We start from the raw sequence: 52902 nt of genomic DNA, 5'->3' as shown, positions 1-52902 counted from the left end.
GATACTGTGGTTTTCAAGAAAAATATCTTAGAGGTGCTTCTGCATTCATCATTGTCGATTCCTTCAATATCCCAAATCATCAATTGCACACTACTAGAGTCAAGTTCGACAATTTTCTTATCGATTTTTACACCAATCGAAGTGAGATATTTTTCAGAAAAAATACCTTCTACATATTGCTTTATTAAACTTGTTTTCCCTACACCGGAAGCACCAAGTATACAAATTTTCTTCTGGATCATAAGGCTCTCAAGAACTGCATTGTGTTCTTATTTATAAAAATTGACTTATTGTTGACTTGCATCGAAATATACCACATTAAATAGCACCTTTCGGGCTCCTTCATTGGATGTTTTTAAATCAATTACACCTAAACCTATTGCATTGAGCCTATTATTACTAATGCCTAACTCTTGTAGTTTTAGCTTAACAGTGTCAGCGCGTTTTTGACTGAGTATTTTGTTAAAGCTAGCGGTTCCTGCCGTATCGGTCGTCCCCATAATGATTAAACCGAGAGAAAGGTTTTGTTGTTCTGCCACTTCAATTAAATTACTAAATTGTTCTTTAATCGTTATTAATGAATCTTGAGCATCCAGTGATAAATCAGTTTTACCTTTTTCAAATGACACTGACAGTTTTTCTATTTTAGCTATGTTTAAGTCTAATATTGCTCTTATTATACTTGGGTCGTCAGCTGCGTTTTGATTATTACTATTTATTACAATAGCATTGAGTAAAGAGGGTGTGAAACTTAATCCTTCGATAGACGATAATTGGCCTTGAAGTAACAATTTATCTAATCCGGTTAAAAATCCAGTAAATGTTGGAGATAGTTCGTTCCATTTAACGTTAACTTGAGGATAAGTGTTAATGACAGCTTGTACTTTATTTTTGATTAATTCAGGGTCTAACGAAAGGTAGGCTCTTTCCTTAATGGAAATTTTGTCCTTTGGAAGTTTGTGTACAGATAACCATTCATCGATTGAAATAGCGGATGGGTCTCTAAGAACATTTAGTTTAACTTGGTTTATACCTTCAATATCAAGTTGTGTAATGAGAATGCCTGGCTGGTTATCAATCAAGCTTACTTGTTCTTTAATTTCTAGCGTTTGCCAGCGTAAAACACCTAAAAAGGTAAAAACACAAAGGAGTAAAACGACCAAAATCCAAGCCATCCAAGGCCTTTTCTTAGTGTCTCTTTCGTCTTGTTTTAGCTCTGTAACTAAACAATCTCGTAATTGGTTTTCGCTATTTTCAAAATTAATAGCATCACCATCAAATTGGTCCAATTCTTTATCATAAATTTTATGAATATCTTCTAAAGTTACCTGTAGTTGATTGGCCACATGCTGTGGCATGTTGCCAGTAACCGCAGCTACTAGTGCCGCTTTGGGTCCTTGTTTTATTAGTAAGGTAAAATCATCTGTACGAACTACATCTAACTGTTGTTCACTTGAGTCAGTATTGGGTTTAAATGAATCGGCAACAAAATCGTTAATCGCCGTTAACATAGAAGACACCATGTCAGCGTCTGCGCCGGTACTCATATCCAAAGAGACCGAATTTAATAAAAGGCCAGTTTCCTTATGAATTAAAAATACCTGCTCAACTCTAAAGGAAAACGTTTGGCTCGCGACATATTGTGAAAAACGAACATTTGAACGCCATGCCTCAAAACGCCATTTTAACCCTTTTATAGTTAAACTGTTTTCTATCAATGCGTTGGTTTTTTCGAGTAACTCTGTGATAAATGCCGTGACTGATTTTCGTACTAAGCTACCTACTAACGGATATAAATAACCGACAAATTGTTCACTATGGTTAGCAACGGATTTTTCGACAGATTTTTCTACTAGAGGTAACAAAACTTTGTTTACAGAACCGTCGTTCTTTTCCCTATCGTGCAAAGCTTCAGAGAAAACATCTGCAACGACCTCTCGGGCATTATCTTTTATGGTTTTTTTAATCAGGGAAGCATCTTCACCCAGAACTAGTTGGCGAATTTTTTCCATCTGTTGTGTATCAGATGTTTTAGTTTGACTCTCTTTCGAGTTAGTCATAATACGACGTTTCTAGTCTTCACCCGTTTCTAAATTACTTGCCACCGATGCTAGTAATTTGGCAAGGGTTTTACGATCTGTTTTAGAGGAGTTTAGTTCACTCGATACTTGATTTAATTTCGCTAAGGCTTGTTCAAGCTGTTCAGTAAAATTTGCACTGAGGGTTTTAATTTCTCTATTTAATCGCTCATGGAGTTCGTCATTTTCTTGTTTACTATTGGCTTCTGCCATTTCTAGCGCACTTGAAATACGGTCGGCATAATTATTTAGCTCGGCAGCTTTTTTATCTTGGCCTTGATCAGCCACTGAGAGTTTATCTTCTAAACTATTAAACCCATCTTCCATTTGAGCCTGCATGGTCTTGATGTTTTTTTCTAACAACTGTTCCATTTGGGAAAAACTATTTTGGGTTTGCTTTTCTAAAGCATGTATTTGCTGTTCAATATTTTCTTGTGCGGCACCAAAGACAATATGCCTTAGTGTTTCTAGTTCAGATTGGGTACTTGAGTCAGTTTTGTTGTTTTTATTTGTCGTGCTTTTTTTGTCAGTCATGGTGCCATCCTATGCTACAAAGTTAACGAAAGATATATTTCGTAAGGTCATATAATGCACAGGTTTTGGTGTAAATTAAATAGTTTTCATCAATATGGGTGATAAATCTACCCAAGTAGCAACTTGTTTATTTAAGTAAAAAGTAGTTTGGATACCCAGCTGGAGCTTTTAGACTTATTTTGAATTTCAGTTTCACCTTTGATTTCTATGGCTAATAGGTCAAAATAGCAGAAATCATATGTGAAATTTTATCTTTCCAACCACTAAGAGACATTCATGAAATACCAAAGTAATTCTGCGTTTAATCATCTTCAAGCAGATAAAGTTGGTGTGTTAATCACTAATTTGGGCACACCAGACGCGCCCAAAAAGAAACAGCTTAAAGTTTATTTACGAGAATTTTTATCAGACCCTCGAGTGGTAGAAGTGCCTAGGTTTATTTGGTGGTTAATTTTAAATTTAGTTATTTTAAATATACGTCCTAAAAGGTCTGCAAAGGCATATAGTACAGTTTGGACTGAAAGGGGATCACCCTTAATGTTTCATACTCAAGATCAATGTGCTTCATTGAGGCAGCGGTTACAGAAAGTTTATGGCGAAAATATCGTTGTTGATTTCGCTATGAGATATGGCTCGCCTTCAGTTGACTCTGTGATAAGTGACATGCTTGAAAAAGGAGTACGTAAATTAATCGTATTACCTTTATACCCTCAATATTGTGCCTCCACCACGGCTTCGACTTTTGATGCCGTTGCTGCAAGTTTGAATCGAAAACGTTGGATGCCTGAATTACAGTTTATCAATCACTACCATGACCACCCAGATTATATTCAAGCCGTGTCTGATAAGATTCGTGCTCATTGGGAACAGAATGGAAGAGCAGATAAGCTGATCTTTAGTTATCACGGCATTCCTAAAAGATATCTACTTAATGGAGACCCTTATCACTGTGAATGTCACAAGACTTCACGTCTCGTAGCGGAGAATCTAGGTATAGATAAAGAACAGTTTTTTACTAGTTTTCAATCTCGATTTGGTAGAGAAGAATGGCTGAAACCATATACTGATCATTCACTTAAACAATTTGCAGTGGAAGGGGTAAAGTCTGTCCAAGTGGTTTGTCCTGGATTCTCAGCAGATTGCTTGGAAACGATAGAAGAGATAGGTATTGAAAATCGCGATTATTTTCTAAACGCTGGAGGGGAAAGTTATCAGTATATAGAAGCGTTAAATGCAGATGATAATCACATTGATGCATTAGCTGTAATTTTAAAACCTTATTTACAGGCAGCGCTAAGTTTTACTTCAAATGTTTCGACACGCTCAGAACTAGCCAAAAACCTAGGTGCAGAAAAGTAACAGTCTTTTTGTTAACATCTTATTTCTAAAGATTTAGGTATCTGGTTTTATTAAAGAACAGGTATTTACACCTTGAATAAGGAGTTCTATGTCTGCACCTTCAGTTCCAGCTCAAGATATTGCTGCACAAGTCGTCACTAATACGCCCATTTTTAGTAACGACGCTACAGTGCTTGGTATTATAAGTATATTACTTGGATTAGTGTTTTACACAGCCAATAGCCAACATTCGTTTTGGCGAAAGTTTTATATGTTTGTGCCATCTGTTTTGCTTTGTTATTTCTTGCCTTCTTTATTAAATACATTTGGTTTAATTGATGGAGATAAATCGCAACTTTACTATGTTGCTTCTCGGTATTTATTGCCCGCATGTTTAGTATTGTTAACCTTAAGCGTAGATTTAAAAGCGATTGCTAAGTTAGGCAACAAAGCCGTTATTCTGTTTTTTACTGGCACGCTTGGGATCGTCGTTGGCGGGCCAATAGCTTTGTTAGTAGTGGCTACATTTGTTCCTGAATTGTTAGGTGTTGAAGGTCCAAATGCGGTCTGGAGAGGCATGACAACTGTGGCCGGCAGTTGGATAGGTGGGAGTGCAAATCAAGCTGCAATGAAAGAAATTTATGATGCTGGAGATCAAATGTTTTCAGCAATGGTAACGGTAGACGTGATTGTTGCAAATCTGTGGATGGCCGTATTATTAATAATGTCTGCAAACGCTAAGGCCATTGATACGAAAGCTGGTGCCGATACACGCGCGATAGATGAGCTTAAAGAAAAGGTAAAGACTTTCGAAGATAAACACGCTCGAATTCCAAGTTTGCATGACCTCATGTTAATTTTGGCGGTAGGCATGGGAGTGACTGGGTTCGCTCATTTATTTTCTGACAATATCACGCCATATTTTGTTGAAAACTTTCCTCAACTGGATAAGTTTAGTTTTCACAGTAAGTTCTTCTGGATGATTATATTCGCAAGTACCGTTGGCTTAATCTTATCATTTACTAAGGTGCGTCAGTTAGAAGGTGCCGGTGCATCTAAAGTCGGCGCGGCATTTTTATATGTGTTAATCGCAACGATTGGCATGAAAATGGATGTAACAATGATCGCAGATGCGCCACTTTATTTCGTTATTGGCGCTATTTGGATGGTGATTCATGCCAGTTTAATGTTATTTGTCGCGAAATTAATAAAAGCCCCCCTGTTTTATATGGCTGTCGGTAGTCAAGCTAATGTGGGAGGAGCTGCTTCAGCCCCAATTGTTGCGGCTGCGTTTCATCCGTCTTTAGCTCCTGTTGGGGTAATGTTGGCTGTACTAGGCTATACAGTAGGCACCTATACCGCTTGGTTGTGCGGTCAAATATTACAAACAATTGGATAATGACACTTGAGTAACCCCACTATGAATAACGTTCGTGCGCCTAAAGAGTTATTACAAGCTCAACGCTTGGCTAATCTAACTGATTCTAGAATACGAATTCCGTATTTAGGCATTGAATTAGGATTAGATTTCTTAATTGGGTTAATTCCTGTTGTTGGGGATTTAATTATGGTTTTTGTTGGATTGAGGATTGTTAATTTAGGTAGAAAACTAGGCCTACCTAGTCATTTACGCGCAGTAATGTATCGTCATATTTTAATAGACTTTTTGTTAGGTTTAATTCCTATATTAGGAGATGTGATCGACTTATTTTATAAATCAAATCAAAAAAATGTCAGGATTATTGAGCACTGGTGGGTGACTGAAAATCACCATGACATTCAGAAAAATAGCCAACAATTATTACAGAAATGGGAAAACAGCCTCTAGCAATAACTTACATCATTCCTAGTCATTATGGTTTTGTTGTTGGCAAGGGGGCAAACCATAACCTTGCGTTATTAATTGGTGTTTTTTCTGGTAATAAAGGGTTATGTAAAAAGTACTTAGTTCTTTTTTGTAATTCGATTTTATTAAATGTTTGCTGATGGGAAGGGTACTGGGTAAACAATGCGTGAAAACTGCCATCATCAATTGCCCTTGATAAACCAGACTCAATTCTGTGGGCTAATTCGGCCTGGTGTTTACCTACAAAAAAGTATATTGCAGTCGGGTAAATGAGTAGATGTTTTTGATCGACACTTAGTAAGCTTGTATCGTAATATTCCAGCTCTGCCGATACTTCGATTATTGAACGAGGAAAATAATCGTAAAACCCTTTGCTAAGGCTTTTGAATATTGTGTTATACCATTCACTATCTACCACAGTAAAGTTATTTGCTTTTAATATATCTAGATCAGGCCAGTCAAAGCCTTGAACAGCAGTAAGTTTTTTGATGTCTTCAATATTATTGATATTAGAGAATTGCTCAACCTGATCAGTTCGTATTACAAAAATTCGGTATCCAAGCAAGCCCTTTAGTAAAGGAATTCTGATTGGAATAGCTTGCTCTTCGCGCGCTTTGGAAGTCATAGCCCAAAGTACGTCTAAAGACCCATCATTCACACTTTTAAACTGCCGTTGCTGGCCCATCGGAGTATCTACGGATTGAAGCTGAAAAGGGCCATGCTCTTGTTCAGATTTTTGTAATGCTAAGTGTAATAATTGGATGAAATATGAGGTTTGATTGTCCTTTTTATCACTGGGAATATGTTTGATAAGGTCGATTGCTAAAAGTTTAGAGCTAGTAAAAATACCAATTATTAATACAAGCTTTAAAGTTAGTTTCATTGTTTAATCTCTTCGTAGATAGAATACAATTGGCTAAGTAGGCAACTCTCAGTACTATATACGTAAAATAAACTAAATGTTAGGGAACTCGGTGTCCAAGTTACGATCCTATTTCGAAATTACTAGTTTTGGTATTTATGAAAATTGGGATGAAAAAAGTAAAAAACTGCCTCAAATAAAAACCTTCACCACAAAAGTACCGGCTCAAGTCGATATTGAATTTGGTTTTATATTGCATGCTAAAAAGGCTAAAGGTAAACGCCTTGATTGGACCATGTATCATCCTGATATTCCAGACGATAAAGGTAGGATAATGGAGCCTTTTGAGGGGCAGGTTTACGTCCGAAATAATGACTGGGAGTTTTATTTAGGAGACACGGTTTGGGAACCGGTACATAATAAAGTGGGTGATTGGCGCATGGTCATTGAGTGTGACGGTAAGGTAATTGCAGATAAAACCTTTAGTGTATTGATTGAACATGGTGATGGCGAGATTCAGTTTTGGAAAAAGCGCGGTTATTAATTCGTTAATTCATATATTGAATGGTTTCGTTCTAGTGACTAACTTTTAGGCTTGTTACCAATATTTTTTTTGAGCAATGAAGTAGTCTATAAATGCTCTGACTTTTGCTTGTTCACCTTTTACTTGATGGTAATACACATAGGTAGACACATTTTTATACCAATACTCAGATAAAACCGGTACTAATTTCTCCTCTTGTATTGCCCGTTGAATTTTAACGTCATCGTTTCCAGCATTAATAATGCCCAAACCACTACAGGCCATTTCAACTAAACCAGTGACACTTTTAATTCTATTTTGAATGGTTTTGTGTGCAAGCTCTCCCGTATCTGTTTGAAAAATGACAATGTCAGCTGGTTTATTATGTAAATAACCAATCACGGTATGCATGTCTAAATCGTCTGGTGAATTTAGTATTGGATGTAGGCGTAAATAGTTAGGTGAAGCAAATAAACCATAATCACAAGTCCATAGCGTTCGGCGCTTTAAGTTTGAAAATTGATCACCTAAGTAATCTGATACCCCCCAAAATATATCGTAATCATCAGTATTCAAATCTATCACAGATTCTTTTACATCTAATTCAACATTTAAACCAGGATAGGTGTTTAAGAACTTATCTAGCCAAGGAATAATCGTTTCGTGGATCATTTCTGGTGCTTGGCATAGCACTCGAACCGTGCCGCTTATATGGCCATTTTGTTCGTCAACCCAACTTTCTAAGGTATCTAGTTGAGCAATAACTTGAAGCGCATGTAACTTAAAGTCTTGGCCAAATTGAGTCAAAGTGAAACTACGTCTAGTTCTTGAAAATAAGGGCTGGCCTAGTTGTTTTTCAAGCATAGATATCTTTTTGCTTACAGCCATAACCGATACTTGATAGCTATTGGCTACAGCAGTCATGGTGCCTAATTCAGTAAGGGCAATAAAGATTTTAAGTTGCTCAACTTTTAGCAAAGGCCACTCTTAATGTAAACTTTTAGTTTAGGTAATCTAAATTTGTATACTATATACATAAGTAACACTCAGAGCTAATCTATTCTCCGAATTGAAAAGGAGAAGGTTATGCAATTAACAGAATTATTATTAATCGTGTCTATTTTTTGTATGGTAATGATTAGTGTGCTTGATAAAAGTAAACAAAAAATAGTATCTAATAAAACCAGTCTATCTAGGGTTTACCTTGAAGGTATTGTAATACTTTGGTTGCCGGTGTTTTTTTTAGTGGTACACCTTGTGTTTTCGCCTTTGTCATTAGCGTCTATTGGTATTACTTGGGCTAGTCATTGGCAATCAATTAGCTCTGTTTGTATTTTAATATTAATCATCGTTTATTTTATTTTATCTTCATTTTCTTTAGTGAAAGATGAAAAATCTCAAATATCATTTGCCGAACAAATGTCATCGTTAGCTTGGTTTATGCCTAGAAACAAAAATCAGTTAGTGCTATTTACGCTTGGGTTATCTGTTTCAGCGGGCGTTTGTGAAGAACTTATATTTCGTGGGTATTTACTGCAATTATTAACGGAGTATATCGGCCTGCTCGGAGCTGCATTGTTATCAAGCGTTATTTTTGGTTTATGTCACTTGTATCAAGGCTGGGCGAATGTGTGTAGAACGGGGTTAATCGGACTTGTATTTTGTGGTGTGTATATATTTACTGAAACTTTAATCATTCCTATCATTTTACATATAGCAATGGATGTTTATGGCGGAATTAACAGCTATATAGCAAGGAATAAAGTCACGCCTACTAATTAATTGCCTTTACTCAAATCTTACTATTTAAGTAAAGGGAGATTAAAGAAATAAGATAAACACCTAGTAAAAATTATTTTGTTACATTACTCTTTTAGTACATATTTTAGTCACGTTATTTGAACATTAATGGCAGTTACTCCACCGGTTCCTAATGATAAAGAACGGATTGACTCTAGTTCATCTTTTAGTTTGGGTGTTTTATGGGCTGAATTAAAACGCCGTAAAGTGGTTCGCGTGGCAATCGTTTATTCTATTGTGGCTTGGTTAGTAATACAGGTTGCGGTAGCGACATTTCCTAGTTTATTGATTCCTGATTGGGCGTTACGTTTAGTCATTATGTGTGTGTTGTTGGGTTTTCCAATAGCGTTAATTCTAGCCTGGGCTTTTGAATTAACCCCTGAAGGAATAAAAAAATCGACAAAAATAAGTGTTGAACCTGTGTCAGAGGGACATCAGAAAAAGCGTAATTTTCTGATTATCATCTATGCAGCCATGATCCCCACCATAATTTTTGGTGCACTTTCGGTCTTTTTTTATTTACGAACCGGACCTATTGAGCAACCACTAGTTAATACAAAGCAAGAAACCCCAGTTCAAGAGCTTTCCATAGCTGTATTGCCACTTATTAATATGAGCGCAGACGTAGAAAATGGCTTTTTTGCTGATGGCGTGCATGAAGATATCCTGACTAATTTAACCCGTATAGAAAATTTAAAAGTGACGTCGCGAACTACTATGTTGCGTTATGCTTTGTCTGACGATACTTTGAGTGAGATAGGTAAAGCATTAGGGGTGAATTATGTAGTGGAAGGCTCTGTACGCCGCATCGGTAAACATGTGCGAGTGACCATTCAGTTGATTGATGCATTAAATGACCATCATTTATGGGCAAGTAACTTTGATCGAGAGTTAATCGATGTGTTTGCCACCCAAACCGAATTATCCAAAGAAATAACTAACTCACTGCAAGTAGAAATTTTGCCACAATCAGTTGGTGAGTTAGACAGCGTGATGACCACTAGTGTCAAGGCCTATGACTTGTACATAAAAAGTTTAAGTGTTGAGAAAGAACAAGGCGAAACTGAGGAAAGCTTAGTGCTTCGTCGAGAAATGTTAGAAAAAGCGGTGAAGTTGGATCCTTTCTTTGTAGAAGCGTGGGCGAGATTAAAATTGACATATGCACGAATGGCAGTGCGAGCTAATAATCGCCCGTGGTTTATGGAAACGGGCAAAACAGCATTAGAGATAGAGCAAAACTTTAGACGATTATCAGCTAATGCGTTAAATAAAGTGGTCGCATTTGCACCAGAGCATCCCGATACTTTGTTGGCAAGTATCGTGGACCATATTTGGCCACAACCAGAATCCGTTATGCTCGAGCGAAAACTTATTTTTGACCGTATATTAAAAGAAAATCCTACAAATGCACTCGCTTGGTATAATTTAGGCTGGTGGACATTAAAAAAAGCCAGTTCAAAAGAAGAAGAACTCTTGGCCATGCCTCTTTTTGAGAAAGCCTTAAAGTTAGACCCATTTAATGCCCGTATGGTAACGGCGGTTTTGACCATCTATAACCAGTATTTTCATGATGAAGAAAATATGCAGCGCTTAAGTAATCGTTTACTTCAAATAGTACCCGATAGCCAAGACGCTTTGGTGATGGGGAGAGTCACACCACGGAGTAAAACTCGGTATTTACTCAATGCGTTTATTGATTCTGCGGACGAAAGTCTTTTGCCTATTTTGCGAGAAGCGACCGAAATAAGTAAATGGGAAGATAACCTGCTTAGTATTCGTGATGTGCGCCTAGCAGATTTAGCGACATTTGCTTATGATGCCGAACGTATTCATGCGTTAGCCAAACTTCAGCAGATAGATGAAAATAGTGAAAGTTGGGATGTGGGTATTTATAGGTGGTTAAAGACTGAATCCATGGGGCTACATTTTCATAATGGCAATACTAAAGAGGCAAGTTTAATTGCTGAAAAACTGATTGCTATGGAAGTCCATCCTTGGTTTACCCTTCAAGCATCATGGGATACTTTTATGTTGGCATCTAAAGCTAAAGCTCACTGGGTGCTGGGTAATAAAGGGCAAGCAAGAAAGTTATTAGAGCAACATCTAACCAATGACAATGATGATCACATTAATATGTATTGGGAAGCAATGAGTTGGGTGGATTTGGAATTAGCTGTTTCGAGTTTTGTGAATTTTTATAATAAAAATCCTAAGTCGGTTCAAGTAGATATATTGGCTGCTTATTCATTGTCTATAAACCCGCAATTATTGCTACACCCTAAAGTAAAGGAGCTCTTTAATCGCCATGGAAAGTGGAAAAATTATTTAGCAAAGTTTCACGCTGAATATAGACCCTAAAGTACGTACAAACGCTGCCCAGGGGGCTGCCTAAACACTTTGTAGTATTAGTTGCTGATTTTTGACTTAAGCCATTAGGCCTTGATGTCAGCGCCTCGATTAAAAAACGTTTAGTGCGAACGAAGTTTATACATCAAATATCTACAGCCCCTGGTACGTTATGAATGAACTATTCAATCTCGCCAGCGCTTGGTTAAATCACCATAAGCATCTATTCTTCTGTCTCTAAAATAAGGCCAGATACGTTTTATGTCTTCTGTGCGATTAAGATCAATTTCGGCCACGAGTGTTTGTTCAGTATCACTTGATGCTTGAGCTAATATTTCTCCTTGAGGACCTGCGATAAAACTTTGTCCCCAAAATTGAATACCCGGATCGCCTTGAATTGGCGAAGCTTCAAAACCTGTTCTATTAGCGACTACTACGGGCAGTGAGTTGGCCACTGCATGGCTACGCTGAATGGTCTGCCAGGCATCGTGTTGGCGTGTTTGTTCTGCAGAGGTGTCGTTTTTATCCCAACCTATGGCAGTAGGGTAAAACAGTATTTCAGCTCCTTTCATAGCCATTAATCTAGCCGCTTCTGGGTACCATTGATCCCAACATACCAATACGCCGAGTTTACCGACACTGGTTTGTATGGGTTCAAAGCCTAAATCACCGGGGGTGAAGTAAAATTTTTCGTAAAATCCAGGGTCGTCAGGAATATGCATTTTGCGGTACTTACCTACTAACCCTTGCTGGCGGTCAAACACTACGGCGGTATTGTGGTACAAACCTGGTGCGCGCTTTTCAAATAAAGAGGTTATAAGCACTATGTTTAGTTGCGCTGCAAGTTTGGCAAAGTAGTCGGTTGCTGGACCTGGAATAGGCTCTGCCAAATCGAAAGCGTGAGTGTCTTCCTGTTGGCAAAAATATAAGGTGCTGTGCAATTCTTGGAGTAGAACTAACTCGCAACCTTGTTGGGCTAATTCTTCAACTTGCTCGGCACTGCGTTGCCAATTATCTGTTTTGTTATTGCTCGCTACTGACTGTTGCACTAAGCCAACTTTTAATTTGTTATTGCTCTGCATATTGAGTAATTCCCTTGGCGAATTGGGCTAAGACTGTGGGTTTAAGTGTACCACTTGGCACTTGCATACTGATGCAATGCAGACTGCCAAATTGTTGAATTAGAGGCAAACAGTCAATGGGTACAATTTTATGTTTTGGGAAAGCTTGCTTCATGATATCCATGGCTAACACATCTTCTGGCTGATGATAGATAGGAAACAAAACTTGTTGATTTGAAATGAGAAAGTTTGCGTATGACGCAGGCAACCTATCTTGTTCAATATTTTTTATACAAGGCAGAGGTAACTCAAATATTTTATGGTTTGGAAAAGCTTTTTGACATTCCGATACCAAAGCAGCTAGGCCAGAGTGATGTGTGTCATTTGGTCGATTAAAAGCAGATTGAACAACTAGGCCATTATTTGGGGTGAAACGCACTAGGGTATCTATGTGGCCATCCGTGTCATCACCTTCTAAATGACCATGTTTTAAGAAAATATTTTGTGAGGCGCCTAAGTATTCAGCGAATATTTTGTTGTATTCACTAAGTTGAATTCCGTCATTTCGTTTGGGGTTTAACAAACAAAGCTGAGTTGATAATAAGGTTCCACCTTGGTCTATTTCAATGGCCCCACCTTCTAATACCAAATCAACAGCTTCGATAGCGTTTTTACACAAACTTGCTAATACCGTCTGATTAATATGGTTATCTTTGCTGGCATCGAACTTTTGCCCCCAACCATTAAAGGTAAATTCTACGGGCGACATCACCCCCTGTTTAGAACAGGTTAAGAACCCATAATCCCTCACCCAAGTATCATTGTAATCAGCGATGACAAGTAATACCTCAGCTGATTTAGGCAGTAGCGTTTTACAATATTCAACTTCAGATTGGCGAATTAATAATATCACGCCAGTATGCTTCTCAGTTAAGTGAACGATAATGTCACAATAAACCGTCTGCACAGCAGTTAACCATGGAGCCCAGTCAGTAGTTTTATCGGGCCAGGCAAGTATGATGGCTTCTTGATTTGTCCACTCAGGGAGAAGTTGTTGCTTAGCTGTCATGAAAAATTGAAGTAAGGTGTTTTTTGTAATTGTAATTGTAAGTGAAGTAGCTGTCTTGTGTTAGCTGCATTGTTTTCATCTTTATTTAAAGGTAGCTCAGTTAACTATTCTTGGCATAAAATATGTGCTTCATTATAAATACGCCATTGCATGCTCAGGAAACTGTAATTTTTTTGGCCTGATACTTGTTAACAGCTGTTAACAAGAAGAAAAAATAGCGCTCTTGGTAATTTTTGTATCTTAATCTTTAGACTTTTTTGAAGATGTAATACAAAAAGTCATTCTGAATAGTTATATGAGGTGACTAAAACATCAACAAATTCAATAAGATAATGATTTAATGTTTTTGTAACATATTGATTTACATGATTTTTACTGATATTGATCATTAAGATAACAGAACTTCCATACTACATCTGGCTTAATTTGATTGCGGTCAAAAGCGCACAATTTAAATACTGGAGATAAATTATGAAAAAGTTAATTGCTGTATCTATCGCGCTATTTGCATTAAATGCAAATGCGGCCATGGAATCAAAAAGTAAGATTAAATATAAAGGTGACACTAATTATAAGAATTTTTGCCAAGCTGTTGTTGCAGATGATGTATCTTTGCTTAAAAAAAGTTTACGCAGTCAGGTGGGTGAAGTTTCCGGTTCACAAAAAAGAGTGAATAACATACTTATTACTGAAAAAGGTATTAAGTGTAATGGCCTGGGTTTAACTGAGTTCTCTAAAGAGAGGGCTGCAACTCAAGTCGCTGCTTTTTTAAAGCAAGCTAAGAAGTAAAGTTTAACCTAATTGGGTTAAACCTGATTAACGCTTTAAACATGTTAGACAAACGCGGTGTGAAATATCACTGCGTTTTTAATTTTACTCTTATAATTCTTCCCTATCTTCTCTTACTGTCATTTCTTACAATAGTGGTACCTCTTAATTTGTCTAAGTGATTAGCATGGCGAAATCAGACAAAAGAAAACGGTCTTGGTGGCAAACAGATTGTGCTAAGTGTAAACAAATTCGAGCCATGGTGGTTTGGGCTATTTTAATGTGCATCGTTTATTTATATTTTTGGACTTAATGAATGTCAGACGTAATTCAAATCCGTAGTATTGCTAAAAAGAATGTGCTGGTGAGTGCCTTGGCTGGCAGTGTTGGCTTACTAATTGGTGTCTTATTACTTCTAGTATTGCCCAAACAATATTACCTAGCCGGAATATTTGTGATTACTTTAGCTTGTGTGATGTTGATTATTGCTTGGGTGAAATATCAAGAGCCTACCTATAGTTTTGAGTTAACCAAAAGCAATATTCGTTATCAATCTAGACATGGAAGTTGGTTGCTTGATTGGACTAATATTCAGCGAATTGATATCCCTAAAGTTAATGCTGGTATACAAAACCAAGATCTAGATATGGTGGCCTTTAAGCTCAAAGATTACAGCGTTTTTCTAAATAACATCTCGCCAAGATTAATGACAAATTTGTTGATGGAACAAAGATCACTGTTATTTCACCAATTGAGTACAGGGGGACACAATTCAAATTGTGCTAGTGGGCAATGTTTAGCCGAGGACCTTTTAGAGAATGATTATTATAAGAACGCTTGTGGTAAAGAATATCGAGGTATTCAAGGTATGTTTGCTAATAGAATGGGCAAATTAAGGCAAAACCTAGGTTATGACATATATGTGTCATCTTCAGATTTCGACCGTCCTGAACAAGATTTTTTGGCACTACTGAAGCAGTGCCAAAATAAGGTATTAAGTGAATAAGTGTTGGTTATCTTGTTTGACTGTTTCTAACACTTTTGCTGTTTCATCTATCAACATAGGTAAGTCTTGCTGGGCTTTTACTATTTGTTGTAATTTCAACGAGCTTTCAACTTTGTCACAAATTTGTTGCAGTGCTGGCACACCAGTATAACAACAAACACCATGTAACTTATGTACTGAACTTTGCATTTCTGAATAGTTTTCTTGGCGATTATGAGTTTCAATCTCTGCGGCTAATTCGGGTAGTTGCAGAATAAATTGACGTAACAAGTCTTGTGCTGCGTCTTTATTGTAATTGGCATTTTTTAATGCGAGCTCCCAATCAAAGCTAGGTATAGAGTCATCGGTAGCATCGGTAATCTGGCACCAGCGTTTAATTAAATCGATTAAATCAGATAGGTTAATTGGTTTAGGCAAATAGTCGTCCATTCCGGAGCTTAAAAGACGATCTTGCTCTTCTTTAAATGCATGTGCTGTTACCGCAATGATAGGTGTACCCAAGTTGAGAGGAGTTTGGCGAATTAACCTTGTGGCTTGTAATCCATCCATATGAGGCATTTGAACATCCATTAAAATAAGGTCGAATTCGTGCTCTTGGCAATGCTCGACGGCATCTTTGCCACTTAATGCTAAGGTTAATTGTAATTTTGAGTTTTTTAACCAAGTTGTCAGTAGCCTTAGGTTCATTTCCATATCATCAACGGCTAAAACTCTCGCTTTAGGTAAGGCTTGAAGCCTTTGTTGCAGCACATTCACTGGGCTCTTAGTTGGCACGTTCATCAAACTATTTAACTTGCCAAGGGTAAGCGGTAAACGTAGTTTGTTAGAAAAATACTGTGATAAATCAGACCTTGCAGAAAGTGATTCGACACCCGAGTAAAGCATGATCTTGTTGGTTGCATTAATGTGCCGAGAGGCTTCAAGAATACTGGGTAACATACTGGCTTTGTTGCCCGGAATACAAATAAATAGTGTATCTTGAGGTTGGGTTAACTGGCGTAAAAAAGCTAAAGATTCAACGCCTGTTACTTTGCCTCCCATTGCAGTCAGAATTTTTACTCCACAATATCTAGACATGGGATTGGGATCAAAATAAATGATATTTTTATCTTTCCAATTACCGTCTGGCTTAATTGATAAGGTGGTATTAAGCAGGTTTACTCTAATGTTGACGGTAAATATACTGCCTATGCCTTGAGCACTTTGTAATGTTAAGTCGCCATGCATCATTTTGACTAATTCTTGACAGATAACGAGTCCCAAACCTGTACCTTGATATGAACGACTTAATGCATCATCTACTTGAGAAAATGCTGCAAATAATTTGCGTTGGTCTTCTTTACTAATACCAATACCAGAGTCTTCAATTTTTAACTCCAGTTCGTATATACCGTGTTCTTTTTCTATGCCTTTAACGGACAGATATATTTGCCCTGTATCAGTAAATTTTAAAGCGTTGCCTAACAAATTATTGAGAATTTGTTTTATGCGGTAGCTGTCACCAATTAGTTTTTCAGGCAGTGGACTTAAGTTGTAGATAAACTCTAAGTTTTTTAAATGAGCAGATTTTGCCATTATGCCCACTACATCTTCCAACATTTGATTGGGAGAAAATGGATGATTATTAATTTGTAATTTACCGGCTTCAATTTTTGAAAAATCGAGCACATCGTTGACGATGTTAAGCAAGTTGTCGGCAGCGGCATTGATAATGCTTATTTGTTCTTGCTTCTCTGGAGGAAAATTTCCAGCGCCCAGTTCGGTACTAAAACCGAGTATGGCGTTCAAAGGGGTACGAATTTCATGACTCATGTTAGCTAGAAATTGAGATTTAACATTACTGGCTGCTATTGCGTCTTTTCTGGCTATATCTAATCTGACATTTTGTTCTTCAACCAACTCAATATTATTAGTTAAATCTTGTGTGGCTTGTTCTACTTCAAGTTGCAATTGATGACGGTTTTTCTCAATAAGAGCAACAGAAAATAAACATGCTTGAATAAAGAGTCCAGCTTGGAAGCTGTAAGAAGTAAATAAGTTGTCATGAAATACGCCAGCTAAATGGAGCACAACGGTAAGGCTACTGCATATTAAAATACACCATGAAACGATGAAATATCGCGCAGGATAAAAGCGATTGGTAAAACTTTCAAATCCTGCATATAGATAACAAACCATGGCAACTAAGCTTACGAAATACACTAAGATATTTTGCCATAATTGCGGGAATATTCCGATTACGCAACACACTACCAATACCCCGAAAGTTACTAAGCAAGCTTTAATATAAGGCAAGGTCTTAGGAGCGTTTTCTTTGGCGTTTAGTAAGGTAATGGAAAATAGCCCGGAGCTAAGCCCTATAATGATAAAAACAAGATCGGTGTGTGAGCCCAGCCAACTGACTAAGGACTCTGGAAAGAGCAGTTTAAAATGGCCTCCCCATACGAGTTGCCACAGTAATATTGATATTATGTAACCATTGTAGGTGAGTAAACTTTCATCTTTCAAGCCTATGTATAAGAGTAGATTATAGGCCCCTAGCATTATTAACCCGCCATAAAATAAACCCCACAATAGGTTGTCATAAAAACTTGTTTTTTCATGGTTTGCTTCGGTTTGGATGTCCACAGGTGCTAATAGGCCTGAATGGGTATTTTCAATTCTTATATATAGTTCAAGGGTTTGGGCATAAGGAATATCCAGCCGAAGTGTAGGAAAACGGTATTGATTAGGTTTTCCTTTTACGCCTTGATGAGATTGAGCAATAATTTTATTGTCTAATAAAAGGTAAATATCTACTTTTTCTAATTGGCTATACGCGACATCTAAGACCCAATGTTGCACGTCTGTTACATTACTAATACTGGTGTTTAACCATACCCCTTTGTTTGAAAAACCGTAGTTGGGTTTTCCTGCCGCTTGCCAAGTAAATTCATTTTTCTTACTAATAATCTGAGCTAAAGTGAGGGGTTGATCCGTTTCTTTAAACACTTTTAGTTGTGGTGATAATCGAATTGTATTGTCTGTCGAAATTAACTGTACGTCGCCTTGAGCCAAAGTTAAAACAGGAATCAGAAGCAGTGATAGACATAAAAATTTGAACAAGCTAGCCCACATTAAATTAAAACCAAAGAAAGTTTGTGTGATGTGGTATTAAACCATTCGACTGTTGTTAAAGGCAATCAACTATTTGTTTATCTTTTGGTGATTTAATCCCGCGCATTTATAAGGTAACCTAGGTTATCAGAACATCTCATTTAGCAATCTATAAAGTGGTGTAAATAGTCCAGCATGAGCCAAGAAACCATAATTAATACAGATGGCATCGAACAATTAACGATGCGTCGTTTTACCGAAGAGTCTTATTTAAACTATTCCATGTACGTTATTATGGATAGGGCTTTGCCTCACATCGGTGACGGTCTAAAACCCGTACAAAGGCGTATTGTTTACGCTATGTCGGAATTGGGACTAAATAACGCAGCCAAATACAAAAAGTCGGCGCGTACTGTCGGGGATGTGTTAGGTAAATTTCATCCACATGGTGATTCGGCTTGTTACGAAGCTATGGTGTTAATGGCGCAACCTTTTTCATATCGTTACCCACTTGTGGACGGTCAAGGCAACTGGGGCGCACCAGATGACCCTAAGTCTTTTGCAGCAATGCGTTATACCGAGTCTAGGTTATCTAAATTTAGTGAAGTGTTGTTAACCGAATTAGGCCAAGGAACAGTAGACTGGCAGCCTAATTTTGATGGAACTTTAGATGAGCCGAAAGTATTACCCGCTCGTTTGCCGCATATTTTATTAAATGGTATTACAGGAATTGCGGTAGGTATGGCTACCGATATTCCACCGCACAATGTGCGAGAAGTCGCGAATGCTTGCGCCCATTTATTAGATAACAGTAAAGCTGAGTTGCATGAGTTATTGGAGTTTGTTCAAGGCCCTGACTATCCAACCGATGCTGAAATCATCACGCCAAAAGCAGACTTGAGTAAAATTTACCAAACCGGTCGTGGTTCAGTCAAAATGCGTGCTGTTTATCATGAAGATAATGGTGATGTAATCATTACTGCGTTACCTCATCAAGCTTCTGGCGGCAAAGTGTTAGAGCAAATTGCTAGTCAAATGCAGGCCAAAAAACTGCCAATGGTAAGCGATTTACGTGATGAGTCAGACCATGAAAATCCAACTCGTTTATTAATTACTCCACGCTCTAATCGAGTGGATATAGAACAGTTAATGCAGCATTTGTTTGCGACCACTGACCTGGAAAAAAGTTATCGTGTAAACATTAACATGATTGGCTTGGATGGCCGTCCTCAAGTCAAAGATCTACGTATGATTTTGACCGAATGGTTGACCTTCAGAAAAGATACGGTGGTGCGTAGATTACAATTTAGGCTTGATAAAGTCTTAGCCAGATTACATATTCTTGAAGGTTTAATGATTGCCTTCTTGAACATTGATGAAGTCATCAGAATTATTCGATATGAAGATAAACCAAAACAAGAATTGATGGCTCAATTTTCTTTGTCGGATATTCAAGCTGAAGCGATTTTAGATTTAAAATTACGTCACCTTGCTAAATTAGAAGAAATGAAAATCAAAGGTGAGCAAGATGAATTGGCAAAAGAACGTGATGAGTTACAGCAGTTACTAGGGTCAGATCGACGATTGAAAACCCTGATTAAGAAAGAAATTTTAGCGGCGGCAGAATTGTATGGTGATGACCGTCGTTCTCCTATCGTCTCTCGTGGAGAAGCTAAAGCCTTGTCTGAAAAAGAGTTAATGCCTTCAGAAATGGTCACAGTCGTCTTGTCCGAAAAAGGTTGGGCGCGATGTGCAAAAGGTCATGATGTTGACGTTGAAGGCTTAAGTTATAAAGCAGGCGATAGTTACCAAGCCAGTGCCAAAGGGCGCAGTAACCAACAAGTAATATTTTTAGATTCATCTGGTAGAGCTTTTGCGTGTGATGCTCACGGATTGCCTTCTGCTAGGAGCCAAGGTGAACCTTTAACCGGTCGCTTTAACGTGGTCGGTGGCGAGAATGTCGAACATGTTGTTATGGGACTAGATGAACAACAGTATTTAATGGCCTCTGATGCGGGTTATGGTTTTGTCGGTAAATTTAGTGACATGGTCAGCAAGAATAAAGCAGGTAAAGCGTACTTGTCTTTATCGGCAGCAGCCAAAGTCATTAAGCCGCAAGCTGTGCATGATTTGCAAACGGATTGGTGTTTAGCTATTTCTAATGAAGGCCGAATGTTAATGTTCCCGTTAAAAGATCTACCTTGTTTAGGCAAAGGTAAGGGGAATAAATTAATTAGTATTCCAAGTGCTAAGGCGCAATCTAGAGAAGAATATGTCAAGGTATTAGCCGTAGTGCCACTAGGTGCTAATGTCAAAATACTTGCTGGTAAACGAGGCATGACACTTACGGCAAATGATTTAGAGCACTATCAAGGCGAGCGTGGTCGTAGAGGTAATAAGTTACCTAGAGGTCTACAGCGCGTTGATGGAATTGAAGTTGAAGCTCCAGGTGTATCCGCCGAAGAAAGTATTGGCGCGGATGGTTCTATATCGGGTGATATTACGACTGACTAAATAACCCGAGTTCAGGTTAAATACATCAAAATAGGCACTAGTTATTGGTAAGTGGTAGCTAGTTGTCTATTTCTCACAGTGTTCACTTTCTTGTAGAGCAATATAATGTTGCAGCGATAAGGTATTGGAAGGCTTGAAAATGATTTCCTCTTTTTTCAGTGCGACAATTTTATCTAATCGAAAAACACGATAATCATTTCGCAACAAACACCAAGCTACTAGAGTCCATACTTTTCCCCAGTAAACTAAGCCCAATGGCCATATCTCCCGTTTGGTTTTTTCATCAGCAAGGCTTAAATATTCCATAGAAAGTTGTTGATGTTTTTTGATGGCTGATTTCAAGGATTGACTGATATCCGAATGGTTGGGTGGAGAAAACTTAGGCACTTGAAGCCAATCAGCATGTTTGTTGTGTTGAGTATGTATTTTGTCTGGCAATATGGCTTTGATTTTATCGAAAGCTCTAGTTGCTGCATCCCCAAACTCCTGGTCACTCCAGCCTTGAACCATTTTAACGCCTAACAAAAGTGCTTCTAGTTCATCCTCTTCAAACATTAGCGGGGGTAAATTAAAGCCAGGGCGAATTCTGTATCCCACCCCGGCTTCTGACTCAATAGGTATATTTGATAAAGACAGTGCCTGCATGTCTCGATAGACGGTGCGTGGTGATACACCCAACTGTTCAGCAAGTTCCTGACCTGTTATCACAGTTCGGCGACTTCGTAATATATTTAACAGTTGAAACAAGCGTTCTGCTTTTCTCATGATTTCCCTAAAGTATTATTCTTAATTGGTGCTGCACTTTTCACTGTCTGCCTGCATATGACGCATGACGAGTGTTTTGTCGTCAATCAATTCATTCAAGGTTTGGCAAACTTTACTTTTCATAAAGTTGTCACCAGCCTTTTTAGCACATTCCATATTTTTCCAATACACAATATCAAACCAAGTATTTTCTTGGTCTTGACTGATAGAACGATAAATAAAACCTTCTTGCTCAGAACAAAAAGAGTTTAAGGTGCTGTGGGTATTTTGCAATTGTTCATCTGCAATACCTGGTTTTAATTTATAAGTGACTATCTCAATGGTGCTGTTCATATTTGAAACTCCTGTAATAAGTTGAGTGACTACTCTAACTTCAGCTTGTTGCCATCATTATGTCAGTAGAGATCACTGATTTGTTTTATTGTTGTGTTCATTCTAAAGAGTCGATAGGGTAACTAGTTATTCGTCGTTCTCATCATTGGAAGGTTTGTATGCCGTTGTTTAAAATTTGTGTGATATTAGGCTTGAGTTTTTATTGCGCTATAAGTGAAGCATCAACTAACGCACAAAAGGCTACCCAGCTAAAAGTGAATCAAGGCCTATTGTTAGGTGATTTGGAATTAGCGAGCACAGTAAGGTCGTTTAAAGGTATTCCTTTCGCTGCTCCACCTGTAGCAGAGTTACGTTGGCAGCCTCCTCAAGCACCTAATAGTTGGCAGGGAGTAAGAAATGCTCAATCTTTTGGTGCTAAATGTATGCAAAATCCAATGTTCAGTGACATGCAATTTCGAGATAGTGGAGTCAGTGAAGATTGTTTATTTTTAAACGTGTGGGCGCCTAATACTGATGAAAAGAAGTTACCGGTATTAGTGTATTTTTATGGTGGTGGATTTTCTGCGGGGGATGGCTCAGAAAAACGATACGACGGTGCAAACATGGCGAAAAATGGCATTGTCAGCGTGACCGTGAATTATCGTATGGGGGTGTTTGGGCTATTCGCTCATCCACAGTTGTCGGCCGATTCTGGCTATCAAGGTTCAGGTAATTATACTTTTATGGATCAAGCCGCTGCGCTTAAGTGGGTGAATCAAAACATTGCCTCTTTTGGTGGTGACCCCAAGCGAGTAACTATTGCTGGCGAGTCTGCGGGGTCTTTTTCTGTGAGTGCATTGATGGCCTCACCATTATCACGTGATTATATAAATGGCGCGATTGGAGAAAGCGGTTCATTGCTTTCCAAGCGAGTGAGTAGCTTAAAAGCTGCAGAAGATAGAGGAGTAAAAATTGCCAAAGGCATTTTAAATAAAAACGACTTGTCGAGTAAAGAATCAATAGCAGCCTTAAAAAATCTTTCAGCTAAAGACTTATTAGACGCCGCTACCAAAGCTAATTTTGTTTGGTTTTCTGCCAATGTAGATAATTATGTTTTACCCAAATCGGCTAAAAAAATGTATGCACAAGGGGAATACGCCAAGGTGCCATTAATGGCGGGCAATAACTCACAAGAGGGGAGTTACCAAAGTGTATTGAAAAATCAGTCACCGACTGTCGATAACTATCAGGCTGCAGTGAAATCACGTTATCCATCTAACTATAAAACTATGTTGGAGTTGTATCCTGCAAAAAATGAAAGTCAGGTTAAAGATGCAGCACAAGCTATGGCCAGTGATGCATTTATAAGCCTGTCGACCTGGAATTGGATGAAATCAGTAACTGATACCAATACTAAATCGACTTATTTTTATAATTATGCTCATATTCGACCTCTCATGAAAGACCAATACTGGACTAATAATTGGAAACAATCCCCGGCAAGAGGAGCAACACATTCGGCTGAGATTGAGTATGCTTTGGGTAATTTAGACGTTAATCCTATGTATCATTGGCAACCCCAAGACTATAAAGTCTCAGGCATATTGCAGCAGTATTTTATCAATTTTATAAAAACGGGAAACCCTAATGGCCAAGGGTTAGTGAAGTGGCCTGAGTTTAATCAAGGTAAACAACTCGTGATTAACGCTAAACCTTTTGCGGAAAATGTGGATTATTTACACGTGAGATATTCTGGTTTGAATAAGCTTGTTAGCAAATGAAGTAAGGTTAATCAGAGGTGAAGGCCTTCACCTCTTTTTTTGATAACTTTTTATCTTGAAAAGTTAGGGGGTATAAATGACTGGCTTACCTGAAGCTGGATCAATTCTATCTAATGATGGACCCTTGTAGCTGTCGTTAAGTAGCTCAACGGCAGCATGACCATATTGCTCAAACCAGAAGTCTCCTAATATTTTTAAACGTTTAATATTGGTTTGACTGACATCGTCCATTGCGTCATCAGGGGCCACTGATAAACCTGGTTGTGAGCTCATTTCAGCGTTAACTCGGATATACTTTCCTGGCGGAGTAATTGTAATCGCCTGATAAGCGACAACTTTTTCATCAGAGAGTAAATCGATAAGCTGTCCTTTAGCCATCCACTGTACTGCTCCCCACTTTTGAGAATCGGGGCCATTAATTTTTCTTGAATGTGAGCCTGTGCCTACCGATAAAACTCTTTTTTCAGCTTGGGGCCATAATCGACTTGCCTCTGCAAACACACACATAGTTGGGTTATTGGCAATGACACCCCCATCAATTAGCCAATGTTCGTCTTTGTGCGGTGGTAATTGTAGTTCTTTGGTAGGGAAGTATGTCGGGGCTGCGCTAGAAGAGTCTGCAACCTGATAAGAAAATAAGCTTTTATATTGCGCTTTATTGGATTTGAAAACGTATGGTCTACGTTGTTCAATGCCATAGGTTACGGCGAGTACATGTTTGCCTTCTGGTACATCTTCTAATTTTGCAGTGCCTAATCGGTCCATTAATTCTGAGGTTTTGCCTTGAGCTTGATATTTAGGTGCGTTAATTCCATCCACTTCAAACCAGCCTTTATTTGGAGTGAAAATTCTCTTTGCATTTTCGAAGCTATACAAATCGTTAATATCACTCATAGGCATGTCTGTTGTAGCCAGTGCTAACGCTATGATACTGCCAGTACTTGTACCTGCATAAAAATCCACACAGTCTCGTAAAGATTTTTTATGTTCTTTTTGAAGTTGTTGGTCTACATGAGTTAAGAACTGCGTGGTAGCGGCGCCACGAATACCGCCTCCATCTAAAGATAAGATTAGTTTAGACATTTAATATTCCTTATTATTGCCGTTTATGCGCTTTTCGTTTTAATTAACGAGTGTTTAGCGTTTGTTATAGTTCATCATAGCTAAAATTTTCTCAATTCTGATTAAGAAGCGTCGAAAATAATTATATTTGTTGTAGTCGTTGAGTGATCTCAGGCTCTATAAGTTGGATAACATCTTGGCATAATGATTCGGTTTTTTCTGTATAGCTTAATTGCCCATTTTCATCGGCTTCTATAAGTCGGTTTTCTTTTAAAGCGCTAATAAAACTAGATAATACATTTTTATCGAAAAATTCAGGTGAACTAAGGCCGTGAAGATTAGATAATCTTTGGGCAAATTGACGGCTTTGGGCTTCTAATTCACTGCGACTAATTAAGGCATTTTTGGACAATAATGTTAAAACGACAGCGTATCTGTGCAAGGTTTCTTGGATCCCTTGACTCAATAACCAAGCAGAATAAAACGCATTACTGCTTGGTTCCGGTGGCAGAACTTGTCCTTCTTGTTCATTGAGTAACCCCATTTCCAGCATATTGTCTAATAATGACGCTAAATATGATTCGGCTTGAATTTGATCCATATGAATGAATAACTCACGTTTTAACAAGGGATATAAACTAGCTACCAATTTTAGAACTTGTAATTTAGTTAAACTTTTATGCGAAAAAACCACGGCTACAATCAAACTTGGTAGGGCAAATAGGTGTTGAATATTATTTCGATAATAAGTCAGAGCCACTGCATTTTGGTCTCTTAAAGAAACAATTTCGCCATATCCGTCTTCGCTAATTGTGAGTTTTTTACGCTTAAGAGTGTCGGCCAATAATTCTTTGCCACTAACCTGAGGAATAGTTGTTAAATGACTATATTCACTGTTTTTTAACAGCCCCAGATAATGGTCAATAGCTCTTTCTAACTCAGTTCTAGGAATGGCGTGTTTTTTAGCTGCCAATAAACATGTTGCACAAATAGACATGGCACTGATAGCCGTCGCTTGGTTAATCCTTGTCATGACATCTGTTGCTAAGTCATTAACAACAGGTGTCAGCCATGTAGGCTTTTTGTCTGATTCCTTATCTTTGTGCTCTCGCCAGTTTGGTTCCTTTTGATCAAGATAGTTAGATAAGTTGATGGGTTCACCAAAATTTAAGTAACCAACTCCATAATTTTTAAGCTTTTTGATTGCAGAGAATACTTGGAAAAATGATTCTTTCTTTTTGTCTGTGCCTTTCAGTTCTTTTAAATAACTGGATACTTCCATGACATGGTCATAACCAATATATACAGGGACAATACTCACAGGACGATTAACGCCTTTAATTAACGCTTGTAAAGTCATGGCGAGCATACCTGTTTTGGGGGGCAATAAGCGGCCTGTTCGACTTCTCCCGCCTTCAGGATAATATTTTACTGAATAACCTTTATTGAACAGTAATTCTAAGTATTCACGAAATACTGCGGTATACAATTTGTTGCCTGCAAAACTTCTTCGAAGATAAAACGCCCCAGCTTTCCGTAATAAACCACCCACGGGAGGAAAGTTAAGATTAATGCCAGCTGCAATATGTGGTGTTACTAAACCTTCATGGTAAATAACATAGGTCAGTAACAAATAGTCCATATGGCTTCTGTGGCAAGGCGCATAAATTATTTCATGTCCGCTTTGGGCAAGCTCTCTTACCCTAGATGCATGTTTAACCTGAATGCCGTTATATATTTTATTCCAAACTTTAGTTAATAATTTTTCACCAATACGAACCATTCCTTCACGGTAATCTGCGGCTATTTCGTCAAGGTATTTTTTGGCTTGATTTCTAATCTGTTCTTGACTTTTGTTCTTAGAACTAGCGTCTTGTGCTATCACTTGGGTGACAGATTTTGAGCCTAATACACTGTTATACAGCTGTTGTTTCTCAAGAAGATTTGGACCCGTCATGGTCTGCATTTTGCGGTGAAAGTGAGTGCCGGCAACACGAATAAGTTTATGGGCTATGTCTGAATCACTGCCTTTTAACTTGATCATATTTTTAGAAGATACAGCTTTGCTATAACTAACAAAATTATCTCGACCTAAAAACAACACTATAAAAAATTTACGTAACCAACTTGGTGAGACTTGGTTAGCAATAACGTCTGCCCAACCAGAGGTATTTTTGCCTGGAGCTCGGCCCCATAGAATAGATACGGGGACAATCTGGATATCTAAATCAGGGTTTTGACGATGCAAACTGAATAATTTAGCTGCGTTTTCTTTAATATCAGTATTTTTAATTTTACGATTTAAAACTGAGTTTGGATTAGTTAAAAATAGGCAGGCTGGAAAGTAGATGTCGTCTACTTCAATGTTCACTGTCGGTTTTGGTAGACCTAGTGATAATGCTGAAACCTTTAAAGCAAGCTGGTCGGTAACAGAATGAGTGCGTAATAAATAAACGATTGGTTTTGATTTATCGATCCCAAGTTCATTTTCAATGTCACTGGGAATACTTTTTACTTTTACCAACCATTTGATAGGAGTGGTTACCATTGAAAATAGTAATCTATCCAACCATCGCATATCTCTCACCTTCATTTTCTAAAACAGGAGAAGCATAACATAGGGAACCGGTTTTAATTGCTCTCAGTTTTCTATTATGAATAAGGCCATTACTCGTAACACCTAAAACAAATGTTTGAGATTTATAAAGAACTGTATATACTCACACTAACTGTATAGAAAAACAGGCTGTTTATGCGTCCACTAACTGCGAGACAAGAAGAAGTACTCCAACTGATTAAAAATACAATGTTGGATACTGGTATGCCACCTACTAGAGCTGAAATTGCTCGTGAATTAGGCTTTAAGTCAGCTAATGCTGCTGAAGAACACCTAAAGGCGTTGGCACGTAAAGGAGTAATTGAAATTTTACCTGGCACCTCTAGAGGGATTCGTTTGAATACCCCTCTAGAAGATCAGCTTGAAGACCTAGGACTTCCATTGATAGGTCAAGTTGCAGCAGGTGAGCCTATTTTGGCCCAAGAACATGTTGAAGGCCATTATAAGGTGGATCCTAATTTGTTTAAGCCCAGTGCAGATTTTTTGCTTAGAGTAAATGGCATGAGCATGAAAGATATTGGAATTTTGGATGGTGACTTACTGGCTGTGCATCGCACGACTGATGTACACAATGGGCAAGTAGTGGTTGCCAGAGTGGACGAAGATGTAACAGTAAAACGTTTAGAGAAAAAAGGTAGAGAAGTGTTGTTACATGCTGAAAACGAAGACTTTTCTCCAATCAAAGTCGATTTGGCTTCTCAACCCTTTAATATTGAAGGGATAGCTGTAGGTGTAATTAGAAACGCAGACTGGCTATAAAATAATTTAATTCAAACTTCTTAACTAATAAAACGCAGTTATTTTTATGACTGCGTTTTTGTTTTTATAAACCTCAAAAAAATTCACTTTTTAACTTGCATAAGTGCAATACATGTTAAATATCAAGAAATTTACAAACAAATGTTTAAAAAATAATCGATTGACTGTAAATTAAACAAAAAAACTAGACGTAGCCCCCTTAAATAAGTAATCCTAAGCTTCTTTGTAACAAATTGATAACAATGAGTTTTCCAGTTGTTAACTTTGGTGCTGTTTTACGTAGCGTTTTAAGACCTCGTTATGAGTTTTTTTGACCGAGAAAATAATAACAAGCGATTATCACATAGAGGTGTCGAGTGAAAAAAATATTGTCCAGAGCAGGATCTATACTGGCGGTGTTATTAGCCAATCCAGTATTTGCTGAAAGCAAAAAACATATAGATCAGTACCAACTTAATATGACTGAAGGCGTAACCGACATTAGCGCTAAGGTTTACGACTTGCATATGCTGATGTTTTGGATATGCGTAGTCATTGGAGCAGGCGTTTTCATTGCCATGTTTATCTCTATGTATTTCCATAGAAAATCACGGGGATTTAAACCTTCTACCTTTCATGAAAGCGTAAAAGTTGAAATCGCTTGGACTGTAATCCCGTTTATCATTTTGATCGCCATGGCTGTGCCAGCTGCCAGCTTGTTGTTTGACATGGAAGACGCCAGTGAACCTGATTTAACTGTTTTGGTGACAGGTTCTCAGTGGAAGTGGCACTACAAATACATGGAAAACGATGTTGAGTTTTACTCAAAAATGGCCACGCAAGCTGAACAAATTGAAGGAAAGTTTGCTAAAGGTGATAACTATTTATTAGAAGTAGATCGCGCCTTGGTAATTCCGACTGGTAAGAAAGTGCGTTTCTTAATCACTTCAGATGATGTTATTCATGCTTGGTGGGTGCCAGATTTTGCTGTTAAACAAGATGCTAACCCAGGGTTTATTAATGATGCTTGGGCTAAGGTTGACCAACCTGGAGTATACCGAGGTCAATGTGCAGAATTGTGCGGTAAAGATCATGGGTTTATGCCTGTCGTTGTAGTGGCTAAAGAACCTGCTGAATATGATAAATGGATTGCTGAACAACAAGCTATTCAACAAAAAGCAAAAGAAGAAGAACAACGACTATTGGCTATGAATATGACTATGGAAGAATCCATGGCATTAGGCGAAAAAGTTTACAATGCAAACTGTGCCGCTTGTCATATGCCAAATGGTGAAGGTTTACCAGGTGTTTTCCCTGCTCTTAAAGGAAGTCAAATTGCTTTAGCAGATCAGCCTAAACACATCGATGTATTAGTCAACGGTGTCACTGGGACTGCGATGCAGGCTTACGCAAAACAATTAAGTATGTCTGACTTGGCTGCGGTAGTTACATATGAGCGTAATGCTTGGGGTAACAATACCGGTGATTTGGTGCAAGCCAAGGACATTAACGCAGCGATTAACGGAAAATAGGAGTAGGTGACCATGACAACAATAACTGACGATTCAAATCACGACGATCACCATGATGACCATCATGAACATCATATTCCAACCGGTATTAAGCGCTGGTTATATACGACTAACCATAAAGACATAGGTACTTTATACCTGTGGTTTGCATTCATCATGTTTTTAACTGGTGGTGCTATGGCAATGGTAATACGGGCTGAATTGTTTCAACCCGGTTTACAAATTGTAGATCCCAACTTCTTTAACCAAATGACCACAGTTCACGGATTAGTTATGGTTTTTGGTGCGGTTATGCCCGCTTTCACAGGGTTAGCCAACTGGCTTGTGCCTATGATGATAGGTGCGCCAGATATGGCCTTGCCGCGTATGAATAACTGGAGCTTTTGGATATTACCTTTTGCTTTCCTGATTTTGCTTTCATCACTATTTATGGAAGGTGGCGGCCCAGCTTTTGGTTGGACTTTTTATGCTCCACTTTCAACCACTTATAGTAATGACGGCACGGCGTTATTTGTTTTTGCGGTACACATAATGGGTGCTTCATCTATCATGGGCGCAATCAACGTTATCGTAACCATAGTGAATATGCGTGCCCCAGGCATGACGTATATGAAAATGCCATTGTTTGTTTGGACATGGTTAATTACTGCGTTTTTATTGATTGCAGTTATGCCTGTTTTGGCAGGCGCCGTTACTATGGTATTAACGGATAAGTTTTTTGGGACTAGTTTCTTTGACGCCGCTGGTGGTGGTGACCCTGTAATGTTCCAGCATATATTCTGGTTCTTTGGGCATCCTGAAGTTTATATTATGATCTTGCCGGCCTTCGGTATTATCTCAGCAATTGTACCGACTTTTGCTCGTAAGAGATTATTTGGTTATGCCTCTATGGTATATGCAACAGCGTCTATTGCCTTGTTGTCATTTATAGTTTGGGCGCACCATATGTTTACAACGGGTATGCCAGTTGCTGCAGAGTTGTTCTTTATGTTTGCCACTATGTTAATTTCAGTCCCTACAGGGGTGAAAGTATTTAACTGGGTGGCAACTATGTGGCGAGGTTCTATGACCTTCGAAGTGCCTATGTTATTTGCACTAGCATTTATTGTGTTGTTTACAATTGGTGGGCTGTCTGGACTTATGCTGGCTATTACGCCTGTGGATTTCCAATATCATGATACTTACTTTGTTGTCGCTCACTTCCATTATGTACTCGTGACAGGAGCCATCTTTTCTATTATGGCCGCTGTTTACTATTGGCTGCCCAAATGGACTGGAAAAATGTTCCACATTGGTTTGGCCAAATGGCATTTTTGGTGTTCGCTAGTTTCTGTAAACGTACTGTTTTTCCCAATGCATTTTGTTGGATTAGCCGGAATGCCGAGACGTATCCCTGATTACGCCTTGCAGTTTGCTGATTTCAATAAATGGATCAGTATTGGCGGATTTGCATTCGGTTTGTCTCAATTAATTTTCTTAGCGCTATTAATTAAAGCTTGTAAGAAACAAGGTGAGCCAGTTTCTGACCAAGTTTGGGAAGGTGCTGAAGGTTTAGAGTGGGAAATTCCATCACCTGCTCCTTATCACAGTTTTGAAACACCGCCAGACGTTAAGTAGTAAGTGAGTTAAGTAGATGAACCAACAACAAAATCAAGCAAATAACAAAATAGTTATTAAATTACTGGCCATAGTGGTGGGTATGTTTGGCTTTGGTTTTGCGTTGGTTCCTTTATATGATGTGCTTTGTGAAGCCCTAGGAATTAATGGTAAAACATCAACGATTGCCGCGGTTTACGAATCAGTCGAGATTGATAAGAGTAGATTGGTTACCGTTGACTTTATTACCCGTACTAATTCCGGTATGCCTTGGGAATTTAAAGCTCAAACACGTCAAGTAAAAGTGCATCCTGGTGAAATGAATCAGGTTAACTTTTTCGTAAGAAACCCTGCCAACACAGATATTGTTGGTCAAGCTGTTCCGTCGGTATCACCTGGTCCAGCAGCGATATATATGAATAAAACAGAATGTTTTTGTTTTGAGCAACAGACATTAAAGGCCGGTGAAGAAATCATTATGCCTATGCAGTTTTATGTCGACCCTCAACTACCAAAAGATATTACTTATTTTACCGTGCAATATACCCTCTACAACGTAACAGCTTCGAGTGAAGTTGTGGCAATGAATCGCGGGTAAAGGAGAACACTATGTCAGAAAAATATGAAAAGTATTATGTTCCTGCCGAGAGTCCGTGGCCGTTTGTAGGGGCTGTGGCTTTATTTTTATTAGCCGTAGGAGCTGGAAACTTGGTGATTGAAATCACCAGAGATAAAGATGGTTTTGGTGGGTACTTTTTAACTGCTGGCTTTATCACTTTGTTTATTATGTTATTTGGTTGGTTTAGAAATCAAATTCATGAATCTATGGCCGGAATGTATAGTGCGCAATTAGATCGTTCATACCGACAAGGTATGGCTTGGTTTATATTTTCTGAAGTGATGTTCTTTATGGCGTTCTTCGGAGCATTATTTTATGCCCGTGTGATATCTGTTCCTTGGTTAGGAGGAGCTTCAAATAACTTAGCGACCTATGAAGTGTTATGGCCTACCTTTGAAGCTATATGGCCTTTAGTTGAAACGCCAGATGGAACCAAAACAGAAGCTATGGGCTGGTTTGGTTTACCTTTAATCAACACAGTTATTCTATTAATTTCATCTGTGACGTGTCATATCGCACATGTTGCGTTAGAGAAAAACCAAAGAGCTAAACTTAAGCTTTGGCTGAGTATCACTGTTATTTTAGGCTTTATTTTCTTGGTCCTACAGGTTGAAGAATATATACATGCTTATACCCAAATGGGTCTGACTTTAGATTCAGGCATATACGGTAATACATTCTTTATGTTGACTGGTTTCCATGGATTCCACGTTACATTGGGAACGGTAATATTATTCATTATGTTATTAAGAGTATTTAAAGGACATTTCACTCCTGAAAATCACTTTGCGTTCCAAGCGGGTAGTTGGTATTGGCACTTTGTTGATGTGGTGTGGGTATTGTTGTTTTTCTTTGTTTATATTTTGTAATGTAAAGTAAGATTAAAAAGAGCCACGTTTACGTGGCTCTTTTGTTTCAACAAGGATATTCTTTTGAGATATTAATATGGTCTTGGGTTAGGTGTGATTAGTCCAAATGCAACAGCTAGTAGAATAAGAACAATGATGACTGCAGAAACGATTAACCTTCGTCCAATAAATTTGCTCATAGGTGGACTGTCGGGTTCATTTTTTAACAAGATCATCATTGCTTTAAATAAGTTGAACACCATAAATAAAATTAAACCACCCACCAGTATTTTAATCAGCACTACTTTTCTCCTTAGGCGATTGAGTTTATATGAGTTTTAAGAAGTTTCGCCTACCTATATTTGCTACAGTAATCACTTTTATCGCTGTTGTCATTATGTTTGCTCTAGGTATGTGGCAATTACAAAGAGCTGAACAAAAGCAACAACGTTTAGACTCAATAACTAATGCTCAACAATCGGCTCATGTAGGTCTGGGGCAAGTCATTAATGATATTGATAATATGATAGATATGCCTATTACCTTTACGGCAAAGGCAGATGCTGAGCAATTCTTTTTAGTCGACAATAAAATTAATCAAGGACGCGTGGGGTATCATGTTTTGGTCCCACTCAAGACTGAGCTTGGCATTGTCATGGCTAATTTTGGATGGGTGTCGGCAACACATAGTCGTCAAGTTTTGCCTGACATTGAGTTGCAGCAAGGTTTAAACCATTATTCAGGAATAATCTCGTTCCCAACAAAAAATGCTATGGTCACTGAAACCGCAAAGGTTGACGGTAAATGGCCTAAAGTTCTACAAGCAGTTGACCTAAAGGTAATACAACAGCATTATAAACAATCTCTTTTGCCGTTAGTCGTAAAAATGGCAGAATCTCAAAATTCCGATTTTGTGAGAGATTGGCAACCCGTTGTCATGCCCCCAGAAAAACATATAGCTTATGCTGTGCAATGGTTTTTATTAGGTGTGGCTGCAATGGTTGTTTTTGTTATCGCTCAAAGAAAAAAAATAATAAGGAATAGGCGTGAGTAACACTAAGAAAAAAAATAATAAAAGTATGGTCCTTATCTTTGTTGCTGTTTTTCTGTTGCCAGTGATTTTAGCTAAGTTGGCGTTAGATAATGGCTGGTTTAATCAAGCGGCAACTAATAAAGGTGCATTGATACAGCCTCCTTTGGATATGAGTAGTTTGCAAACTTCAGAACAAGAACCTAAATGGAAACTTGTTTATGTGCTGCCGGCAGAGTGTGATAAGCGCTGTGAAAATGCTTTGTACAGCATATTGCAGGTTTGGAGTGCTTTGGGTAAACATAGTGACAGAGCTGAAGCCGTAGTGATTAGTCATTTAGCTAGCCAGCCTGAAAAACTAGCTGAGCTAAAAGAAAATTCAAAAGCGCGTATTATCGAAACTAGCGAACAGAATATTAAAAAGATATTCAAAAATAGTGATACTGAAGGTGTGTTCATTGCTGATACTTTAAATAACGTAATTTTAAAGTATCCACTGCAGGCAGATACTGAACAAGCAGTGTTAGATAGCAGAGATATTTTGTCCGACTTGCGAAAAGTGCTCAAATTATCACGGATTGGCTAAAGGAAGATATTATGAAAAAGCTAGTCATGTTAAGTATTCTGCTGGCCATGGTGGTGATCATTCTTGGAGCTTACGCTCGATTAACTGACGCAGGTTTAGGTTGCCCCGATTGGCCTGGATGTTATGGCCATATAAGTTTTACCGAAACGACAAAAAATATTGAAACAGCTCAGCAGGCTTTCCCTGATAGGCCATTCGAAGAACACAAAGCTTGGAACGAGATGATCCATCGTTATTTTGCGAGTGCTTTGGGTTTTATTATTGTTCTTATTTTTATTCGTAGCCTGATGCAAAAAGGATACAACACACCCAAGAAGTTACCATTTTTGTTGGTGTGTTTAGTTTGTTTTCAAGGTGCACTTGGGATGTGGACTGTCACCTTAAATTTGCTTCCTGTTGTTGTTATGGGGCATTTATTGGGCGGGTTTACCGTGTTATCCGGGTTATTTCTATTATATTTACGTCTCACGCCATTCAGGATCCCTGGTGGTGATCCTAGAATGAGGCGATTTGGCAAGTACTCCACCATTGGTATCATTATTCTTACCGCACAAATCGCTTTAGGTGGTTGGACGTCGGCAAACTATGCGGCTTTAGCTTGTACTGAGCTACCCGTCTGCGAAGGCTCTTGGTATGAGAACCTTAGCTTTTCTGGCGCATTCAGTGTGCCAGAAGCGGAGAATTATGAATTTGGAGTTCATTCATATAATGAGAGGATGACGATGCATATCATGCATAGAGTCGGTGCTTTAGTGACATTTTTATATTTATGTTGGTTAGGCCTTAGACTATATGCTGCGGCTGTTTCTCGACTCATTAAAAATCTTTCCGCATTTATGGTTGTGGTTTTAGGTGCTCAGGTGATTTTAGGTGTGAGTAATGTAGTATTTAGTTTGCCTATAGCTGTCGCAGTTTTACATAATGCTGTAGCTGCAGGTTTACTGCTTGTATTAATTAGTATCAGTTATACTTTGTATCGAAAGACGTAGGAGATCAAAGTGAGTAAGGTTATGACCGCAGAACAAAATTCTGACTCGAGTTTATTGTCTAGTATCAAAGACTATTATGAAATGACTAAGCCAAACGTTGTTTTGTTATTGTTATTAACGGCGCTAGTTGGAATGTGCTTAGCCAGTGATACTTGGATAAGTTGGCAAGTATTGATTGCAGGGTTAACAGGTATAGGTTTTTTATCTTCAGCGGCGGCAGTGGTGAATCATGTTGTTGATCGCCGTATTGATAGTCAAATGGCGCGAACGTTTAATCGACCGGTGCCAAAAGGCAAAATCACCCCTAGAAAAGCCATCATTTTCGCTTCTATCTTGACCATTTTAGGTTACGTTATTTTAGAAATTTGGGTTAATCGTTTAACAGCCGTTTTAACCTTTGCTGGTTTAGTCGGATACGCTGTTATTTATACTATGTACTTAAAACGAGCTACACCGCAAAACATAGTGATTGGAGGGTTAGCTGGAGCTATTCCACCCCTTTTAGGTTGGACTGCAGTGACAGGTGAGATACATGCTCACGCTTTATTATTGGTCTTAATAGTTTTTACTTGGACTCCCCCTCATTTTTGGGCATTGGCTATTCATCGTGAAAAAGATTATGCAAGAGCAAAAGTGCCTATGTTGCCAGTCACCCATGGTGTCGAATTTACTAAAACATCTATATTGCTCTATACCATTTTGCTGTGTGTTGTATGTTTAATGCCATATGTTATTGGAATGACGGGTGTTATCTATCTAGTTGGCTCAACAGTTTTAAACGTAGGTTTTTTGTATTACGCGTGGAAACTTAAATTTGGCTCGACAGAACAAACAGCCATGCAAACATTCAAATTTTCCATTATTCATCTGATGGTTTTATTTGTCGTATTACTTGCTGATCATTATATTCATTTTTAATTCAACAGATATATTAGGTTTTACATGAGTAAAATACATATGGGCATTATTGCCCTTGTAGCTTTAGCCATTGGTATCATATTGGCAAGTAATGTGTCGCCTGCCAAATATGCGGAGCCGCAGCATGTTCGTTTATACCCTCAGCCTAGGGCTTTACCTGACTTTGAGCTTGTAGATCAACATAACCAAGCCTATACCAAAGCTAACTTATTAGAACATTGGAGTTTATTATTTGTTGGATATACGTATTGTCCAGATATCTGTCCAACCACGTTAGCTGAATTAAAAGGTATCTATCCTGAATTACAAAAAATACCGTCTGATTACCCTATTCAAGTGGTGTTGATGTCGGTGGATCCGAAACGTGATACTCCTGAAAGGCTGAATGAGTACATTAACTTCTTTAACCCTGAATTTTCTGCAGTAAGTGGAGAACATGCTCAGTTATTCCCTTTGGTCAGAGCGATGGGCATGATGTATTCGATGGTTGAAAGTACCGATACACCAGATTACCTAGTGGATCACAGTTCTTCTGTGGTATTGGTTAATCCTAAGGCGCAAGTTGTGGGACGATTTAAACCAGACTTTGTTGTAGGGCAATTACCTGTAAGTGAAGGACAAAAGATCCTTGCTGATATGCCAGCATTAGTTAACCATTAATTTAAACCCCAAGATGCACATTCGTCGGGCTGAACAAGATGATGCAAATATTTTAGCTTCTCTTGTTTATGCCTCAGCCTCAAGCCTATTAAACGCTAGTTTTAACCTTAATCCTCGTTATACAGCACAAGGTTTCCTATCTTCTAGTCTGGTTAATCCAGAAGGCCAATACGGGTATAAAAATCATTGGGTTATGATTCATAAAGAACAAACCATTGCTTGTGTTAGTGGTTGGCATAACGATATGCCAGCAGAGATTCAACAAGCCACGTTACGGACTATTGTTGATTATTTTGGATTGGATAACGGGATTCAGGTACTTAAGGTTAATCAAGCAGTGCGAGATTGTATTCCAGAAATTCTTGTACATGAGTGGTGTGTTGGGCATTTGAGTGTAGATCAAAAATATCAATGCCAAGGCGTTGCAACAGCATTACTTAAATTAATGCAAACCCAAGCACTTTCCCATAATAAAACCCATTTGAGTTTAGATGTAGAAGCAAGTAACCAAAAGGCAATTGAGTTTTACCTCAATCAAGGGTTTACACAAGTCTCTGAATCTAAGCTCACCGCCAATATGTTGAAGTTAGGGGTAGGTAGGCATTTACATTTAACAAGGCCCCTTACTTCTTAAATTCGCCACCGATTAATCTAGCCATGTTCCTTCTTCTGTAGGAACAAATAAAGGAAGTGACAACCAATAATACCTACCTTTGTGTTCCCTGCTTGGCGCCGTGCAGTTGATTTTATGTCGACCGGCTTTAGCGCTTATTGTCACGTTTATGGAAATACGATTATCCTGACGATTGTGTTCAAGTCTATTGCCATTTTTATAACAAGCCACTTGTGAGTAATAGATATCATCGCTGTTAATCTTAAAAGTTAAATTAGTAGAGTCGGTAGTTGAACCTAGCTCTGGATCACTTGGTGTCACATCTGAAATTGGCATCGCTAAACTATTTAGCTTTACTTGGAGTGTCTTTAAATTGCTATAAATTCCTGCAGATGGAAATCTTGGTAGAGCAGAAAAGTCACTATAAGAGGCTATGGCGCCACTATGTTGGGCAAATCCTGTATAACCTAGTTTAGTTAAATTTTTCTTCAATGCTTGATTGAATTCTCCGTAAGGATAAGCAAAATATTTTAAACTGTACCCTAGTTTTGATGACAGCAATTCTTCCGCTTTTATCACATTTACAGTTACTCGGTTTAACCAGGTTTGTTCATCTTCAGATTTTAATTTATGCAATGAATGAAGGTGTGCATTGCCATGATTCGCAAAGCTAACGTTTTGTTTAGCCATCTGTTTAACTTGTTGCCAATCTAGTTGGTAGTTCTGATTTCCAATTAACGCTGGATTCACAAAAATGGTGTACGGAAATCCATGCTTTTGCATTATGGGATGAGCATTTTGATAGATATTTTTATATCCATCATCAAATGTAATAGCGACAGCTTTATCTGGTAGAGGTTGTTGATTAGACAGCTTTTCGATTACTGTATTAAGCGGCAGGACGGTATGGTGATCAGCCAAGTATTGCATATGTTGGGCAAACACTGTGGGCGAGACAGATGTAGACTTTGGCGTGTCTTCACTAACATGGTGATATACTACAATAACAGCATTGTCACGGGCTTGGCTTTGAGATAGAAAAGCAAGATAAGTTAACGTCAGTACAATCAGTTTCCACATATTTATTAATCAGTCAGTTCATAAATGATAGTTAGATGAGTCATAGTCGTATTTTATTAAATTTTTTTCAAACTAGTTTGCACAAAAAGATATTACTGATTGCTGTGCCAATGATTTTAAGCAATGTGACAACCCCTTTAATGGGCTTAGTTGACACAGCTGTGCTAGGTCATATGGATGGTGAGCATTATTTGGCAGGTGCATCGATAGCAACTTTAGTCATTACTCAATTGTATTGGTTATGCGGATTTCTGCGCATGACTTCAACCGGGTTAAGCGCACAGGCCAAGGGAAGTAACGAAGCGGATTTAAAAAATAAAAGCCTACTCCAGGGGATCTTAATTGGTCTTACTTTGGCGGTCTTTATATTGTTATTTAGTTCTCAAGTATTAAAAGTAGGCATTTACTTCGCTAATACATCGCAGCAAATAGAGCAGGTTATGTCAGAGTATTTTGCTGTTCGTATTTGGGGAGCACCAGCTGCTATGGCTAACCTAGCTATTATTGGCTGGTTAATTGGTCAGCAAAAAGCGAAAAAAGTTTTGTTAATCCAAATCCTAGGAAATCTACTCAACGTTGGATTAAATTTTTGGTTTGTTTTGGGTTTAGAACTAGATGTATATGGGGTTGCTTTAGCCACTATTTTTGCAGAATATTTTATTTTTATATCCAGTCTGTTCGCTGCATATAAGGTTTTGGGAAAGCCTTATATTAAATCCGAGTGGTTTTCACTGCAAAGTTTGAGCCCGTTATTTTCTCTCAATGTAAATACCTTTATCAGAAATTTAGTGCTGCAGGCTTGCATAGCCTTTTTAATATTTAAAGGTGTTGGTTTTGGTTCACAAGCTGCTGCTATTAACGCAATTATTATGCAATTTTTTACCTTAATTGCTCTAGGTTTAGATGGGGTGGCTTTTGCTGCGGAAGCCTTGGTTGGAGAATACAAAGGTAAAAAAGATCATAATGGTATCGTTCAGGTTAGTTTACATGGGCTAATTTGGTCTTCCATTTTGGCAATCATCTATAGCCTAAAATTTTATTTTGCGGGGCTTTTCATAATAAACATAATAACGGACCAAGTAGCTTTGAAGTTAGCAATGGAAGACTATCTAGTGTTTGTTTATTTGTTGCCTATTGTGGCGCATTGGTGTTTCTATTTTGATGGTATTTTTGTTGGTTTAACGAGGGCTACAGCTATGCGAAATAGCATGATATTCAGCGCTATGGTGATTTATTTTCCAAGTTTTTGGATGCTTTCAGAATATCAAAATCATGCTTTGTGGATAGCCATGTTGTTGTTTATGTTGTCTCGTGGAGTAACGCTGGGAGGTTATTTTAGTTATCTTTGTCAAAAGAAGAAGGTGGCGGTTTAAAGCCGGCAGTCATGCGATGGGCTAATATTCCCAAATAGCCGATTATTGCAGGAATTATTCCTATAGCAATCAATAATAACCCAGGTATTTGTAACCAAAACCAGTATCGGGCGCCTAGTAGAATTAGTACGGCGCCAACACAAAAAATGCCTAAACCCAGCTTAAACCTGGCCCAACTTTTATTTGGATTATCTGCTAATCTATTAAGCCAGTTGAATTTAGACATTAGAATCACATGTTTAGTAGTATGAGTGGTCGCCTGCTTCATGTTCAGTCGCGTCTTTAACACCAGTTAATTCGCCCGAGAACTGTTCTAACATTTGTTTTTCAATACCATCTTTTAAAGTTAAATCGACTTGTGAACATCCATTACAACCACCGGCAAATTGCAATACTGCAACTTTTTCGTCGGTAATTTCAACTAACATGACTTTTCCACCATGACTTGCTAGTTGAGGGTTAATCTCTGCTTCGATCATGTAACTAACACGTTCGGTTAATGGGGCATCTTCTGCTACTTTTCTTGCTTTAGCATTTGGTGCTTTTAGCGTAAGTTGCGACCCCATTTGGTCAGTCACAAAATCAATTTCAGCTTCTTCAAGAAAAGGTGCACTTTCTAAATCGATTACTGCGTCAAAACCACTAAATTTTAATACGGTATCACTATCTTCTACTGCATCTGCTGGGCAGTATGAAACACCACACTCTGCGCTAGGGGTGCCTGGGTTTACAACAAACACACGAATGCTTGTGTTTGCGTCTTGGTTTTCTAATAGTTTTTTAAAATGTGATTCTGCTGTTTCTGAAATTGAAATCATGAGGGTACCTAAATTTTACTAACTGAAACTAGAATAACAAAATTACTTGACTAAAACACTCAAGTAATCGTTTTTGCTTATGTTTATTTTGACTATGTGTTTAGTTATTTTCGGTAAGTGTGTTTATGAATGACAAATTTAAACCTGAAGTGTTAGACAAATGCTCCAGACATCTATCTTTAGATCTGGGTGATGTTTTTGAATTAATTTGTATGCGCTATTGATAGTTGTGCCAGTTGTGATGACATCGTCAAACAAGACTATGTGTGAGTATTCGGCTAACACTAAATTTGCACTTGATGTGATAGAAAATGCGTTACGTAAGTTGTTTTTTCTTGCTAAAGCCGTTAATTCAGTTTGTTTTTTAGTTGATTTTATTCGGCTTAATAATTCTGTATTGATTGGTATTTTGGCAAATTGACTTATGTGTTTAGCGATTTCAATACTTTGATTAAATTTACGCATTAAAAACCGATTATTGTGCAATGGAATAGGGATGATTAATTGAGGCTTTTCAGAAGGAATAGGTAAACAATTCTGGCTAAACAGCACTGCAAGTGCTTTAGCATTTGGAAGTTTTGCTGAAAATTTTAAACTAGTAAGTAACTTTGAAATTGGCCATTGATAATCGCATAGAGCTAAAATGTGTGGAAAAGATACTTTGCTGAGGCCTTTTTGCACGACTGGCCAATGCATTAGATTATGCTGATAAAGTTTACTGTCGAAAAGTTGTAAGTCTGATCGGCAATAAAAACATATAAGTGTGTCAGTCTCTTGATGGCATATTAAACAATTTTGAGAAAATAACTTCTGCATCATGCATCTTCCTTGTGCCTAGTCGTAATCTGATTAAAATACTCTGCTTTCCCTAAAGGTAAGTGTAGAACCATATGTCATTAAATCTAAAATATTCCACCGTTGGCCAAGGTGAGCACTTAGTCTTCTTACACGGTTGGGGGGTAAATAGTGGTGTGTGGACAACTCTTATTCCACTCCTAAAAGAACACTTCACGATAACTTGCATAGACCTCCCTGGATTTGGTTTAAATCATGATCAGTTACCTGAAAAATATGATTTAGAAAGTTTAGCTAAACAAATTGCCAGTCATTTACCCAAGTCTTGTTGTTTAATTGGTTGGTCATTAGGAGGATTGATAGCGCAACAAATAGCGCTGTCGTACCCTGAAAAACTACAGCGGTTAATTCTAATATGCTCTACCCCAAAGTTTTCCAAAAGTGAAATATGGCCTGGAATACAACCACAGGTATTAAATGAGTTTGCAAAGCAGTTACAAGATGAATTTTCTAAAACATTAGACCGATTCTTGGCTATTCAAGCTATGGGTAGTAAAAGTGCTAGGCTCGATGTGAAAAAAATGAAACAGGCAATTGAGCAATTCCCCACACCGTCTCTTTTTGCACTGGAAAATGGGTTAAATTTGCTAAATTATTGTGATCTGCGAGTGCCTTTAGCAAATCTGACAGTACCCTGTCACGCTTATTTGGGACGCTTAGATAGCTTGGTTCCTGTGGGGATTGCAGATGAATTAGTAGGCTTGTCTTCGAAGATAACAACAGAAGTTTTACCTCAAGCTTCACATGCTCCTTTTATCTCCCATACAGAAAACTTTGCTGAGCAATTGATGACACTTCTGCAATAAATGTGTTTGAAAACTAATTTTTATATACCTGAGTACACTCAGATATATATATAAATAGCCTGAAACCTTTAAAAAACCACTGTTTTGGTTAATAATTGTACATGAGGGTAGTGAGGTAATAGAGGTTATATGAATATCAGTCACAATATTAATTCTGCAATTGTTAATGGTACATTTGGTATCCAACGAGCGGAAGATAACATTGCTCAACATTCAGCTAATTTAGCGAGTTTGTCTGTTCGTGAGCCATTATCTGGTGATCCGCAAGATATATTAGCAAGCGCTAGCCTGAATCAATTGAACGCAATTAAACAAACATTACCTCAATCTAGCTATAACATTACTTCAGATTTAGTCGGTCTATCAATAAATAGCACCAATGCTCAAGCGTCTGCAAAAGTGGTAGATGTAGCAGGGGATACAATTGGCACCATTTTGGATATATTGGCCTAGTTCCCATGAATGTTATTCCGCCGGTACCCACTCCAGTCGTTTTTAACTCAGGCACAGTTAATACTGAGTCTGTTAAACGCGATAATACTCAGAGGGAAACTATTCCAGCATTGGCTGGTAATGAAAGCTCTAGCGCGGAGAAAGGAGTTGGTTCAGAGTCGGATCGAGTAAAAACACCCGGACAAAATCCACAGCCGGTCACATATGAAAAGCCTAACGCACAAAATAACCAATCGGTCGATAGCCAATCTACTCCTGAAAAAGATAACGCTAACGATGAAAGTGCGGGAAAAGAAGAAGCGGAAGAGCGACAAAAAGAACAACAAGCGCAGCAACAAGAACAAGCTGAAAAACAAGAAATTACTGCATTAAAACAAAGAGATTTAGAAGTACGAGCTCATGAGCAAGCTCATGCCGCCGCTGGCGGGAGTTATGCTAGCTCTCCTCAATATGAATATGAAAAAGGTCCTGATGGGCGCCGATATGCTGTAGGCGGTGAAGTAGCTATCGACATCTCGAAAGAAGCGACTCCTGAAGAAACTATCCGTAAAGCTCAACAGGTTAAAGCTGCTGCTTTAGCTCCCGCAGAACCTTCTCCGCAAGATTTACGCGTGGCTAATGAGGCTATGCAATTAGCCGCTGAAGCCCGACGAGAAATAAGCGCTGAGCAAGCAGAGAAGGCTAGGGAAGCATTTCGAAAAGCCGTTGGGAAAGAAGAATCGAAACCCAATCAATTAGCCCTTGATTTAGATGACTTTATCACTGGTGCTAACATTGATTCTGTCCCTAGAAGATTAAAAAATTCTGAAGATGCCAGTACTGTAGAAAGCGCTGCTGTGAGCCAAGCAGCTCAAACTCGAGATTTAGAGATCTCTAACAGGGTCGCGGTAATTGAAAATTTCTATCAAAAAGTTGGAAATCCTGAAGAAGGTCGACTTGATTTAACTGCTTGATTTATAGCTTGTTCCTAAATTAACTAGGCCCTCATTTAAGGGCCTTTCGATTGTATGGTTCACTACTATTTTTTGGCTTTAGCAAAGGCATCAGCAAACGCATTACCCATCATTTGGTTAGACTGGTTAGCGGGTTTTCCTCGATTATTTTGTTTCGTATGTTGTGTACGATCTTTTTTATGTTCAACTCGTGCTTTGTTCTTATTAGAATTGGTTTGATTTGGTGAGTCACCTAAACGCATAGAAAAAGATACCCGTTTTCTTGCAGCATCTACTTCCATAACTTTGACTTTAACAATTTCACCTGTTTTCACGATTTCTCTAGGGTCAGAAATAAACTTGTCAGTCATGGCACTGATATGAACTAATCCATCCTGGTGTACCCCAACATCAACGAAAGCACCGAAGTTGGCAACGTTACTCACCACACCTTCTAATATCATACCTACTTTTAAATCATTTAAAGACTGGACATCGTCTTTGAAGTTGGCTGTTTTAAATTCTGGTCGAGGATCTCTTCCTGGTTTATCCAATTCGCTGATGATGTCGCATACTGTTGGTAAGCCAAATTGTTCTGTAACAAAATTTTCAGGTTTTAAGTGTTTTAAAATATCGGTATTGCCAACAATATCGTTTACCGCAAGATCAGATTGCTGAATGATAGCTTTTACAACGGGGTACGCCTCCGGGTGGACGGCTGAAGCGTCTAACGGGTTTTCACCATCCATAATACGTAAAAAACCAGCGGCTTGTTCAAACGCTTTAGGCCCTAATCGTTCAACATCTTTCAAGGTTTTACGACTATTAAAAGCACCATTTTTATCTCTATAAATAACGATGTTATTGGCTAATGTTCGATTTAAGCCAGATACATGACTCAGTAAGGCACTAGAAGCAGTATTAATATCTACTCCAACAGCATTTACACAATCCTCTATTACGGCACTTAATGATTTACCCAAGTTACTTTGGCTAACGTCATGCTGATACTGACCAACGCCTATGGCTTTAGGTTCAATCTTGACTAATTCTGCTAGCGGATCTTGGAGTCGTCTTGCTATTGATACCGCTCCTCTGAGTGACACATCCATATCAGGTAGTTCTTCTGATGCTAGTTCTGACGCGGAGTAAACCGAAGCGCCAGCTTCACTTACCACTATCTTTTTAACACCTAACTCAGGGCTGTTTTTAATCACTTCTGCGGTAAGTTTGTCTGTTTCTCTAGAGCCTGTACCATTGCCAATGCTAATCAATTGAACTTTATGTTGTTTACATAAAGTGGCAATGGTGCGACTAGATTTATCCCACTGGTTTTGTGGTACATGGGGGAAAATAGTACTTGTGGCTAATACTTTTCCTGTGGCATCAACTATGGCTAACTTTACGCCAGTACGTAATCCAGGATCTAAACCCATTGTGACTTTAGGTCCCGCAGGAGCTGCCATTAGTAAGTCATTTAAATTCTTGGCAAACACTGTAATTGCATCCGCTTCTGCTTGCTCACGAATCGAACCAAATAATTCGTTTTCCATATGAAGTAACGTTTTAACTCGCCATGTCCACTGAACTACAGACGCTAACCATTTATCAGCTGGTTTATCATTAAACGTTAAATTTAAGTGTTGAGCGATGATATGTTCACAATGTGAATTTCGATTACCCTCTTCTTTTTCAGGATCTGCATCTAAACTTACTTGTAGAATATTTTCATTCCTACCTCGAAACATTGCTAGGGCGCGATGAGAAGGGACCTTTTTTATTAACTCAGTGTGCTCAAAGTAGTCTTTAAATTTTTCGCCTTCTTTTTCTTTTCCTGCAATTACTTGGCTTTTAATGTGAGCATTTTGTTTAAGATATTGGCGAATCTTTTGAAGTAATTCTGCGTCTTCAGCGAATCGTTCCATTAGAATATACTTGGCGCCGTCTAAAGCGGCTTTAGTATCTATTATTGTATCGCTTACAAAAGAATTCGCTTGGCTTTCAGGATCTAATTCTGGATTTTCAAATAGGGTGTTTGCTAATGGTTCTAACCCTGCTTCTTTAGCAATTTGACCTTTAGTTCTGCGTTTAGGTTTGAAAGGTAAATAAATATCTTCAAGCTCTGTTTTGTTATCAACTAATTTTAATCGTTTTTGCAATTCCGGTGTCATTTTATCTTGTTCTTGGATTGACTTGATAATGACTTGTCGTCGATCTTCTAAATCACGCAAGTAAGTTAAACGCTGATCTAGTTTTCGTAATGCAATATCATCTAAGCCATTTGTGGCTTCTTTTCGGTATCTAGCGATAAAAGGTACAGTTGATCCTTCATCCAATAAAGCTACAGCGGCTTGCACTTGGTGAGCCTTAACTTGAAGTTCTTGGGCGATTTTCTCTATGATCATGTTTGCTAAGCCTGTAATTTCGGTGTTTTCTTATTTGGCAGTTGATATATGGGTGAAACCAGTAAAATACCAGCGATAATTTAAAATTTTAAGCATATTTTTATGCCTGAATGAATGGCATGATTGACAATGACTGAACCTATTCATAGAGTTGTTTTACATTATTAATCAAACTTAATGATTTAAACGTTACTTCGCTAAATTGGTATCAATATTTAATTAAGGTATTACAAGGAGTTACATGTTTTAAAAGTATGCCGGCATTATTTTTTTATTGGCTTCTACGCAGCTGTTTTCTGCTGAAAATAAGCGCGCAGAAGCTTATGATATTTTTGATTTATCTCTAGAACAGTTACTCGAACTTGAAGTCTCTACCGGCGGGTTGTCTGAAGTTAAAGTAAAAGACTCTTCTTCAGCGGTAACCTTGATACGTTCAGAGCAAATTAAATATTCTTCGGCAAAAAACCTCACTGCGTTACTAGAGCAATATGTGACAGGACTAAACGTGATGGCTCATTCTGAAGGAGACAAAATAGGATTACGTGGGCTTATTGCGGCGGAGAATTACAAGCTTTTGCTTTTACTAAATGGTAAAAATATTACCAATATGGTTTATGAAGGAGCCATTCTGGAGCTTGACCAATGGAATTTAGATGATATTGATCGCATCGAAGTCATCCGAGGCCCTGGATCAGTGACTTATGGGACAGGAGCAATTGCTGGCGTAATCAATATCATTACTAAAAAATCCGGAACTAATAACACGCCGTTTGAAGTTAATGTTGCGATAAATGAAACCTATAATAGTCAAGGGGTAAGTATACAATATAGTGATAGTTTTGATGATTTTAGTATGTATTCGTTTCTTTCATATCGTGATACTGATGGCTATAAAAAGCCGAAATATTATGAAATGGATCATAGCCTATTAACGGATATTAGAATTGTAGGGCAGCAACCAGACAGCCTATTTAGAGGACAAAATTATTTAGCAGATACTTTTTCTCAACCGCAAATCAAAGCCCTTCTAGATATTGATTGGGGGGATAACTTGAATGTTTGGGCAAGGTATACCCAGTCGGGGCAAACACATCATTTTATTCCACAAGTAAATGTTTTGGTAGAAGATGAGCGGCAAATAGAGAATGGCCGTCAAGTTGGACTAAAAAGTTTTATCGCAGCAACAGAGTACAATTACCCATTTGGGCCTAATAGTCATTTAAAAGCTAATTTAACCTATGACAACCAAGAATATGTGAGGTGGTACGTACGTAACCTCGAATCTGAATGGCAGCATCCTGACAACATTCGGGACTATGCTTTTTCTCAAGAGCGAATTTCTGCATCACTTCTTTATGAATACTCAAATCATAAAAACGTAAACTTAATAACAGGACTAGAGCTGACAAATTTAAACGTAGGTGCGCCTTGGGGGAAAAGTTCGGACCATATTTGGATTAGAGAGGGTCAGCACTTAATAAGTAACTTCGATACAAGTGTTTATACACAAAATCAATCTTTGGAAGGAAGACCTAGATCATCTAATCACGTTGAGATCGGAAGTGGGTTACGTTTCCAAACTTTAACCCATTTACTTGAAGCCTCTTACCAAATTTCAGATCAAACAAAATTAACTTATTCTCATCGACTAGATGATTCCAATATGTCTAGTTCTATGTATTCGCCGCGGGTCTCTATGGTACGTGAATTAGATAGTAGCAGTACTTTAGTTATAACAGCGCAACGAGCGCTACGAATGCTCCAATTGAGAGCGCAATACTTATATCAACTAAATGATTCGGATGCCAAAAGTGACGAACATGAGTCCTTGGATGGGATTGAGGTGTCATATACAAATCAATTATCTGGCACTACTTTATTTAATATTCGTGGTTATTACAATGACATCTATGCGATTGGATATACCGGTAATGATTTACAATTTTTAGGCGACATTGAGTTAGTTGGTGTCGATTTTGAAGTTAACTATAAACATGAAGATATAGAACTTCATTTAAATCATGCTTTTGTTCGTCCTCTTGACGTTCGCATGAACCAAGCACTCAAAAATGGGAATAATCGTAATAATATATCTTTTAGTGACTACTATTTTGAGTCTCGTGGGGACTTTCCTTTGTTGTTAGAAGGTTATGGGAATGGGTTGAATAATATTCACGAGAATATTACTAAGTTTGTTTTAACCGCCAAGTTTTTAGACAACCAATTGGTTGGACAAATTAATTCTCAAGTCTATTGGGATTTTGATGGTAGTTATGACGAAATGGAAATGTATCAAAAGGCTTACGATAACTTTGATATTAGTAGTCTATCTGCCATTGAAGTTGAAGGGTTTAATCAGCAACAAGCGATTTTTGATAACGAACGTCGCCTGTTAGAACAAGAAGACAATTTTGGATTTGAGTACGGTGTAAGTATGTCTTTAACTTACGCTTGGCGACATAGCGATAGTGTTAAAATGGACTTGTCAGTACATGTAGAAAACCTGACAAACTCCAAAAATATTTATTATGTAAGTACAGGATCGACTTCGACTTACCCAACTCGATTAAAATATTTAGAACAGCCTACAAGCATTGGGGCTAATTTTCGGGTAAGTTTTTAGTGTTAGAAACATCACTTTCAATGTAAGTAGGTAGTTTCAATGTGACTTTAGTCCCTTGTTGTTCAGAACTCTGTATTTCTATCTTTCCTTTTAGCTTTTGTAACACAATGTTGTATACGATATTCATACCTAATCCCGTTCCACCCTCACTTCGTTTGGTGGTGTAAAAAGGTTCATAAATATTGCCTAACACTTCCTCAGTCATACCACAGCCATTGTCGGAAAATTCAATTACAACTTCTTCTTCCGAATTTTGGCGTAACTGGATGTCTATTTGAGCAGCCTCTTTATCCGAATTCCATTCGGTAAAAGCATGCGTAATGGTATTTGTAACTAAGTTTGTTAATACTTGAGCAAGTGCTCCGGGTACTGTAATTAAGGTAATAGAGTTGGCTTCAATGGGCTGGTATATCACAGCCTTTCTCTTTAACTGACTAGAGAGCGTATTAAATAATTCATTTATATATTTAGCTAAATTTATTTCTCGCGGCTCTTCAACAACATGGTCAACTGCTACTTGTTTAAAGTTAGAAATTAATGTGATGACTCTGGCAAGTGATTTGTTAGAAACTTCTGCTGATTGTGCTATGTCTTGCATAACGCCTGAAAGTTTACTTTTTGTTAGTTTATTATCTGCTATTTTTTTAGTTAACTCGTTTGCTCTATCTTGAATAACACTCAAAGACGTGACAACTATTCCAATGGGAGTGTTGATTTCATGGGATATCCCAGCCGTCAATAGACCCAGTGAAGCCATTTTTTCTGATTGTACTAATTGGCTTTGGGTACTTTCAAGATTTTTTAACGTATGTTGTAACTTCTCCGTCACCTTACGATTTCTAACAAAAAGAAATACTACAAGCACCGTAAAACCGGACACAATGATAATAAAGATAACGGTGAATATTAAATAGGTATTTTTACTTTTTATTGTTTGGTTTTTATTGGTGATTTCGGCTCGTTGCATTTCGAGTTGAGCTAGTTGCTCTTCAATTTCAGCTTTGTTTTGTGAGATTACTGAACCTAGATTAGTGATTTGCTCTTCTTTATTTTTTACATCAATATTTTTTTGTTCTAATTTTATTTGTGATTGAGTTAATGCTAGTTGCTGTTGTTCAGACATGGCATTTAACTCTTGTTCTTTTTCAAGGTATGAATTTTCTAAATTAGCCAATTTAATTTGTTGGTTTTCTAATTCAATTTTTTGCTTTTTTAAAGCGATCTCTCGTTGCTTTAGGCTTAAGTTATTTTTGTCTAATTGGCGCTTTGAAGCCTCTAAATTCTTAGCGGCTAAAGATAACTTATCTTCCAATGTAGCAATGTTTTCTTGCATGTTACTTTCACGCAACTTGATTTTTTGCATGGCTAATTCGGTTTCGCGATATAAGGTTGCTACATCTAACTCCGTCCCTCCTAGCAGCAACAGCTCATTTGAAATGTTTAACTTTTCATAAATTAGGTTTGACTTATTAATTTCAAAAGAGAGGTTATTGGTGCTTTTATTGTGTACGAAATTAATCATTACATCTTTTTTATTTTGCGTATCTTGGGAGATAAGCAGTGTTTCTGAACGACGTAATTGAAAAGATATTCGCTCAAGATTATCATTTAATTCTGTTGGGATATAAACTAGTTCTGCGATTTTTGCGTCATTTATTTTGTCTACTTCTATGACATTAATCGGCTTATCTCTAAGCTGCTTATTTGCTAATAAGTTTGAAAGCACATTATGGAAGGCGGGGTCGTTATAAATTGCTATGGTAAAGTTACTTTTAGACTCTTCATTTGGCCATGAGGTGTGTTTCATGAAGTTGAAGATAAATACCGCTTTAACTTTTTCTTCATTAACTTTTTGTGCAAAAACAGTTTGGCTCATTGATAGTAGACCAAACCACATTATCCAAATTATGTGCGTATGTTTTTTCATTAAAACCTAAATAGTTAAAATAGTATTTTGCGATTAATGTTAATGACACTCATCATTGTTACTTTTGCAAAGCATTTATGCCATTTTATACTATCTTAACAAGATAATAGCCAGTGTCGATAAAGAATATGTGCATACTTAATTTGCAAACATCACATAATATAAATCAATTATTACATACCTGTTGCACACGAAATTTAATCAAAGTATTACAGCTAAAAAAGTCATAGATTATTTGCGGTAATTGCCAAGTTTAATATCAACCAAAGGCTCGAGTCGCGATAATATGAGGTGCAAAAGATAAAAGTTTCTTTTTAGTCTTTTAAATAGAACTGAGCTCTTCGCGTTCAGTCTTTTTTAGATCGAAAGTTGGGCTTTCAGCTTGATTGTTTAAGCACGGCGGAGATTAATTAAATTCTATAGCTGAATAGCTAATTCTTGAAACGATCCAGTCCGCAGGCCCACTGGGTGTTTGAACCAAAACGTCGTCTCCTTCTTCCTTTTTAATAAGGGCACGCGCCATTGGTGAGTCGATTGAAACATAGCCTTTTGCATCTTTATAAATTTCATCTGGGCCCACGATCCTAAAAGTCATTTTTTTGCCATGATCATTTTCAATCTCAACCCAAGCCCCAAAGAAAACTTTACCATTTTGTTCAGGTGAGTAATCGACAATTCTCAAAGCATCCAACCTTTTGGTTAAATATCTAACCCTTGAATCTATTTGCCTAAGAATTCGTTTGTTTTCTTTGTAATCAGCGTTCTCAGACCTATCGCCTAAACTAGCTGCCCAAGTCACCTTTTTGGTTATTTCAGGTCGATATGTTCTCCAAAGATAATCCAACTCTTCTTTAAGCTTCTCAAATCCTTCTCGTGTAATTAAGTTTGTTTTCAAAATTTGTATCTAATTTTTACCTGACGTAATTAACAAATTATAAAATGGGGTAGACGTCATTTTATAATAACTCTATGAAAGGTTAAGTAAAAATAGAAGTCGCAGCAAGCCTTTAGTTTTAGTAACTATAAAAATAGATTTGTTAGTACTTTTTATTACATCAATTTATGTGCTGTGAAAGTGCAAAAAAATAATAATGGGCTAACCTTAAAGTTAATCAAAGTGAAATACTTTGAGGAATTAGATATTAAAGATGTTGCCCTATTAGTGTCTTATGTTTATTTACATTTAAATACAGTTTGATGATTTTAACTTGGCAACCATTAATGTTGAGGAATTATTCAATAACCAATATTTTGCATTTAAATAACGTTTCTTAAGTTTCAATAACCCGTTTACTCGGGAATAACAGCCCTTTTTAAGGGCAATAGTAATTAGGGAATAAGGTGCAGCACGGAAATTGGCTGATATATACAAGAGAGAATGCTAAGCCGAACATGGTGACATGTTCGGCTTTTTATTTATTATTTCGCATGTTTCACATTATAGTTTTAAAACCGCTAGTGTTTTTTCGAGGGCGCCAATATTGTTTTTTACTACCTTCCCTCCCGCGAACCCATCTTTTTCTTTTTGTTCTAGATTAGATAGCCAATAGCGGCTTTTTACCACAATATCGTGAGCTGTGTTTACTGTTTTAAGAGCTCCTGCTTCAGTCAACGCTAAATTAATTGCCGGGTTATTATAAATGGATGGCCCCATCATAGAAGGAAGGTTAAACAGTGCCGGTTCTAGAGCGTTGTGCCCACCTTTTGGGGATATACTTCCCCCTACAAATGCTAAATCCGCTAGGGCATATAGTGATCGCAATATGCCCATTTTGTCACATAGTAATACTTGCGTTTCATTTGCGATTGGCTTTTTATGGCTCACCAATTCACTATTTATGGATTGCTTTTGTAAAAGTTGATGAACCTTTTCAAATCGTTGGGGATGCCTAGGTACAATAATCAACAATAAGTTAGGAAAATCTTGTTTTAGTTCAGCGTATGCATCTAACAATATTTGTTCTTCTGGCTCATGAGTACTGCCCGCTACAAGGACCAGTCTGTTATTAATTTTATAATCAGATTTTAAGATTTTGGCTGTCAAAATATCATCAGGCGTAGACTTTATTTCAAACTTTAGGTTGTTAGTTAGTGTTAATTTTTCTTTTGATATACCTAAAGAC

47 protein-coding genes are annotated in these 52902 nt (G+C 37.9%); 26 read left to right on the top strand and 21 right to left on the bottom strand.

The window, feature by feature from the left end; all coding sequences use genetic code 11:
- From ACSHXM_RS05810 to ACSHXM_RS05800, 3 genes are all read right to left on the bottom strand, one after another.
- The coding region (locus ACSHXM_RS05810; protein WP_435687795.1) for a Rab family GTPase at positions 1–242 on the bottom strand (242 nt) is incomplete at its 3' end.
- Positions 243–287: 45 nt separating this feature from the next.
- Positions 288–2060, bottom strand: coding sequence for an OmpA family protein (locus tag ACSHXM_RS05805; protein ID WP_435687794.1), 1773 nt, complete (start codon positions 2058–2060; stop codon positions 288–290).
- A 12-nt stretch (positions 2061–2072) separates the two neighbouring features.
- A complete protein-coding gene (locus ACSHXM_RS05800) occupies positions 2073–2612 on the bottom strand; it encodes a hypothetical protein (protein ID WP_435687793.1) in 540 nt (179 codons plus the stop codon).
- A gap of 276 nt (positions 2613–2888) precedes the next feature.
- On the opposite strand from ACSHXM_RS05800, the gene hemH reads away from it, so the two are divergent.
- The 3 genes from hemH to ACSHXM_RS05785 all read left to right on the top strand — a co-directional run bounded on the left by hemH (position 2889) and on the right by ACSHXM_RS05785 (position 5778).
- Positions 2889–3971 (top strand): ferrochelatase, encoded by a 1083-nt coding sequence (gene hemH / locus ACSHXM_RS05795; RefSeq protein WP_435687792.1) that lies wholly within the window; start codon positions 2889–2891, stop codon positions 3969–3971.
- An 88-nt stretch (positions 3972–4059) separates the two neighbouring features.
- On the top strand, positions 4060–5349 hold the full coding sequence (locus tag ACSHXM_RS05790; RefSeq protein WP_435687791.1) for a DUF819 domain-containing protein: 1290 nt from the start codon (positions 4060–4062) through the stop codon (positions 5347–5349).
- Positions 5350–5370: 21 nt separating this feature from the next.
- Positions 5371–5778 carry a DUF4112 domain-containing protein gene (locus tag ACSHXM_RS05785; RefSeq protein WP_435687790.1) on the top strand — a complete coding sequence of 136 codons (408 nt, stop codon included), beginning with the start codon at positions 5371–5373 and terminating at the stop codon, positions 5776–5778.
- A gap of 25 nt (positions 5779–5803) precedes the next feature.
- Here ACSHXM_RS05785 and ACSHXM_RS05780 read toward each other — a convergent pair whose 3' ends face one another.
- On the bottom strand, positions 5804–6679 hold the full coding sequence (locus tag ACSHXM_RS05780; protein WP_435687789.1) for a hypothetical protein: 876 nt from the start codon (positions 6677–6679) through the stop codon (positions 5804–5806).
- A gap of 91 nt (positions 6680–6770) precedes the next feature.
- Between ACSHXM_RS05780 and ACSHXM_RS05775 the strand changes: the two genes are divergently transcribed.
- The gene (locus ACSHXM_RS05775) at positions 6771–7202 is read left to right on the top strand and encodes a DUF3859 domain-containing protein (RefSeq protein ID WP_435687788.1); all 432 of its coding nucleotides are present in this window, start codon (positions 6771–6773) and stop codon (positions 7200–7202) included.
- 54 nt (positions 7203–7256) lie between these two features.
- Here ACSHXM_RS05775 and ACSHXM_RS05770 read toward each other — a convergent pair whose 3' ends face one another.
- Positions 7257–8159: a LysR family transcriptional regulator gene (locus ACSHXM_RS05770; protein WP_435687787.1), complete on the bottom strand. Its 903-nt coding sequence runs from the start codon at positions 8157–8159 to the stop codon at positions 7257–7259.
- A 108-nt stretch (positions 8160–8267) separates the two neighbouring features.
- Here ACSHXM_RS05770 and ACSHXM_RS05765 point away from each other — a divergent pair, with 108 nt between their 5' ends.
- Positions 8268–8963: a CPBP family intramembrane glutamic endopeptidase gene (locus ACSHXM_RS05765; RefSeq protein WP_435687786.1), complete on the top strand. Its 696-nt coding sequence runs from the start codon at positions 8268–8270 to the stop codon at positions 8961–8963.
- Positions 8964–9089: 126 nt separating this feature from the next.
- On the top strand, positions 9090–11339 hold the full coding sequence (locus ACSHXM_RS05760) for a tetratricopeptide repeat protein (protein ID WP_435687785.1): 2250 nt from the start codon (positions 9090–9092) through the stop codon (positions 11337–11339).
- Positions 11340–11512: 173 nt separating this feature from the next.
- Here the strand turns inward: ACSHXM_RS05760 and ACSHXM_RS05755 are convergent, their stop codons facing one another.
- Both ACSHXM_RS05755 and ACSHXM_RS05750 read right to left on the bottom strand, forming a co-directional pair.
- Positions 11513–12409, bottom strand: a complete 897-nt coding sequence (locus ACSHXM_RS05755) for a carbon-nitrogen hydrolase (RefSeq protein WP_435687784.1) — start codon at positions 12407–12409, stop codon at positions 11513–11515.
- A complete protein-coding gene (locus ACSHXM_RS05750) occupies positions 12396–13457 on the bottom strand; it encodes an agmatine deiminase family protein (RefSeq protein WP_435687783.1) in 1062 nt (353 codons plus the stop codon). Before ACSHXM_RS05750 ends, ACSHXM_RS05755 begins: the two co-directional genes overlap by 14 nt.
- Before the next feature lie 471 nt (positions 13458–13928).
- Here ACSHXM_RS05750 and ACSHXM_RS05745 point away from each other — a divergent pair, with 471 nt between their 5' ends.
- Both ACSHXM_RS05745 and ACSHXM_RS05740 read left to right on the top strand, forming a co-directional pair.
- Entirely contained in the window at positions 13929–14246 is a 318-nt protein-coding gene (locus ACSHXM_RS05745; RefSeq protein WP_435687782.1) for a DUF3718 domain-containing protein, read from the top strand.
- 295 nt (positions 14247–14541) lie between these two features.
- A complete protein-coding gene (locus ACSHXM_RS05740; protein ID WP_435687781.1) occupies positions 14542–15231 on the top strand; it encodes a DUF2982 domain-containing protein in 690 nt (229 codons plus the stop codon).
- On the opposite strand, the gene ACSHXM_RS05735 is transcribed toward ACSHXM_RS05740, so the two are convergent.
- Positions 15220–18348, bottom strand: a complete 3129-nt coding sequence (locus ACSHXM_RS05735; RefSeq protein ID WP_435687780.1) for a 7TM diverse intracellular signaling domain-containing protein — start codon at positions 18346–18348, stop codon at positions 15220–15222. The genes ACSHXM_RS05740 and ACSHXM_RS05735 overlap by 12 nt on opposite strands.
- Before the next feature lie 174 nt (positions 18349–18522).
- Between ACSHXM_RS05735 and parC the strand changes: the two genes are divergently transcribed.
- Complete coding sequence (gene parC, locus ACSHXM_RS05730) at positions 18523–20841, top strand: DNA topoisomerase IV subunit A (RefSeq protein WP_435687779.1); 2319 nt, start codon at positions 18523–18525, stop codon at positions 20839–20841.
- A 66-nt stretch (positions 20842–20907) separates the two neighbouring features.
- Here the strand turns inward: parC and ACSHXM_RS05725 are convergent, their stop codons facing one another.
- Both ACSHXM_RS05725 and ACSHXM_RS05720 read right to left on the bottom strand, forming a co-directional pair.
- On the bottom strand, positions 20908–21606 hold the full coding sequence (locus ACSHXM_RS05725) for a helix-turn-helix transcriptional regulator (protein ID WP_435687778.1): 699 nt from the start codon (positions 21604–21606) through the stop codon (positions 20908–20910).
- A gap of 21 nt (positions 21607–21627) precedes the next feature.
- On the bottom strand, positions 21628–21939 hold the full coding sequence (locus ACSHXM_RS05720; protein WP_435687777.1) for a hypothetical protein: 312 nt from the start codon (positions 21937–21939) through the stop codon (positions 21628–21630).
- A gap of 158 nt (positions 21940–22097) precedes the next feature.
- Here ACSHXM_RS05720 and ACSHXM_RS05715 point away from each other — a divergent pair, with 158 nt between their 5' ends.
- On the top strand, positions 22098–23699 hold the full coding sequence (locus ACSHXM_RS05715) for a carboxylesterase/lipase family protein (protein WP_435687776.1): 1602 nt from the start codon (positions 22098–22100) through the stop codon (positions 23697–23699).
- A 63-nt stretch (positions 23700–23762) separates the two neighbouring features.
- On the opposite strand, the gene ACSHXM_RS05710 is transcribed toward ACSHXM_RS05715, so the two are convergent.
- Together ACSHXM_RS05710 and plsB are read right to left on the bottom strand one after the other, a co-directional pair.
- Positions 23763–24782 (bottom strand): patatin-like phospholipase family protein, encoded by a 1020-nt coding sequence (locus tag ACSHXM_RS05710; RefSeq protein WP_435687775.1) that lies wholly within the window; start codon positions 24780–24782, stop codon positions 23763–23765.
- 121 nt (positions 24783–24903) lie between these two features.
- The gene (plsB, locus tag ACSHXM_RS05705; protein WP_435687774.1) at positions 24904–27339 is read right to left on the bottom strand and encodes a glycerol-3-phosphate 1-O-acyltransferase PlsB; all 2436 of its coding nucleotides are present in this window, start codon (positions 27337–27339) and stop codon (positions 24904–24906) included.
- A gap of 174 nt (positions 27340–27513) precedes the next feature.
- Here plsB and lexA point away from each other — a divergent pair, with 174 nt between their 5' ends.
- The 5 genes from lexA (at position 27514) to ACSHXM_RS05680 (ending at position 32732) form a co-directional block, all read left to right on the top strand.
- Positions 27514–28137 carry a transcriptional repressor LexA gene (lexA, locus tag ACSHXM_RS05700; protein WP_435687773.1) on the top strand — a complete coding sequence of 208 codons (624 nt, stop codon included), beginning with the start codon at positions 27514–27516 and terminating at the stop codon, positions 28135–28137.
- A 395-nt stretch (positions 28138–28532) separates the two neighbouring features.
- The gene (coxB, locus tag ACSHXM_RS05695; RefSeq protein ID WP_435687797.1) at positions 28533–29648 is read left to right on the top strand and encodes a cytochrome c oxidase subunit II; all 1116 of its coding nucleotides are present in this window, start codon (positions 28533–28535) and stop codon (positions 29646–29648) included.
- 12 nt (positions 29649–29660) lie between these two features.
- Complete coding sequence (gene ctaD, locus ACSHXM_RS05690; protein WP_435687772.1) at positions 29661–31265, top strand: cytochrome c oxidase subunit I; 1605 nt, start codon at positions 29661–29663, stop codon at positions 31263–31265.
- 16 nt (positions 31266–31281) lie between these two features.
- Positions 31282–31842, top strand: a complete 561-nt coding sequence (locus ACSHXM_RS05685; protein WP_435687771.1) for a cytochrome c oxidase assembly protein — start codon at positions 31282–31284, stop codon at positions 31840–31842.
- 11 nt (positions 31843–31853) lie between these two features.
- On the top strand, positions 31854–32732 hold the full coding sequence (locus ACSHXM_RS05680; RefSeq protein ID WP_435687770.1) for a cytochrome c oxidase subunit 3: 879 nt from the start codon (positions 31854–31856) through the stop codon (positions 32730–32732).
- Between the two features lie 71 nt (positions 32733–32803).
- Here the strand turns inward: ACSHXM_RS05680 and ACSHXM_RS05675 are convergent, their stop codons facing one another.
- On the bottom strand, positions 32804–33013 hold the full coding sequence (locus tag ACSHXM_RS05675; RefSeq protein WP_435687769.1) for a DUF2909 domain-containing protein: 210 nt from the start codon (positions 33011–33013) through the stop codon (positions 32804–32806).
- A gap of 29 nt (positions 33014–33042) precedes the next feature.
- Here ACSHXM_RS05675 and ACSHXM_RS05670 point away from each other — a divergent pair, with 29 nt between their 5' ends.
- The 6 genes from ACSHXM_RS05670 to ACSHXM_RS05645 are packed head-to-tail and all read left to right on the top strand — an operon-like array spanning position 33043 to position 37528.
- Positions 33043–33765: an SURF1 family protein gene (locus tag ACSHXM_RS05670; RefSeq protein WP_435687768.1), complete on the top strand. Its 723-nt coding sequence runs from the start codon at positions 33043–33045 to the stop codon at positions 33763–33765.
- Complete coding sequence (locus tag ACSHXM_RS05665) at positions 33758–34327, top strand: hypothetical protein (RefSeq protein WP_435687767.1); 570 nt, start codon at positions 33758–33760, stop codon at positions 34325–34327. The genes ACSHXM_RS05670 and ACSHXM_RS05665 overlap by 8 nt, the downstream gene beginning before the upstream one ends.
- A gap of 11 nt (positions 34328–34338) precedes the next feature.
- Positions 34339–35316, top strand: coding sequence for a COX15/CtaA family protein (locus ACSHXM_RS05660; RefSeq protein ID WP_435687766.1), 978 nt, complete (start codon positions 34339–34341; stop codon positions 35314–35316).
- 21 nt (positions 35317–35337) lie between these two features.
- On the top strand, positions 35338–36234 hold the full coding sequence (gene cyoE / locus ACSHXM_RS05655) for a heme o synthase (RefSeq protein ID WP_435687796.1): 897 nt from the start codon (positions 35338–35340) through the stop codon (positions 36232–36234).
- A gap of 24 nt (positions 36235–36258) precedes the next feature.
- A complete protein-coding gene (locus ACSHXM_RS05650; protein WP_435687765.1) occupies positions 36259–36894 on the top strand; it encodes an SCO family protein in 636 nt (211 codons plus the stop codon).
- A gap of 13 nt (positions 36895–36907) precedes the next feature.
- Positions 36908–37528, top strand: coding sequence for a GNAT family N-acetyltransferase (locus ACSHXM_RS05645; RefSeq protein ID WP_435687764.1), 621 nt, complete (start codon positions 36908–36910; stop codon positions 37526–37528).
- 12 nt (positions 37529–37540) lie between these two features.
- Here ACSHXM_RS05645 and ACSHXM_RS05640 read toward each other — a convergent pair whose 3' ends face one another.
- The gene (locus ACSHXM_RS05640) at positions 37541–38587 is read right to left on the bottom strand and encodes a polysaccharide deacetylase family protein (protein WP_435687763.1); all 1047 of its coding nucleotides are present in this window, start codon (positions 38585–38587) and stop codon (positions 37541–37543) included.
- A gap of 35 nt (positions 38588–38622) precedes the next feature.
- On the opposite strand from ACSHXM_RS05640, the gene ACSHXM_RS05635 reads away from it, so the two are divergent.
- Positions 38623–39960 (top strand): MATE family efflux transporter, encoded by a 1338-nt coding sequence (locus tag ACSHXM_RS05635; protein WP_435687762.1) that lies wholly within the window; start codon positions 38623–38625, stop codon positions 39958–39960.
- Here ACSHXM_RS05635 and ACSHXM_RS05630 read toward each other — a convergent pair.
- The 3 genes from ACSHXM_RS05630 to ACSHXM_RS05620 form a co-directional block, all read right to left on the bottom strand.
- Complete coding sequence (locus ACSHXM_RS05630; RefSeq protein ID WP_435687761.1) at positions 39923–40186, bottom strand: hypothetical protein; 264 nt, start codon at positions 40184–40186, stop codon at positions 39923–39925. The genes ACSHXM_RS05635 and ACSHXM_RS05630 overlap by 38 nt on opposite strands.
- A gap of 13 nt (positions 40187–40199) precedes the next feature.
- Positions 40200–40778, bottom strand: a complete 579-nt coding sequence (nfuA, locus tag ACSHXM_RS05625) for a Fe-S biogenesis protein NfuA (protein WP_435687760.1) — start codon at positions 40776–40778, stop codon at positions 40200–40202.
- Between the two features lie 138 nt (positions 40779–40916).
- The gene (locus ACSHXM_RS05620) at positions 40917–41597 is read right to left on the bottom strand and encodes a ComF family protein (protein ID WP_435687759.1); all 681 of its coding nucleotides are present in this window, start codon (positions 41595–41597) and stop codon (positions 40917–40919) included.
- A 71-nt stretch (positions 41598–41668) separates the two neighbouring features.
- Between ACSHXM_RS05620 and bioH the strand changes: the two genes are divergently transcribed.
- The 3 genes from bioH (at position 41669) to ACSHXM_RS05605 (ending at position 43845) form a co-directional block, all read left to right on the top strand.
- Complete coding sequence (gene bioH, locus ACSHXM_RS05615) at positions 41669–42439, top strand: pimeloyl-ACP methyl ester esterase BioH (RefSeq protein WP_435687758.1); 771 nt, start codon at positions 41669–41671, stop codon at positions 42437–42439.
- Between the two features lie 129 nt (positions 42440–42568).
- Positions 42569–42892, top strand: a complete 324-nt coding sequence (locus ACSHXM_RS05610; RefSeq protein ID WP_435687757.1) for a hypothetical protein — start codon at positions 42569–42571, stop codon at positions 42890–42892.
- Between the two features lie 5 nt (positions 42893–42897).
- Entirely contained in the window at positions 42898–43845 is a 948-nt protein-coding gene (locus tag ACSHXM_RS05605) for a putative metalloprotease CJM1_0395 family protein (protein ID WP_435687756.1), read from the top strand.
- A 65-nt stretch (positions 43846–43910) separates the two neighbouring features.
- Here ACSHXM_RS05605 and ACSHXM_RS05600 read toward each other — a convergent pair whose 3' ends face one another.
- Positions 43911–46229 carry a Tex family protein gene (locus ACSHXM_RS05600; RefSeq protein WP_435687755.1) on the bottom strand — a complete coding sequence of 773 codons (2319 nt, stop codon included), beginning with the start codon at positions 46227–46229 and terminating at the stop codon, positions 43911–43913.
- 274 nt (positions 46230–46503) lie between these two features.
- Between ACSHXM_RS05600 and ACSHXM_RS05595 the strand changes: the two genes are divergently transcribed.
- Positions 46504–48852: a TonB-dependent receptor plug domain-containing protein gene (locus ACSHXM_RS05595; protein ID WP_435687754.1), complete on the top strand. Its 2349-nt coding sequence runs from the start codon at positions 46504–46506 to the stop codon at positions 48850–48852.
- On the opposite strand, the gene ACSHXM_RS05590 is transcribed toward ACSHXM_RS05595, so the two are convergent.
- The 3 genes from ACSHXM_RS05590 to ACSHXM_RS05580 form a co-directional block, all read right to left on the bottom strand.
- Positions 48830–50728: a YfiR/HmsC family protein gene (locus ACSHXM_RS05590; RefSeq protein ID WP_435687753.1), complete on the bottom strand. Its 1899-nt coding sequence runs from the start codon at positions 50726–50728 to the stop codon at positions 48830–48832. The two genes, ACSHXM_RS05595 and ACSHXM_RS05590, sit on opposite strands and share 23 nt — an antisense overlap.
- Positions 50729–51185: 457 nt before the next feature.
- Positions 51186–51674 carry a transcription elongation factor GreB gene (greB, locus tag ACSHXM_RS05585; RefSeq protein WP_435687752.1) on the bottom strand — a complete coding sequence of 163 codons (489 nt, stop codon included), beginning with the start codon at positions 51672–51674 and terminating at the stop codon, positions 51186–51188.
- Positions 51675–52217: 543 nt separating this feature from the next.
- Positions 52218–52902 (bottom strand): 3-deoxy-D-manno-octulosonic acid transferase (locus ACSHXM_RS05580; RefSeq protein ID WP_435687751.1); only part of this gene is annotated, 685 nt, incomplete at its 5' end.

This window comes from Paraglaciecola sp., assembly GCF_051252315.1.
Classification (GTDB): Bacteria; Pseudomonadota; Gammaproteobacteria; order Enterobacterales; family Alteromonadaceae; genus Paraglaciecola.
This window is presented reverse-complemented; position numbering and strand designations above follow the sequence as displayed.

Excerpts from the sequence above, each read along its gene's own strand:
- ACSHXM_RS05805 (WP_435687794.1), bottom strand. The coding sequence starts at position 2,060 with ATGACTAACTCGAAAGAGAGTCAAACTAAAACATCTGATACACAACAG.
- ACSHXM_RS05800 (WP_435687793.1), bottom strand. The coding sequence starts at position 2,612 with ATGACTGACAAAAAAAGCACGACAAATAAAAACAACAAAACTGACTCA.
- hemH (WP_435687792.1), top strand. The coding sequence starts at position 2,889 with ATGAAATACCAAAGTAATTCTGCGTTTAATCATCTTCAAGCAGATAAA.
- ACSHXM_RS05790 (WP_435687791.1), top strand. The coding sequence starts at position 4,060 with ATGTCTGCACCTTCAGTTCCAGCTCAAGATATTGCTGCACAAGTCGTC.
- ACSHXM_RS05785 (WP_435687790.1), top strand. The coding sequence starts at position 5,371 with ATGAATAACGTTCGTGCGCCTAAAGAGTTATTACAAGCTCAACGCTTG.
- ACSHXM_RS05780 (WP_435687789.1), bottom strand. The coding sequence starts at position 6,679 with ATGAAACTAACTTTAAAGCTTGTATTAATAATTGGTATTTTTACTAGC.
- ACSHXM_RS05765 (WP_435687786.1), top strand. The coding sequence starts at position 8,268 with ATGCAATTAACAGAATTATTATTAATCGTGTCTATTTTTTGTATGGTA.
- ACSHXM_RS05760 (WP_435687785.1), top strand. The coding sequence starts at position 9,090 with ATGGCAGTTACTCCACCGGTTCCTAATGATAAAGAACGGATTGACTCT.
- ACSHXM_RS05755 (WP_435687784.1), bottom strand. The coding sequence starts at position 12,409 with ATGCAGAGCAATAACAAATTAAAAGTTGGCTTAGTGCAACAGTCAGTA.
- ACSHXM_RS05750 (WP_435687783.1), bottom strand. The coding sequence starts at position 13,457 with ATGACAGCTAAGCAACAACTTCTCCCTGAGTGGACAAATCAAGAAGCC.
- ACSHXM_RS05745 (WP_435687782.1), top strand. The coding sequence starts at position 13,929 with ATGAAAAAGTTAATTGCTGTATCTATCGCGCTATTTGCATTAAATGCA.
- ACSHXM_RS05740 (WP_435687781.1), top strand. The coding sequence starts at position 14,542 with ATGTCAGACGTAATTCAAATCCGTAGTATTGCTAAAAAGAATGTGCTG.
- ACSHXM_RS05735 (WP_435687780.1), bottom strand. The coding sequence starts at position 18,348 with ATGTGGGCTAGCTTGTTCAAATTTTTATGTCTATCACTGCTTCTGATT.
- parC (WP_435687779.1), top strand. The coding sequence starts at position 18,523 with ATGAGCCAAGAAACCATAATTAATACAGATGGCATCGAACAATTAACG.
- ACSHXM_RS05725 (WP_435687778.1), bottom strand. The coding sequence starts at position 21,606 with ATGAGAAAAGCAGAACGCTTGTTTCAACTGTTAAATATATTACGAAGT.
- ACSHXM_RS05720 (WP_435687777.1), bottom strand. The coding sequence starts at position 21,939 with ATGAACAGCACCATTGAGATAGTCACTTATAAATTAAAACCAGGTATT.
- ACSHXM_RS05715 (WP_435687776.1), top strand. The coding sequence starts at position 22,098 with ATGCCGTTGTTTAAAATTTGTGTGATATTAGGCTTGAGTTTTTATTGC.
- ACSHXM_RS05710 (WP_435687775.1), bottom strand. The coding sequence starts at position 24,782 with ATGTCTAAACTAATCTTATCTTTAGATGGAGGCGGTATTCGTGGCGCC.
- plsB (WP_435687774.1), bottom strand. The coding sequence starts at position 27,339 with ATGCGATGGTTGGATAGATTACTATTTTCAATGGTAACCACTCCTATC.
- lexA (WP_435687773.1), top strand. The coding sequence starts at position 27,514 with ATGCGTCCACTAACTGCGAGACAAGAAGAAGTACTCCAACTGATTAAA.
- ctaD (WP_435687772.1), top strand. The coding sequence starts at position 29,661 with ATGACAACAATAACTGACGATTCAAATCACGACGATCACCATGATGAC.
- ACSHXM_RS05685 (WP_435687771.1), top strand. The coding sequence starts at position 31,282 with ATGAACCAACAACAAAATCAAGCAAATAACAAAATAGTTATTAAATTA.
- ACSHXM_RS05680 (WP_435687770.1), top strand. The coding sequence starts at position 31,854 with ATGTCAGAAAAATATGAAAAGTATTATGTTCCTGCCGAGAGTCCGTGG.
- ACSHXM_RS05670 (WP_435687768.1), top strand. The coding sequence starts at position 33,043 with ATGAGTTTTAAGAAGTTTCGCCTACCTATATTTGCTACAGTAATCACT.
- ACSHXM_RS05660 (WP_435687766.1), top strand. The coding sequence starts at position 34,339 with ATGAAAAAGCTAGTCATGTTAAGTATTCTGCTGGCCATGGTGGTGATC.
- cyoE (WP_435687796.1), top strand. The coding sequence starts at position 35,338 with ATGACCGCAGAACAAAATTCTGACTCGAGTTTATTGTCTAGTATCAAA.
- ACSHXM_RS05650 (WP_435687765.1), top strand. The coding sequence starts at position 36,259 with ATGAGTAAAATACATATGGGCATTATTGCCCTTGTAGCTTTAGCCATT.
- ACSHXM_RS05645 (WP_435687764.1), top strand. The coding sequence starts at position 36,908 with ATGCACATTCGTCGGGCTGAACAAGATGATGCAAATATTTTAGCTTCT.
- ACSHXM_RS05640 (WP_435687763.1), bottom strand. The coding sequence starts at position 38,587 with ATGTGGAAACTGATTGTACTGACGTTAACTTATCTTGCTTTTCTATCT.
- ACSHXM_RS05635 (WP_435687762.1), top strand. The coding sequence starts at position 38,623 with ATGAGTCATAGTCGTATTTTATTAAATTTTTTTCAAACTAGTTTGCAC.
- ACSHXM_RS05630 (WP_435687761.1), bottom strand. The coding sequence starts at position 40,186 with ATGTCTAAATTCAACTGGCTTAATAGATTAGCAGATAATCCAAATAAA.
- nfuA (WP_435687760.1), bottom strand. The coding sequence starts at position 40,778 with ATGATTTCAATTTCAGAAACAGCAGAATCACATTTTAAAAAACTATTA.
- ACSHXM_RS05620 (WP_435687759.1), bottom strand. The coding sequence starts at position 41,597 with ATGATGCAGAAGTTATTTTCTCAAAATTGTTTAATATGCCATCAAGAG.
- bioH (WP_435687758.1), top strand. The coding sequence starts at position 41,669 with ATGTCATTAAATCTAAAATATTCCACCGTTGGCCAAGGTGAGCACTTA.
- ACSHXM_RS05610 (WP_435687757.1), top strand. The coding sequence starts at position 42,569 with ATGAATATCAGTCACAATATTAATTCTGCAATTGTTAATGGTACATTT.
- ACSHXM_RS05605 (WP_435687756.1), top strand. The coding sequence starts at position 42,898 with ATGAATGTTATTCCGCCGGTACCCACTCCAGTCGTTTTTAACTCAGGC.
- ACSHXM_RS05600 (WP_435687755.1), bottom strand. The coding sequence starts at position 46,229 with ATGATCATAGAGAAAATCGCCCAAGAACTTCAAGTTAAGGCTCACCAA.
- ACSHXM_RS05590 (WP_435687753.1), bottom strand. The coding sequence starts at position 50,728 with ATGAGCCAAACTGTTTTTGCACAAAAAGTTAATGAAGAAAAAGTTAAA.